This window comes from uncultured Psychroserpens sp., assembly GCF_947500255.1.
Taxonomy (GTDB): domain Bacteria; phylum Bacteroidota; class Bacteroidia; order Flavobacteriales; family Flavobacteriaceae; genus Psychroserpens.
This window is the reverse complement of sequence record NZ_CANMRL010000006.1, coordinates 230,687-276,285: the sequence shown is the minus strand read 5'-3', so window position 1 is coordinate 276,285 and position 45,599 is coordinate 230,687. Positions and strand designations below refer to the sequence as shown.

At 32.4% G+C, this 45,599-nt stretch carries 49 protein-coding genes and 2 tRNA genes (1 of these 51 cut by a window edge); 31 read left to right on the top strand and 20 right to left on the bottom strand.

Annotation, left to right across the window (positions count from 1 at the left end):
* Positions 1-344 precede the first annotated feature (344 nt).
* Positions 345-1,862 (bottom strand): outer membrane protein transport protein, encoded by a 1,518-nt coding sequence (locus tag Q0783_RS16445; protein ID WP_298896937.1) that lies wholly within the window; start codon positions 1,860-1,862, stop codon positions 345-347.
* A 37-nt stretch (positions 1,863-1,899) separates the two neighbouring features.
* Positions 1,900-2,940: a hypothetical protein gene (locus Q0783_RS16440; RefSeq protein ID WP_298896935.1), complete on the bottom strand. Its 1,041-nt coding sequence runs from the start codon at positions 2,938-2,940 to the stop codon at positions 1,900-1,902.
* A 100-nt stretch (positions 2,941-3,040) separates the two neighbouring features.
* Here Q0783_RS16440 and proS point away from each other — a divergent pair, with 100 nt between their 5' ends.
* The 3 genes from proS to rpsT all read left to right on the top strand — a co-directional run bounded on the left by proS (position 3,041) and on the right by rpsT (position 5,016).
* Positions 3,041-4,519 (top strand): proline--tRNA ligase, encoded by a 1,479-nt coding sequence (proS, locus tag Q0783_RS16435; protein ID WP_298896933.1) that lies wholly within the window; start codon positions 3,041-3,043, stop codon positions 4,517-4,519.
* Positions 4,520-4,663: 144 nt separating this feature from the next.
* Positions 4,664-4,735: transfer RNA gene (locus tag Q0783_RS16430), tRNA-Glu, on the top strand.
* Positions 4,736-4,761: 26 nt separating this feature from the next.
* Complete coding sequence (gene rpsT / locus Q0783_RS16425; protein ID WP_230936704.1) at positions 4,762-5,016, top strand: 30S ribosomal protein S20; 255 nt, start codon at positions 4,762-4,764, stop codon at positions 5,014-5,016.
* 156 nt (positions 5,017-5,172) lie between these two features.
* Here rpsT and rho read toward each other — a convergent pair whose 3' ends face one another.
* Positions 5,173-6,813: a transcription termination factor Rho gene (gene rho, locus Q0783_RS16420; protein ID WP_298896931.1), complete on the bottom strand. Its 1,641-nt coding sequence runs from the start codon at positions 6,811-6,813 to the stop codon at positions 5,173-5,175.
* Between the two features lie 221 nt (positions 6,814-7,034).
* On the opposite strand from rho, the gene Q0783_RS16415 reads away from it, so the two are divergent.
* On the top strand, positions 7,035-7,445 hold the full coding sequence (locus Q0783_RS16415; RefSeq protein WP_298896929.1) for a DUF4293 domain-containing protein: 411 nt from the start codon (positions 7,035-7,037) through the stop codon (positions 7,443-7,445).
* A 79-nt stretch (positions 7,446-7,524) separates the two neighbouring features.
* On the opposite strand, the gene Q0783_RS16410 is transcribed toward Q0783_RS16415, so the two are convergent.
* On the bottom strand, positions 7,525-8,019 hold the full coding sequence (locus Q0783_RS16410) for a metallophosphoesterase family protein (protein ID WP_298896927.1): 495 nt from the start codon (positions 8,017-8,019) through the stop codon (positions 7,525-7,527).
* Between the two features lie 119 nt (positions 8,020-8,138).
* Here Q0783_RS16410 and truA point away from each other — a divergent pair, with 119 nt between their 5' ends.
* Both truA and Q0783_RS16400 read left to right on the top strand, forming a co-directional pair.
* Complete coding sequence (gene truA, locus Q0783_RS16405) at positions 8,139-8,888, top strand: tRNA pseudouridine(38-40) synthase TruA (RefSeq protein ID WP_298896925.1); 750 nt, start codon at positions 8,139-8,141, stop codon at positions 8,886-8,888.
* Positions 8,889-10,655 (top strand): ABC transporter ATP-binding protein, encoded by a 1,767-nt coding sequence (locus tag Q0783_RS16400; protein ID WP_298896923.1) that lies wholly within the window; start codon positions 8,889-8,891, stop codon positions 10,653-10,655. It abuts the gene before it with no gap.
* A 2-nt stretch (positions 10,656-10,657) separates the two neighbouring features.
* Here the strand turns inward: Q0783_RS16400 and Q0783_RS16395 are convergent, their stop codons facing one another.
* Genes Q0783_RS16395 through folP form a run of 5 tightly spaced genes read right to left on the bottom strand, consistent with a single transcriptional unit; the run spans position 10,658 to position 14,547 of the window.
* Positions 10,658-11,455 (bottom strand): DUF3667 domain-containing protein, encoded by a 798-nt coding sequence (locus tag Q0783_RS16395; RefSeq protein ID WP_298760515.1) that lies wholly within the window; start codon positions 11,453-11,455, stop codon positions 10,658-10,660.
* A gap of 1 nt (position 11,456) precedes the next feature.
* On the bottom strand, positions 11,457-12,257 hold the full coding sequence (locus Q0783_RS16390; protein ID WP_298896921.1) for a DUF3667 domain-containing protein: 801 nt from the start codon (positions 12,255-12,257) through the stop codon (positions 11,457-11,459).
* On the bottom strand, positions 12,258-13,040 hold the full coding sequence (gene cdaA, locus Q0783_RS16385) for a diadenylate cyclase CdaA (RefSeq protein ID WP_230936712.1): 783 nt from the start codon (positions 13,038-13,040) through the stop codon (positions 12,258-12,260).
* Positions 13,041-13,075: 35 nt separating this feature from the next.
* A complete protein-coding gene (locus Q0783_RS16380; protein WP_298896919.1) occupies positions 13,076-13,777 on the bottom strand; it encodes a hypothetical protein in 702 nt (233 codons plus the stop codon).
* A complete protein-coding gene (gene folP, locus Q0783_RS16375) occupies positions 13,777-14,547 on the bottom strand; it encodes a dihydropteroate synthase (RefSeq protein ID WP_298760509.1) in 771 nt (256 codons plus the stop codon). Before folP ends, Q0783_RS16380 begins: the two co-directional genes overlap by 1 nt.
* 130 nt (positions 14,548-14,677) lie before the next feature.
* On the opposite strand from folP, the gene Q0783_RS16370 reads away from it, so the two are divergent.
* The 8 genes from Q0783_RS16370 (at position 14,678) to Q0783_RS16335 (ending at position 21,533) form a co-directional block, all read left to right on the top strand.
* Positions 14,678-15,217: a DUF1599 domain-containing protein gene (locus Q0783_RS16370; protein WP_298760507.1), complete on the top strand. Its 540-nt coding sequence runs from the start codon at positions 14,678-14,680 to the stop codon at positions 15,215-15,217.
* Between the two features lie 47 nt (positions 15,218-15,264).
* On the top strand, positions 15,265-16,545 hold the full coding sequence (locus tag Q0783_RS16365; protein ID WP_298896917.1) for a MauE/DoxX family redox-associated membrane protein: 1,281 nt from the start codon (positions 15,265-15,267) through the stop codon (positions 16,543-16,545).
* Between the two features lie 21 nt (positions 16,546-16,566).
* A complete protein-coding gene (locus Q0783_RS16360; RefSeq protein ID WP_298896940.1) occupies positions 16,567-17,643 on the top strand; it encodes an ABC transporter permease in 1,077 nt (358 codons plus the stop codon).
* A 1-nt stretch (position 17,644) separates the two neighbouring features.
* Positions 17,645-18,136: a TlpA disulfide reductase family protein gene (locus Q0783_RS16355; protein WP_298896915.1), complete on the top strand. Its 492-nt coding sequence runs from the start codon at positions 17,645-17,647 to the stop codon at positions 18,134-18,136.
* A 36-nt stretch (positions 18,137-18,172) separates the two neighbouring features.
* Positions 18,173-18,922 carry a triose-phosphate isomerase gene (tpiA, locus tag Q0783_RS16350; protein ID WP_298896913.1) on the top strand — a complete coding sequence of 250 codons (750 nt, stop codon included), beginning with the start codon at positions 18,173-18,175 and terminating at the stop codon, positions 18,920-18,922.
* 114 nt (positions 18,923-19,036) lie between these two features.
* Entirely contained in the window at positions 19,037-19,873 is an 837-nt protein-coding gene (gene prmA, locus Q0783_RS16345; RefSeq protein ID WP_298896911.1) for a 50S ribosomal protein L11 methyltransferase, read from the top strand.
* Between the two features lie 234 nt (positions 19,874-20,107).
* Positions 20,108-21,142 carry a M57 family metalloprotease gene (locus Q0783_RS16340; RefSeq protein ID WP_298760497.1) on the top strand — a complete coding sequence of 345 codons (1,035 nt, stop codon included), beginning with the start codon at positions 20,108-20,110 and terminating at the stop codon, positions 21,140-21,142.
* 115 nt (positions 21,143-21,257) lie between these two features.
* The gene (locus Q0783_RS16335) at positions 21,258-21,533 is read left to right on the top strand and encodes an ATP-dependent Clp protease adaptor ClpS (RefSeq protein ID WP_230936721.1); all 276 of its coding nucleotides are present in this window, start codon (positions 21,258-21,260) and stop codon (positions 21,531-21,533) included.
* Here Q0783_RS16335 and Q0783_RS16330 read toward each other — a convergent pair.
* The 8 genes from Q0783_RS16330 to Q0783_RS16295 all read right to left on the bottom strand — a co-directional run bounded on the left by Q0783_RS16330 (position 21,530) and on the right by Q0783_RS16295 (position 29,615).
* Positions 21,530-22,741: a hypothetical protein gene (locus Q0783_RS16330; protein WP_298896909.1), complete on the bottom strand. Its 1,212-nt coding sequence runs from the start codon at positions 22,739-22,741 to the stop codon at positions 21,530-21,532. The two genes, Q0783_RS16335 and Q0783_RS16330, sit on opposite strands and share 4 nt — an antisense overlap.
* Before the next feature lie 106 nt (positions 22,742-22,847).
* Positions 22,848-23,621: an outer membrane lipoprotein-sorting protein gene (locus Q0783_RS16325; protein WP_298896907.1), complete on the bottom strand. Its 774-nt coding sequence runs from the start codon at positions 23,619-23,621 to the stop codon at positions 22,848-22,850.
* 12 nt (positions 23,622-23,633) lie between these two features.
* Positions 23,634-25,991 (bottom strand): MMPL family transporter, encoded by a 2,358-nt coding sequence (locus Q0783_RS16320; protein ID WP_298896905.1) that lies wholly within the window; start codon positions 25,989-25,991, stop codon positions 23,634-23,636.
* A gap of 152 nt (positions 25,992-26,143) precedes the next feature.
* Positions 26,144-26,740, bottom strand: a complete 597-nt coding sequence (locus tag Q0783_RS16315) for a TetR/AcrR family transcriptional regulator (protein WP_298896903.1) — start codon at positions 26,738-26,740, stop codon at positions 26,144-26,146.
* A 114-nt stretch (positions 26,741-26,854) separates the two neighbouring features.
* Positions 26,855-27,124, bottom strand: a complete 270-nt coding sequence (locus Q0783_RS16310) for a heavy-metal-associated domain-containing protein (RefSeq protein WP_298896901.1) — start codon at positions 27,122-27,124, stop codon at positions 26,855-26,857.
* 3 nt (positions 27,125-27,127) lie between these two features.
* A complete protein-coding gene (locus Q0783_RS16305) occupies positions 27,128-28,534 on the bottom strand; it encodes an MBL fold metallo-hydrolase (RefSeq protein WP_298896899.1) in 1,407 nt (468 codons plus the stop codon).
* Positions 28,535-28,642: 108 nt separating this feature from the next.
* Entirely contained in the window at positions 28,643-29,053 is a 411-nt protein-coding gene (locus Q0783_RS16300) for a DUF6691 family protein (RefSeq protein ID WP_298896897.1), read from the bottom strand.
* Position 29,054: 1 nt separating this feature from the next.
* Positions 29,055-29,615, bottom strand: a complete 561-nt coding sequence (locus Q0783_RS16295; RefSeq protein ID WP_298896895.1) for a YeeE/YedE thiosulfate transporter family protein — start codon at positions 29,613-29,615, stop codon at positions 29,055-29,057.
* 104 nt (positions 29,616-29,719) lie between these two features.
* On the opposite strand from Q0783_RS16295, the gene Q0783_RS16290 reads away from it, so the two are divergent.
* The 3 genes from Q0783_RS16290 (at position 29,720) to Q0783_RS16280 (ending at position 31,914) form a co-directional block, all read left to right on the top strand.
* Positions 29,720-29,793, top strand: a tRNA-Arg gene (locus Q0783_RS16290).
* 258 nt (positions 29,794-30,051) lie between these two features.
* A complete protein-coding gene (locus Q0783_RS16285; RefSeq protein WP_298896893.1) occupies positions 30,052-31,446 on the top strand; it encodes a hypothetical protein in 1,395 nt (464 codons plus the stop codon).
* A gap of 6 nt (positions 31,447-31,452) precedes the next feature.
* Entirely contained in the window at positions 31,453-31,914 is a 462-nt protein-coding gene (locus Q0783_RS16280; protein WP_298896891.1) for a hypothetical protein, read from the top strand.
* 448 nt (positions 31,915-32,362) lie between these two features.
* Here the strand turns inward: Q0783_RS16280 and Q0783_RS16275 are convergent, their stop codons facing one another.
* Together Q0783_RS16275 and Q0783_RS16270 are read right to left on the bottom strand one after the other, a co-directional pair.
* Positions 32,363-33,082, bottom strand: coding sequence for a LytTR family DNA-binding domain-containing protein (locus tag Q0783_RS16275; RefSeq protein ID WP_298760483.1), 720 nt, complete (start codon positions 33,080-33,082; stop codon positions 32,363-32,365).
* A 3-nt stretch (positions 33,083-33,085) separates the two neighbouring features.
* Positions 33,086-34,147, bottom strand: a complete 1,062-nt coding sequence (locus tag Q0783_RS16270) for a histidine kinase (RefSeq protein ID WP_298896889.1) — start codon at positions 34,145-34,147, stop codon at positions 33,086-33,088.
* 132 nt (positions 34,148-34,279) lie between these two features.
* Here Q0783_RS16270 and Q0783_RS16265 point away from each other — a divergent pair, with 132 nt between their 5' ends.
* The 14 genes from Q0783_RS16265 to Q0783_RS16200 all read left to right on the top strand — a co-directional run bounded on the left by Q0783_RS16265 (position 34,280) and on the right by Q0783_RS16200 (position 45,127).
* Positions 34,280-34,714, top strand: coding sequence for a DUF2177 family protein (locus tag Q0783_RS16265; protein ID WP_298896887.1), 435 nt, complete (start codon positions 34,280-34,282; stop codon positions 34,712-34,714).
* Between the two features lie 31 nt (positions 34,715-34,745).
* Positions 34,746-35,135, top strand: coding sequence for a YciI family protein (locus tag Q0783_RS16260; RefSeq protein ID WP_298896885.1), 390 nt, complete (start codon positions 34,746-34,748; stop codon positions 35,133-35,135).
* Positions 35,136-35,138: 3 nt separating this feature from the next.
* Complete coding sequence (locus tag Q0783_RS16255; RefSeq protein ID WP_298896883.1) at positions 35,139-36,452, top strand: alpha/beta fold hydrolase; 1,314 nt, start codon at positions 35,139-35,141, stop codon at positions 36,450-36,452.
* Between the two features lie 108 nt (positions 36,453-36,560).
* Positions 36,561-37,442 (top strand): hypothetical protein, encoded by an 882-nt coding sequence (locus tag Q0783_RS16250; RefSeq protein WP_298896881.1) that lies wholly within the window; start codon positions 36,561-36,563, stop codon positions 37,440-37,442.
* Between the two features lie 11 nt (positions 37,443-37,453).
* The gene (locus Q0783_RS16245) at positions 37,454-38,440 is read left to right on the top strand and encodes a hypothetical protein (RefSeq protein ID WP_298896879.1); all 987 of its coding nucleotides are present in this window, start codon (positions 37,454-37,456) and stop codon (positions 38,438-38,440) included.
* An 11-nt stretch (positions 38,441-38,451) separates the two neighbouring features.
* A complete protein-coding gene (locus Q0783_RS16240; protein ID WP_298896878.1) occupies positions 38,452-38,877 on the top strand; it encodes an SRPBCC domain-containing protein in 426 nt (141 codons plus the stop codon).
* A gap of 108 nt (positions 38,878-38,985) precedes the next feature.
* The gene (locus Q0783_RS16235) at positions 38,986-39,783 is read left to right on the top strand and encodes a nucleotidyltransferase domain-containing protein (protein ID WP_298896876.1); all 798 of its coding nucleotides are present in this window, start codon (positions 38,986-38,988) and stop codon (positions 39,781-39,783) included.
* 81 nt (positions 39,784-39,864) lie between these two features.
* Entirely contained in the window at positions 39,865-40,302 is a 438-nt protein-coding gene (locus tag Q0783_RS16230; RefSeq protein WP_298896874.1) for a hypothetical protein, read from the top strand.
* A gap of 27 nt (positions 40,303-40,329) precedes the next feature.
* Positions 40,330-40,818, top strand: a complete 489-nt coding sequence (locus Q0783_RS16225; protein ID WP_298896871.1) for a hypothetical protein — start codon at positions 40,330-40,332, stop codon at positions 40,816-40,818.
* Positions 40,815-41,264, top strand: coding sequence for an SRPBCC domain-containing protein (locus tag Q0783_RS16220; protein ID WP_298896869.1), 450 nt, complete (start codon positions 40,815-40,817; stop codon positions 41,262-41,264). The genes Q0783_RS16225 and Q0783_RS16220 overlap by 4 nt, the downstream gene beginning before the upstream one ends.
* Before the next feature lies 1 nt (position 41,265).
* On the top strand, positions 41,266-42,237 hold the full coding sequence (locus Q0783_RS16215) for an alpha/beta hydrolase (RefSeq protein ID WP_298896868.1): 972 nt from the start codon (positions 41,266-41,268) through the stop codon (positions 42,235-42,237).
* Positions 42,238-42,611: 374 nt separating this feature from the next.
* Entirely contained in the window at positions 42,612-44,132 is a 1,521-nt protein-coding gene (locus Q0783_RS16210) for a CRTAC1 family protein (RefSeq protein ID WP_298896866.1), read from the top strand.
* On the top strand, positions 44,132-44,518 hold the full coding sequence (locus tag Q0783_RS16205; protein WP_298896864.1) for an acyl-CoA thioesterase: 387 nt from the start codon (positions 44,132-44,134) through the stop codon (positions 44,516-44,518). Before Q0783_RS16210 ends, Q0783_RS16205 begins: the two co-directional genes overlap by 1 nt.
* A gap of 225 nt (positions 44,519-44,743) precedes the next feature.
* Positions 44,744-45,127, top strand: a complete 384-nt coding sequence (locus Q0783_RS16200) for a hypothetical protein (RefSeq protein WP_298896862.1) — start codon at positions 44,744-44,746, stop codon at positions 45,125-45,127.
* A gap of 100 nt (positions 45,128-45,227) precedes the next feature.
* Here Q0783_RS16200 and Q0783_RS16195 read toward each other — a convergent pair whose 3' ends face one another.
* On the bottom strand, positions 45,228-45,599 hold the end of the coding sequence (locus Q0783_RS16195) for an AraC family transcriptional regulator ligand-binding domain-containing protein (RefSeq protein WP_298896860.1). The gene runs 585 nt beyond the window's last position; 372 of the gene's 957 nt are visible here — the last part of the coding sequence; its start codon lies beyond the right edge, outside the window; it ends in the stop codon at positions 45,228-45,230.

The following is a 45,599-nucleotide window of genomic DNA, read 5'->3' as shown; positions in this document are numbered from 1 at the left end:
GGTTTGTAGTTGAGTATAATGAACCTAATACAGGTGACCGTAAAGAATTTAAAGCCCATTTTACCCTGAAAAGATAAGTTGGGAATAATAATAAATAAATCAATAAAAAAGCTATGCGCACATGCATGGCTTTTTTATTTATAACCTAATACCTTTTCGAGATAACATACTGTTTTAATAAACCAATATTATGATGTGATATGCTCTTTTATCTTAGTGTTACTAGTTTTATTTGGGTTTGGAATAAGAACTCTGGAAAAGTAATGTATTTATATACTATGTCTTATCAAATAAAAATGCCGAACAAACGTTCGGCATTTTTAATCTATGTTTTGTTTTTTAGATTACAAGTTAAAACCTAAGGTCAGCGTAATGTTAGAATTGTTTGTGTCTAAGGTCGCTGCATCAGTTAATCCAACAGAATATAACTGATTATTAGTTGTTCTCTCAGCTTGGTCATATGTAATGTCTAGTCTGGTGTTTCCAAAGTTATAACCTAAACCTAAAGAATAACCTGTTAAGTCTCCATAGAACGTATCGTCTTCGTAAGGACTTTCTTCAAACCTATATCCACCTCTAAAGCTAAATTGCTTAACTTTATATTCGCCACCAACTCTGTATGTATTCGCGATTTTGAAAACATCATCTATAATATCATTTTGAGTTGCAAAAAAGGCATCTGAAGTAGGTCTGAACTTAGTGTTTTTAAAATTCCTTCTTGAATAGTCGAAACTTAGTAACCCTTGTTCAGCAAAAACGTAAGCTAAACTTCCTGTAATTTTGCCAGGAGACTGTAGTCTATAATCTGGAAAGATATTTATGATATTTGGATTTATAAATGTGGAAATATTACCGCTTCCATCATTTCTTACCGTTTCTACATATTGCGAAGTTTCTTCTGTGATGGTCAACCATGTTGGTGAATTATATGTAAAACCAGCTCTTAATTCATTTGTAAGTTTTAAAATGGCTCCTAATTGAAAGGAAAACCCATTTCCAGTTGTCAGTAAATTATTGTCAAAGCCTACATTTGTTACTAAAGAACCAGCGTTAGAATTAGATTCATTAAAAGATGTGAATCTTTCATAATTGATGAAATGTGTATTTAAGTTTATACCCAAATACAGCCTATCATCATATTGAGCAGAAGCATTAAAACTAACTTTTCCATTATATCCTCTTGAGGTATAGTTATAATTTTGATTGAAAGTACCAGGAGCTATATTGGACGTGTATATTGTATTTTCATCAGTATTTGCATCTGGTTCTAAAATAAAAGATTCATATCCTAAAAATGCTTGTTGATTTCCAAAACCAAAAAACGCACCAATTTCTCCATATGCCTCAGATATGGTTTCGCCAGGAAAAGCAGATATTTCATCAAGTCTTTTGCCTTGTGCAAAAGCTAAAAAGTAGCTATCTATAGAATTTGTATTCTGTCCATTTGCTGACCACTGGTCATCATAGTTTGCAGTTTTATCATAAGCTACACTTAGTACAAATTTACGCCATGGTGAATTTTCATTATTGTTAGAAAAAACAAAAGCCGCACCACCTTGGTTTATGTCTGTTTTAGAATCTGAAGACGTGCTTTGTCCATTAAAATAGGTTACATCATTATCGATATTTAAACCCGAAAGTGATATCGATGCATGACTTCTACTAAAAATTGCAGAACCTGCTGGATTAATACTAACTGCAGACATATCGCCTCCAAGTGCACCAAAAGCACCACTTAGAGCTCTAAATCGAGCAGAACCTTGAATTTCATCTTGTGAATATCTTAGGGCATCAGAGATATCTTGAGCCATAATATTAGACATAGAAAGTACACCTATGACTAGTATAGTTAATTTTTTCATAGTAAAATTTTATAATTTTTCGATAAATAAATTTGGATTATCCTCTACGTCCACCACCTCTAGATGATGACCTAGATGAACCAGACGATCTTGAAGAGCCACCAGAACTTCTTACGGAGCTTCCTCTACTAGAAGATCTACTACTTCTTACGCTAGAGTTATTACTTCTACTCGGTCTAGTTCTTACACTAGAGTTATTACTTCTACCTGGACGCGTTCTAACATTGGAGTTGTTCCGCGTATTTGGTCTAGTTCTAATTCGAGTATTAGGTCTAGTTGTTCTAATTCGAGTGTTAGGTCTAGTTGTTCTAATCCTGGTATTACTTCTTGTATTACTTCTTATGCTTGTATTATTTCGTCGCGTATTTGCTCTTGTTAATGCTGCATTTGATCTGCTGCTATAAGCGCCTCTTCGTGTGGTTGCTCTATTGAGTCCATTAATAGATCCTCTTCTTCCATAGTTATAGGCTACATTATTGTAATAACCGTTGTTGAAGCCATATCCATAATACCCTGGAGGGCACCATGCGTTCCAGCCCCAGCCAAAACCTGCATTCCAGCCCCAGCCATTACCATAAAAGCCCCAGCCATTGTAAAAACCACCACCAAAACCATTATTGAAGCCGCCCCAAGGAGACCAACCAAACCTGTTCCATCTATTCCATCTATTCCATCCCCAATTATTCCAACCCCAATTGTTCCAACCCCAACCGTTGTTGATAATATTAATACTTACATTATCAGGATCTTGTCCCCAACCAGCATTACCAGTTTGAACTTCATCAGAAGGTTCATCATCATACTCGCCTACATATGAATCTATATCAGTGAATATCGCACTACCATCATCGGGAATGTTATCATACTGATCTGATTTTTCTGTAAAATAATCTTTAAAATAACTATTGTTTTCTGCAGGAACGGTTCTTGTTTCTTCATACACTACCTCACTGTCACTGTAGATACCATCACTGTCATAACCAACATATTGGTATGAACCACAAGAAGCCAACAGAAATGTTAAGCTTAGTGCAACAAAAAATGGAAATTTGTTCTGTATGTAATTGTTTAATTGCATATCTCTTGATTTTTATTGTTGAACATTACAAAAATAGTTAGTTTTGTTGAACTATTTTTTTATTTAACATTATCACAAATTTTGTGCCAAAACACTTAAAATGAGTAAAAACCTTACAAGTAGAGCAGAAGACTATTCGAAATGGTATAATGAATTGGTCGTAAAGGCCGATTTAGCTGAGAATTCAGCGGTAAGAGGATGTATGGTTATTAAACCTTATGGCTTTGCAATCTGGGAAAAAATGCAAGCAGAATTAGATAGAATGTTTAAAGAAACAGGACATCAAAATGCTTATTTTCCTCTTTTTGTGCCAAAAAGCTTGTTTGAAGCTGAAGAAAAAAATGCTGAAGGCTTTGCAAAAGAGTGTGCAGTGGTTACACATTACAGGCTGCAAAATGATCCAGATAATAAAGGAAAGCTTCGAGTTGATCCTGAGGCTAAACTAGAAGAAGAACTTGTTGTTAGACCTACAAGTGAAGCTATTATATGGAATACATATAAAGGATGGATTCAAAGTTATAGAGACTTACCAATTTTAATTAACCAATGGGCCAATGTGGTACGTTGGGAAATGAGAACGCGGTTATTTTTACGTACTGCTGAATTTTTATGGCAAGAGGGACATACTGCTCATGCGACTAAAAAAGAAGCACTAGTTGAAGCAGAACTCATGAATAATGTCTACGCAGAATTTGCTGAAAATTTTATGGCTATACCAGTTATAAAAGGTGTGAAAACAGAAAGTGAGCGTTTTGCAGGTGCTGAAGAAACCTATTGTATTGAGGCTTTAATGCAAGACGGAAAGGCATTACAGGCTGGAACATCTCATTTCTTAGGGCAAAATTTTGCTAAGGCCTTTGATGTTAAATTTACTAACAATGAAGGGAAGTTGGATCATGTTTGGGCAACGTCGTGGGGTGTTTCAACGCGATTAATGGGAGCTTTAATTATGACACACAGTGATGATAAAGGTTTGGTGTTACCTCCAAATTTAGCACCTTTTCAAGTGGTGATTGTTCCTATTTATAAAAATGACGAGCAGCTAGATACTATTACTGAAAAGGCAAATGGTATCATAAAAGAATTAAAAACTCTAGGCGTCACTTGTAAATTTGATTCTAGAACAACGCATAGACCAGGGGCTAAGTTTGCGCAGCATGAATTGCAAGGAGTACCTTTAAGAATAGCTATTGGTCCTAAAGATCTAGAAAATGGAACAGTAGAATTAGCTAGGCGTGATACTTTAAGCAAAGAAACTGTGTCAATGTCTGAACTGTCATCTACAATAAGTTCATTATTAGGAGTGATTCAAGATGAACTATTTAATAAAGCGCTTAATTTTAGAGATACGCATATCACTGAAGTTGATGATTTTGAAACATTCAAAGATGTTTTAGAGTCCAAAACTGGTTTTATTTCTGCACATTGGGATGGTACTGCGGAGACAGAACAAAAAATAAAAGAGTTGACAAAGGCGACCATTAGATGTATACCAATGGATGCTAAAACTATAGATGGAGTCTGCGTTTACAGTGGGAAACCATCAACGAAAAGGGTGTTATTTGCTAAGGCGTATTAAATTTTTTTTAAAAAAGTTTATTTAGGTGTTGCAACATTTAAAAATAGTTGTATTTTTGCATCCGCAATGAGTAATTGCATGTTCATTTGAAATTGTAGTTAGAACACTAATAAAATGTCCAACTACAAATGAAATAACTCAAATGGCCCGTTCGTCTATCGGCTAGGACGCCAGGTTTTCATCCTGGTAAGAGGGGTTCGATTCCCCTACGGGCTACAATTTTTAATAAGAAAGAAAATACAATGGCAAATCATAAGTCAGCATTAAAAAGAATTAGAAGTAACGAAGCTAAACGTTTACGTAATAGATACCAACACAAAACTACTCGTGGAGCTATCAAGAGATTACGTGATATGGAAAAGGCTAAAGACGCAAAAGAGTACTTGCCTTCAGTTATTTCAATGATAGATAAATTAGCTAAGAACAATATCATTCATGATAATAAAGCAGCTAATTTGAAGTCGAAATTAACTAAGCATGTAGCTTCCCTAAGCTAACAAGAACTTATTATAATTAAAATTATAAAAGCTTCTCATTGTGAGAAGCTTTTTTTATGTGATGTATTCTCAACAAACGAGTTATTTGTTTTTATTCATAAAAAAAACTCTTAATACTATATTAAGAGTTTTTTGTTGTATTAAGTTTTTATGTATTTAGCCATTCATAGATACCAAAAACTCTTCATTATTTCTTGTTTGTTTAAATCTATCGTTAATAAATTCCATAGCTTCTACAGGATTCATATCGGCAAGATATTTTCTCATTACCCACATTCTTTGAATTGTAGTTTCATCTAATAGGATATCATCACGACGTGTACTAGATGATGTTAAATCAATTGCAGGGAAAATACGACGGTTAGATATCTTACGATCTAATTGCAATTCCATATTACCTGTTCCTTTAAATTCTTCGAAGATAACTTCGTCCATTTTAGAGCCAGTTTCTGTTAATGCTGTAGCAATTATAGTTAATGAACCACCATTTTCTATATTACGGGCAGCACCAAAAAATCGTTTTGGTTTATGAAGCGCATTTGCGTCTACACCACCACTTAATATTTTTCCAGATGCTGGTTGAACTGTATTGTAAGCTCTTGCCAAACGTGTAATTGAATCTAATAAGATGACTACATCATGACCACACTCTACAAGGCGTTTCGCTTTTTCTAATACAATATTCGCAATTTTCACATGCTCATGTGCTTCCTTATCAAAGGTAGAAGCAATTACTTCACCACGAACATTACGTTGCATATCTGTTACCTCTTCTGGGCGTTCGTCAATTAATAAAATCATTTGATATACTTCAGGATGATTTGCAGCAATAGCATTTGCAACATCCTTTAATAACATGGTCTTACCAGTTTTTGGCTGAGAAACAATCATACCACGTTGTCCTTTTCCGATAGGAGAAAACAAATCCATGATACGTGTTGAAATCGTACTTTGCTTTTCTGCAATATTGAATTTTTCCTGAGGAAACAGAGGTGTTAAATGTTCAAAAGATACACGATCTCTTACAACTTCTGGTTTTTGACCATTAATTTTACTAACCTTGATTAAGGGGAAATATTTCTCGCCTTCTTTTGGTGGTCTTACATGACCTAGAACTGTATCTCCTGTTTTTAATCCAAATAGACGAATTTGAGACTGAGATACGTAAATATCATCGGGTGACGATAGATAGTTATAATCAGATGAACGTAAAAATCCGTAACCATCTTGCATAATATCTAATACACCTTCACTTTCAATGATAGCATCAAATTCAAAATCTGGCTCTCTATAACGGTTGCGACTGTCTTTGTTACCGTTGTTTTTATGTTGATTACCATCTTTAGAGCGCGGATTGTTCTGTTTATTATCATTCTTCTGACGATTATTTTGCTTATTGTCATTAGAGTTTTTAGAACGATTATCACCTCTCTGATTATTGTTTCTATTGTCTTTTTTGTCCTTAGGATGAGATTTAGGAGAGTTATCCTCTTTTTTCTCTTCTAGGTTCATCTTCTGCTGCTGTGCAGGTTTTTGATCCTGTTTTTGATCATCTTGTTTTTTTTCAACACGAGCTCTAGGCTTTCTTTGTTGCGGTGCAGGTTTCTTCTGTTCCTGTTTCTGAGCAGGAGCTGCTACTTCTTTTTTTACAGCATCTGGATTGGCTGCTTGGAAGTCTAAGATTTGGTAAACGAGATCCAGTTTTTTTAACGAACGGTATTTAGGAACGTTCAATTTTTGAGCGATTTCCTGAAGTTCAGGAAGCTTCTTTGCTTTTAATTCGGAAATTTCGAACATGTATAATGTGTACTAATTAAGTTTATTCTTTGAAATGGATTAGTTTCTTACTTTTCTGAAAAATATAAAATGGGAAAAATTTGAAAAAAATCTGAAGATTAACAACCTGCTACACTGTAGGTAACGCATTGTTTATGCAATAATACAATTTTATTTTTAAAATTTAATACTACTTTTAAAAAGAAACTATTAATTTTGTGCCTTATTATTGATAATTATAAATGATTCAACGTATACAATCCATATATCTTTTATTTGCAGCAGGAGTTTCTGCAGGTTTAATATTTGTATTTCATTTGTGGACTAAGGTAGAAGATGTTGTGGTTTACGCAAAAGATGAACACTTGTATTTAGGTTTGTTTTTAGGATCTGCTTTATTATCTTTAATTTCAATTTTTTGTTTTAAAAATAGGAAGCTTCAATTTGTTTTGGGCCGACTCAACATCATATTAAACTTTATTTTATTAGGATTTTTTGTATATCAATTGCTAATGCCACCTGGAGAGAGTCAAATCTCAGAGAAAGGTGTTGGGATATTCATACCTATTTTATCTATCGTGTTATTGGTCTTAGCCAATAAAGCCATAAAAAAGGATGAAGACCTCGTGAAATCTGTTGATCGATTACGATAAACCCTATTATCTTAATTATTTTAGTGCGTAAACCCAAGGTGAAGACCTTGGGTTTTTTTATTGTTTTTAAAAGGTTGAATTATCTTTTTGGAAACTCTATGACTTCAAGGTTCTCAATTTTTTTGCCATCTATTGTAAAACGAAGCATTGTTCTTATTTTATGAAAGCCATGCTTGCCTACTGCGCCTGGATTCATGTGGATTAAATTATAACGCTTATCAGGTATAACCTTTAAAATATGTGAATGTCCAGAAATAAAAATGCGAGGAGGATGCTCTTTGATTATATGTCGAGTCCGCATATTATATTTTGGAGGGTAGCCACCAATATGAGTTATCCAAACATCAACGCCTTCACACATGAACCGATTATTTTCAGGAAATTCAACTCTAGCTTTCGCATCATCAATGTTTCCATAAACAGCACGCAAAGGCTTAAGCGCTTTGATAGCATCTGTAACGCTTAAATCTCCAATGTCTCCAGCATGCCATACTTCATCTGCTTGTTTAACATATTTTAAAATAGCTTCATCGATGTAACTATGTGTATCTGATAGCAGTAGGATTTTTGTCATAAAATGGCTTCATTTTGTAGTTGTAAGGTTTTCTTCGGAAAACCTTTTAATTATGTTAATAGCGATTATAAAGCGACAAAAACATTTATCTTTGTGCTTTTACAAAAGTAAGGTTTCTATTGCGTTTTTTTATCGAATTATCATACAACGGAAAAGCATATCATGGGTGGCAAAATCAGCCTGACGCCATTTCTGTACAGGAAGTTGTAGAGAAGGCTTTATCGACTTTATTGAAACATGATATTTCAATAATGGGAGCAGGTAGAACAGATGCTGGAGTTCATGCCTCGCAGCTATTTGCTCATTTTGATACCGAACAGAAGTTTTCAGATAATTTTGTATTCAAGTTGAATTCTTTCCTTCCGAAGGATATTGCTGTTAAAAACATATTTGAAGTTTCTAATGATGCTCATGCACGTTTTGACGCTTTGAGTAGAACATATCATTATAGGGTTTCTACCAAAAAAAATGTCTTCAATTTTGATTTTTCCTATGCTCTACATAAACCATTGGATGTGGAGTTAATGAACAAAGCTTGCGATATCCTATTGCAGTATAGCGATTTTCAATGCTTTTCGAAGGTAAATACAGATGTAAAAACGTATCATTGTAAACTCATGCAAGCTCATTGGACTATTGAGAACAACGAACTATTATTTACGATCAAAGCAGATCGTTTTCTAAGAAATATGGTTCGCGCTATAGTTGGCACACTCATTAACATTGGTTTAGGTAAGTTAGAATTGGAATGTTTGCATGATATTATAAAATCTAAAGATAGAAGTGAGGCCGGTTTTTCGGTCCCTGCTCACGGGTTATATCTCGTTAATGTAGACTATCCAAAACATATAAAACTAGAAGGAAATTAAATGGAAAACAAAAAGACTAAAGCTTTTGATTTAACATTATTCAAGCGATTACTACAGTACATTAAGCCTTACAAGTTAGTGTTTTTTGGATCCTTGCTATGTGTTATTGGTCTTGCTCTTTTTGGAGTTGCTCGACCATTAGTTCTCCAAAAAGCTATTGATGACTATGTTGTTATAAAAGCTTATGACGGATTTCTATTTTGGATTTTAGTAATGTTAGGCCTATTGATTTTTGAAGTAATAAGTCAATTATTATTTATTTATTATGCAAGTTGGTTAGGGCAATCTGTTGTTAAAGACATTCGCGTCAAATTGTATGACCATGTTCTGAATTTTAAAATGAAATATTATGATAACTCCTCAGTTGGAGTTTTAATCACAAGAACAGTTACAGATATGGAGCGTATTGCTGATATCTTTGGGCAAGGACTGTTTATGATTTTTAGCGATCTTCTTAAAATGTTAGCAGTTGCTGCAGCTATGTTTTATTTAAATTGGAAATTGAGCCTAATTGCTTTTGCAACCATGCCTATTATCTTATTTGCGACAAAGATATTTCAGAAATATATGAAACGTGCTTTTGAAGAGGTGCGTAATGAAGTGTCTAATTTGAATTCTTTTGTGCAAGAGCGTGTTACAGGAATGAAAATACTTCAACTATTTACTAGAGAAGATACAGAATTTGAAAAATTTAAAGCTATAAATGAGCGTCACAAAAAGGGTTGGTTAAAAACCGTATGGTATAACTCTGTATTTTTTCCTATTGCTGATTTATTGTCTTCCATTACATTGGGAACTATTGTTTGGGTAGGAGGATTAATGGTAGTTTTTAAAAATACAGTTACCATAGGAGATTTAACAGCTTTTATCATGTTTGTGCCTATGTTGTTTAGACCTTTAAATCAGATAGCCAATAAATTCAACACCCTCCAAATGGGAATGGTGGCAGCCGATCGTGTATTTAAAGTTTTAGACACTACATCACAAATAGATGATTCTGGGGAAGCGATTGCTCAAGAGTTTAGAGGTGATATAACATTTAAAGAGGTGCGCTTTTCATATATTAAAGATGAAGAGGTTCTTAAAGGTATTTCATTAGATGTTAAGGCAGGAGAAACAGTTGCTATTGTTGGAGCTACAGGTGCTGGAAAGTCAACTATCATCAATTTATTAAACCGTTTTTACGATATTAATGATGGTACGATTTGTATTGATGGGACAGATATCAAAAGTTTAACTTTAAAATCATTGCGTTCACAAATTGCTGTAGTACTTCAAGATGTGTTCTTGTTTGCTGACACTATACTTAATAATATCACACTTAAAAACCCTCATATTTCAGAAGAGGAAGTTATACAAGCTGCTAAAGATATTGGAATCCATAAATTCATATCAAGCCTTCCTAATGGCTATCATTATAATGTTAAAGAACGCGGAGCTATGTTGTCTTCTGGTCAACGTCAACTTATTTCATTTCTTAGAGCTTATGTGACCAATCCGAGCATACTTGTTCTGGATGAAGCAACTTCATCTGTCGATTCTTATTCTGAACAATTGATACAGGATGCGACAGACAAAATTACTGAAGGTCGCACGTCAATTGTTATTGCACACCGTTTAGCAACAATCCAACAAGCAGATCAAATTATTGTTATGGATGCTGGGAAAATTGTAGAAAAAGGTACACACAAAGAGTTGCTTAAAGTTGAAAACGGTTACTACAGAAACCTTTATGAGGTACAGTTTTTGAAAGCTGAAGCTGTCTAAAATTATTTTTTGGGAATATAATCTTTTATACCTCCAGTGGCTATTAAGAATATAGTCATGATGATTACGAGTATAATATAAAGTGCTATAAACACAGCAAAGAACAGTAAAACCTTTAGAAATAATTGTAACGCGCTTAGCTTAAATATACGTTTTAGTGCATAGCAATGATAGGCAAAGATAATAACATAAAATAGCATACTATAAACCAAATAATGCTCAGGTATTACTAATAGTACTAGTATACCAACAATGACCGAGGTCGAAAGTAATGCCGACATACTATACATGTAAAGGATAATATGTTCGGTTAAATTATAGCGTTTGTCATAGAAAACAACAGCCGATACAATGGCCAGTATAGGTATCATTGCTGAGATAATCAATGAATTATATTCAAAGGCACTGCCTCCATTTGCCATATCGGCTAACATTTTTTGAGAAGTTGGATTATTGAATATTTCAGAAGTAAACAACTTTGAAAAATCGAGGTACTCTAAATAGTATTTTTTTATAATAAATATAGATAATCCACTTAATGTTAAGGTGATACCTAAAAAACTCAAAGGGTTCACATAACGTTTTCGTACGCCTTGCACATAGCTGTCAATAACAGCTTCTGGTTTTTTAAATAAATCTATAAATGTGCGAAGCAATTTATTATCATAATTGAAAAAGGTCTCACTAATGTGCTCAAAAAGGTTTCTGAAAGTAAGACGATTTCGTATTACTTTTCCGCCACAATTATTACAAAAATTGCTTTCTGAAGCGAGTTCGATATGGCAGTTTTTACAATTCATATTAGTGTAAATCTATTGGTTTTATTTGACCTGTGGCGCCCAAGTAGATGCCGTATAAAATTCCTATTATAGCAGCAAATACTAGCATAACTACAAGAACAATAAGATAATAGGCAACCACTCTTATAAATGCATTAAAGGTCTTTATATCAAAAAGTCTTTTAAATACGTAGGTCATGTAAATCAACATTGGGATGATGGCAAACTGAGAAAAGACATTATAATTAATGCTAAAAAAGATCGAAATCATGCTTAACACAAACCAAAAGATAAGAAAATGAGCATTGGTATAGATGTTAATGACAAAATGTTCGGCAAGATTATAGCGATTCGAATCTAAAAATAATAGTTTAGAGCTTAGTGCATAAACAGGAATAAATACAAGAGTTAATAAACCTTGATATTGATAAAAATTATCAATAAATGTTTCTGGGTTAAACATTTGATTATTTACAGGTACTGAATTTTCAATAAGGTCACCTACACTAAGTAATTGAGGAAAGAAGCGTCTGAATACAAAAAATTGCAATCCAATAAGTGTAATTGTTAAGCCAAAGTAACTAACAACGTTAACATACTTTCTTCTAAAACCTTGATTATAACTATTGATTACGCTTTCTGGTCTTAGGGTAAGATCTCGAAATGTTTTGATGAATTTATTGTCATAACTTAAGAAATTGGAAAAAAATAAAGCAACAATAGACTTTACTGTAAGTCGATTTGCATTGATACGTTCACCGCAATTTGAGCAGAAATGATCAAAGTCTCCTGAAAGTTGACTATTACAATTCTTGCAATTCATTTAAGTCAGGTCTTTATAAAGTAGGGTAGTGAGCTCTTGAATATCTTCAAACATGACAAATTCTCCATTTTTTAAATAAGAAATCTGCCCAGTTTCTTCACTAACAGCTAAAGCAACGGCATCTGTTTTTTCGGTAATACCAACTGCTGCACGATGACGTAAGCCAAAACGCTGTGGAATGGTCTTCTCATTATTTACTGGTAAAATAACACGTGTGGCTTTTACCACATTATTTTCAATAATAATGGCACCATCATGTAACGGACTATTTTTAAAGAATATACTTTCAATGATAGGTTGGGTTACTTTTATGTTCATTTCGTCACCTGTATTGACCAAAAAATCAAGATTATTATTGCGTTCTATAACAATAAGTGCTCCTGTTTTTGATTTCCCCATGCGTTCACAAGCATTTACAAGAGCATTAATATCAGTTTCGGTCTCGACTTCTGTTTTTAAGAATTTCATTTTCTTGAAAAACTTTCCACGACCACTTAAATTGGTGGAGCCAACCATGAGGAGGAATTTCCGTATTTCGGGTTGAAACACAACTATAAGTGCAATAATTCCAACTTTAATGAAGCCATCAAAAATGCGATGCAGCATGTACATGTCTAGAAAATCGGTGACTCTCCAAACAAGATAAATAATAATGATTCCAATAAAAATATTAACAGCAACGGTGCCTTTAACAAGCTTATAGACATAGTAGAGAAGAATAGCGACCAGAAAAACGTCGATAAAGTCTATAATCCCAAAATCCCAAAATTTGAATTTCTCCAAGGCTAGCGTGTTTCTGTAAATGTAATAATTATTGCTTAATAAATGAATTCTCTATTATCGATTCTGACACCGTTAATTTTTATATCTTTTGTAGCGGCTTTAAAATCTATGTAATCTTGAAAACTTAAATCCTTTTGAAAGTTCAAATAGACTATTAGCGAATCCTTAGTGTTGTTTTTTTGTATAGATTTTAAATAATCATTAAAATCTGAATAATTTATTAGTTTTAACTCAGGCTGATTCGATTTGTTGAATGTAACTGAACGGATTTTTCGGTCTTTATAAATTTCTGGATGAATAAAAATCCTATCAGAAAATAATTGTGATGTATTACTAAGTACAGATGCCGAATAATCTTCAGTATAGTGAATCTCAGTAAACTCCAAAAATCCCAAATTTTCGATACTCGTATCATTACAGGTATAGTAATTTTTGGCATTTTCATTTTTATGCATTTTCGCATTTCGCTTTTTATTCTGTAAGAATTTGATCTTCGGAATGGCTTGTTCGAGAGTTAAACGCTTGTCCACATTAATTAACCAATTGGTTGTGCTAATTAAATTTTTTCGATTGAGTTCCACACTGTCAGGTTGAGTTTCATCATAAAACAAATAGGCATGCGATACATCATGAATTTCGGTGATTTCTGCATGTTCAATTTCAGGAAGTAGTACTGATTTTCCTTTTCCGCAGGAGAATAAAGTAACAGCAATAAGTAAGATATATAAATGTTTCATTAGTGTAATTGTTGAGTAAGTGTTATACATTCCATTGCTTCTTTAACATCATGAACTCTTAAGATACTGGCACCTTTTTGTAGTGCAATAGTATTTAGAACTGTAGTCCCATTAAGTGCATCTTCTGCAGAACTATCAAGTGTTTTATAGATCATCGATTTACGAGATACACCAGCTAAGACTGGCAGATCGGTCATTTTTAAAAGCTCTAATCTATTAAGTAATTCGAAATTTTGTTCTATAGTTTTTGCAAATCCGAAACCAGGATCTACTATAAGATCGACGATTCCTAAATCTCTAGCTTTGGCTATACGTTCAGAAAAATAAAAAAGGACATCCTTGATTAAATCATCATAATCGGTCATTTGCTTCATCGTCTGTGGCGTGCCTCTCATATGCATCATAATATAAGGAACCTTGAGCTTTGCAACTGTGTTTAGCATCTGATGATCTAAATGACCTGCAGAAATATCATTAATTAAACACGCTCCAGCATCAATGGCTTGTTTTGCGACTTCACTACGGAAGGTGTCAATAGATAATAATACATCAGGGAAATTTTTAATAACCAGTTCGACAATTGGGAGGACACGCTTTAATTCTTCGGCTTCACTTATATGGTCGGCATTAGGTCTAGAGCTATATCCACCAACATCAATAAACGTTGCGCCATCACTCAACATAGTCTCTACTTGTCGTATAACCATAGATTTATTTCTAAAGCGTCCTCCATCATAAAATGAATCTGGAGTGACGTTTAAAATACCCATAACTTTCGGTTGGTTTAGGTCTATTAACTGCCCTTTACAATTGATGTTTTTGCTCAAAATTATATAGTGAGGTTAAAGTTTTTAAATCTGATTAATTTATGCGAAATTTACGGAAAATTAAATGTTTTAAATGCAAGATACTTCAAAACAATATGATGATGTGATTTCGCAATGCCGAAGTCTGTTTGTTAACAAAATGAAAGACTACGGAAGTGCATGGCGAATTTTGAGATTACCATCTTTAACCGATCAAATTTTTATAAAGGCTCAGCGTATAAGAGGTCTACAGCAAAATAGTGAACGTAAGGTGGATGAAGGGGAAGTAAGTGAGTTTATTGGGATTATCAATTATTGCACTATGGCTTTAATACAATTGGATAAAGGCGTTGTTGAGCAACCAGATTTGTCGTTAGAAGAAGCCACAGCACTTTACGATGGAAAAGTTGCTGTAACTAAGCAATTAATGATGGATAAAAATCACGATTATGGCGAAGCTTGGAGAGATATGCGTGTGAGTAGTTTAACCGATTTGATTTTGCAAAAACTATTGCGTGTAAAACAAATTGAAGACAACTCAGGAAAAACTTTAGTGAGTGAAGGTATAGATGCCAATTATCAAGATATGATCAATTATTCGGTGTTTGCATTAATTCATCTTAATAACGAATAATATCAAGGCATTAAAAGTAGCTGTTTATTAAACTAATAGAATTCAAAATGAAAATATTTATAACCATATCAAGACTTATTGTAGGAAGCTTATTTATTGTTTCAGGTTTAATTAAGTGTAATGATACAATTGGATTTTCATACAAACTCAATGATTATTTTGCCCATGATGTTTTAAATATGGAGTTTTTGATTCCATATTCTTTAGCATTAGCAGTATTTATTTGTGTGGTTGAGGTGGTTCTAGGAGTTGCAGTTCTTTTTGGATTAAAAACAAAACTCTCCACAGTATTGATTTTACTAATGATGCTGTTTTTTACATGGCTGACATGGTACACTTCAAGTTGCTTAGAAGCACAAGATGCTGCTGGCAGACTGGGAGAAGAGTTTAATAAAAATTGTGTAAAAGATTGTGGTTGCTTTGGCGATGCTTTAAAATTAGAACCTAAGGAGTCTTTTTATAAGGATCTGTTTTTGCTCATATTTACGATTCCGCTATTCATTTTTGGTATTAGAAATAAGATACCAAAAAATGATAAGAAGCAGGATCATTTTTATATTATTGGATCATTGATCCTTATTTTCCTGTTTGGAGTTTTATATATTGGATGGTGGTTTAGTTTACTATTTTCTATTGTTTTATTTGGTATTGTATACCTGCTTAAACATAAAATGAAAGGAGACTGGTTAACGCTCTTAGCGGCTTACATGCTGTCTTTGGCTTTTGCTTATTATTGTTTGCAAAATCTACCTTTTACAGATTTTAGAGCTTATAAAATTGGTGACAATCTTCAGGAAAATATGACCTTGCCTCCAGATGCTCAAAAAGAAATAAGTGATTACACTTGGACGTATAAATTAAATGGTGAAGAGAAAACCTTAACAGATCGTGGTCGTGGTCCTAAAGAATATGACGAAATTATAGGAGTAAAAACCGAAGTTGTTAAGAAAGGGGATGAACCAAAAATTCAGGATTTTACGATAGAATCTGAAGATGAAGATTTAACACAGCAGTTTTTAGCTGAAGATAAATTAGTAATCATCGTTTGTTATAGTTTAGAAAAAGCCGAAACCGAAGGTATGCAAGCGCTTAAAACTATGACGAAACGAGCACAAGATAATGGTTATCCAGTGATTGGATTGACGGCTTCGGGTCAACAAAAAAAGAAAGAAATTCAAGACACCTATAAATTAGATGTCGATTTTTACCTATGTGACGAAAAAGTACTAAAAACTGTAGTACGAGCTAATCCTGGAGTTATTGTTTTAGAAAAAGGAACAGTTACTCAAAAAGCACATTGGAATGATCTAGAAGATTTAGAGTTTTAATTAATTACTAATAACAACTATCTGTTTAGTTATATCTTAAATAAAGCCTTTTATGCATTGCTTACTCTTTTTGGAGTAGTGACTGTAATTTTTTTCTTATTTAATGTACTACCAGGAGACCCAGCACAAATGATGTTAGGGCAAAATGAAGATAGCGAACAAATTGCAGCTGTAAAGGCTAAGTATGGCTTTGATCAACCTATTTCAACGCAGTATTTATATTACTTAAACGATTTGTCACCATTATCATTTCATTCTACTAATGAAGATGATTATACATTTTTACGAGACGGAAAGTACAGTGCGTCTCAACTGTTCACTGTCGGACAAACAACTACAGTTGTCAAATTTCCATATTTGAGAGAATCTTTCACAAAACAGGGAAAGAAAGTGTCACAAGTCATTGGAGAAACACTACCCAATACTTTCGTTTTAGCGGTATCGGCTATTTTTATTGCCATCGTTTTAGGAATTATCTTCGGAATTATTTCTGCCCTTTACAAAGACCAGTGGATTGATAAAACGATTCAAATTTTTAGTACCTTCGGAATGAGTGTGCCCTCCTTTTTTAGTGCTATCTTATTTGCCTGGTTATTTGGTTTTGTTTTACATGAGTATACCAATTTAGAAATGACAGGAAGCTTATACGAACTAGACGACTTTGGTGAGAAAGTCAATATCCAATGGAAAAACTTAATTCTCCCAGCTATTGTTTTAGGAATTCGTCCGTTGGCTGTTGTGATTCAGTTGATGCGAAATTCTTTATTAGAAGTATTTAATCAAGATTATATTAGAACCGCCAGAGCAAAGGGGTTGAGTGAATTTCAAGTGATAAAAAGACATGCAGTAAAAAATGCGTTAAATCCAGTAGTAACTGCAATATCAGGATGGTTTGCATCAATGTTGGCAGGTGCGGTATTTGTAGAATATATCTTTGGGTGGAATGGCCTCGGAAAAGAAATTGTTAATGCATTAAACACTTTAGATTTACCAGTAATTATGGGATCTGTTTTGGTCATTGCAATGCTCTTTATCATCATTAACATTTTTGTAGATGTCATCTATGGATGGCTGGATCCAAAAGTAAAATTAGAATAATATGAAAAAGATTTTAACCATATGTTGTTTGAGCATCTTCTTTTTAAGTTGTGAAGCACAACCAGATCCAACGAGCTTCTCCTCAGAAGCTCTAAACGATACGTTTGTCAATAGTGAAGGCGAATCTGTAACTCTTCAATCTATTCTAGATAGTCATAAAGGAAAAACTGTTTTAATAGATGTTTGGGCCAGCTGGTGTAGAGACTGTATTGTAGGTTTACCCAATCTTAAAAAACTCCAAGATGAACATACAGAAGTGGTGTATTTGTTTTTATCTATGGACAAAACCCAAAAAAGTTGGAAAGCTGGAATTGAAAAATATGAAATTAAAGGGGAGCACTATTTTATGCCCTCAGGATGGGATGGTGCCTTTAGTGATTTTATAGATCTAGATTGGATCCCAAGATATATGATTGTAGATGAAGATGGGAAGATTAAATTATTTCGAGCTGTAAAAATTAGTGATCCAAAAATAAAAGAACATTTAAAATAAATTAGCCGTTTCTTCGGTAATATAAAAGTATAGAACATGAGAAAGCATATCGTAGCAGGAAACTGGAAAATGAATAATGGTTTAATACAAACAGAAACCTTGATTTCAGAATTAAAACAACAGGAGCAAACTTCCGATGCAGAAGTGATGATTGCTCCATCATTTACAAACTTATGGCATGCTTTTGAATCAACTAGACAACACGATATTGAGGTCGTTGCTCAAAACATGCACTTTTCTGAAAATGGTGCCTACACAGGAGAAGTGAGTGCAGGAATGTTAAAAAGTATAGGAATAAAAACAGTGATTTTAGGGCATAGTGAACGCCGTGCCTACTATAATGAAACTGATGAATCGTTAGCTAAAAAAGTAGATGCAGCTTTGCAAAACAATATGCGAATCATTTTTTGTTTTGGTGAAGAGTTGTCAGATCGTAAATCTGGAAATGAAGAGACTGTTGTAGAAAACCAGATTAAAAATGCATTGTTTCATCTAGAAGCTTCTGCGTTCAAAAATATAGTACTGGCATATGAACCTGTTTGGGCTATTGGTACAGGAGAAACTGCATCTCCTGAGCAAGCACAAGATATGCATGCGTTTATTAGAACAACTTTAGGTCATAAATATGGTTCTGCAATTGCTGACGATATGACCATTCTGTATGGCGGAAGTGTAAAGCCAGGAAACGCCAAAGAGATTTTTGGAAAACCTGATGTTGATGGTGGATTGATTGGAGGCGCATCTCTTAACGCAGAAGATTTTTATGCGATTGTAAACGCATTTTAATGTATCAAAAGGTTTTATAACTGTTCAAAATATAAGGAACTGATTTCAGTTTTAAGAGTAATAAAACAATAGTTTGATGAAATTACATGTAACTTTGTAATCTAAACCAGTTACATGTCAAATACAATATACATAGGTTATTATTTCAAAGTACAACCACTTCAACCTGCTGTAGAGATCCTCATTGCAGAATTAGGTTATGCAGGTTTTGAAAGTTTTGTTGAAACTGAAACTGGTGTGACTGCCTACATTCAGAAAGAGGAGTGGAATGAATATATTCTTGATGGTGTTTGGATTTTAGATTCTGAAGAATTTGAGATATCATTTACCTTTGAAGAGATAGAACAAACCAATTGGAATGCCGAATGGGAAAAAAATTTTAGCCCAATTATTGTTGATAATAAATGTTCGGTTCGAGCCCCTTTTCATGATAAACCAGATACAGAGTATGACATTATCATAGAACCCAAAATGAGTTTTGGAACAGGTCATCATGAGACTACCCATATGATGATTCAATATATTCTGAAAAATGATTTTAAAGATAAATCAGTTTTAGATATGGGATGTGGCACAGGTGTTTTGGCTATTCTTACCGAAATGAAAGGCGCAAAACCTATTGATGCCATCGACTATGATAATTGGTGTTATCTCAATAGCCTTGAAAACGTCGAGCGTAATAATTGTAAACATATTACTGTTCTTGAAGGTGACGCAAGCCTCCTGCTTGGAAGACATTATGATATAGTTATTGCCAATATCAATCGAAATATTTTATTGAATGATATGGAAACCTACGTCAATACTTTGAATGATAAGGGTGTTTTGTTTTTAAGCGGATTTTACAATGATGATATTTCTATTATTAATACCAAATGTGAAACATATGGTTTAAAGCATGTGGAGACTTTGCAAAGAAATAATTGGGTCGCTTTAAAATTTGAAAAATAGATAATTTTCAGTAATTTTTATAAACTTCGACGAAAAGCTCAAAATTTTAACAATAAAATTGAAAATAATTTTAAAATTACGGAAAAACCGTAATTTTTTTATTTAAGAAATATTTAACTTCGCATTGATAATTATCAAAGACTAAATGATGAATAATTAACCATAAAATTAGTATTTATTATATAGCTCATCCCATTTACGTAAATACCATTTATTAACTTAATTTACTCAAAAATGAAAAATTTAAAATTTTTGACCTTAGCTGGTCTATGTCTAATGTTTTCTTTTCAATCTTGTGAAAAAGAAAATGTCACAGAGGATATTTCAAATCTAGACGAGGACATAATTATTAATATGAATAACCTTGAGAATAGAACCTTAGTTACTGATACAGAATTATTAGATGCTATTCAAACTTTAGATATCGACGTTGGAATTGTTTCCATTGGAGATTTTCACCTTCCAGATGGAACAATAGAAGAACGAATTTATATTGGTAGTGATATTGTTTTCACAAGAGATGAACTAAATACGCTAGCAGGTATCGGTTCTGATTTAAATCGTCAGTATAGAACGTTTAATTTAGTAACAGGAAATAATCAAACTATAAATATCTTAGGATATACTGGAGGTAGTCAAGCATTATCTAGTAAAGCGCAAACTGCTTTAACTAGAGCAGTTGCTAATTATAATAACATTAGTAATATGACGCTTCAGTTTAATTTATCATTTGGTACTAATTACCAAGCCGCAGATATGGTGGTATATGATAATTCTATAAATAATCCCGGAAACGGAGGTGTTGCTGGTTTTCCAAACTCAAATGGAGAACCAAATAAGTTTGTACAGATTTATGGTATAGAGCAATTTTCTACTAATGTCAATGAGCATGTCATTACTCATGAGATAGGACACTCTATTGGTTTTCGTCATTCAGATTGGTTTGATCGTTTAAGCTGTCCTCCATCTAGCCAAGGTAATGAAGGGTCGGGATCAAATGGTGCTGTACATATAGCTGGAACACCAACAGGTAGAGATTTAAGTTCAGTTATGCAAGCTTGTTTTTCGACAAGTGTTAGTGGTAATTTTAATGGAAATGATGTAACAGCTTTAAGAGCTATGTATCCAGCAAGTACTTCTGGTCCTTGTGATGGTGTCTCCGAATGGCAAAGTGGAGTAAGTTATAGTATTGGTGATCGCGTTACATATTTTGGTAACCTCTATGAACGTGTGAGTGGTGGTTGGACTTTTATAGGACCATGTAGCTAAGTCTAAACCGTAAGTTCAAATAGTAGTACTACAATAATTTTAAAAGACTTCTGTTCTATGAATAGAAGTCTTTTTTATTACTGAGATTTTTTTTAAATTTATATAAAAATAGTTGATGAGCACCAAAGAAAAAATACAGGAAGAACTCCTCGTCGATACCTTAGAGCAACCGCTTAATGAGATTGTACTCTACAATGATGATGTGAATACTTTTGATCATGTTATCGACACTTTAATTTATGCCTGCGATCATACACCAGAACAGGCTGAACAATGCTCAATTATTGTTCATTACAAAGGGCAATGTACAGTAAAAACTGGTGAATATAAAGAATTAGAACCTCGTTGTACTATGCTTTTGGAAGCTGGTCTAAGTGCTGAAATTGTTTAAAAGAATTTAGAAATAGATAGTCTTAAAAATGTATCTTCTCTAAAGTTAGATAGGATAAATTCGCTGTTGTCTATATTGCTAAAAAAACGACCTTCTAATTCTACTTTCCAACTATTTCCTAGTCTGCGAGACCCTTCAATACTGAAAATTTTACTTGAAGATTCTAAATCGGCAATTCCTCCAATTAATATAGACGTATCTTGGGTATCATTAAGGGCAATTCGACTTCCGAAGAATATATCATTTTGAAGTGCATTTAATGCTAATTCATCTCTATCATCGTATAGATATTCTCCTAAAACACCAATATCTAATCCATTTCCATTTATATTACTAAAGGTGTATTCTAATCCTGCCACCAATGCAAAGAAGTCTTGTGCTTCAGAGCTGCGATAAATGGATTCAAATTTCCAAAGAAAAGCATTATGAGTTACTTGAAGATCTAAGCCTGTTTGATTGATAACTGGGTAAAAAGCATTAATATTTCCGGAGGTATCAAAAGCGAACAGCGGTTCACGACCATTACCATAAAAATGGGATAATCCAATATCAAATGCTCCAAAAAAATGAGACCATCTAATTGCGAAATCTTGTCGCCATTCTTTTGCACTACTCTCATAGTTTATGGCGTCTTCATCTATGACTAAAGGAAATCGCAAACGGCCTTTTTCTCCTGGAAATACTCTTTTACGATGATAAGGAAGGTAGAAAATATCAAAATTCCCATAATTGGTCGACAGTGTATATTGAATCATTGGCTGTCCAAGTTTATCTTCACCGTCAAAAGACTCTACAGCATCTGTTTGATTGATAATGTCGACAAGATGATTACTTTCTGTAACACCCCAAAATATTTTTTTAAGACCTATGCTAAGCTCCCAATTATTTTTGGCTTTTTGATAATACAATTCTCTTATATCCCAATGCGTTCTATTATCGTCTTGGTCTAATCTAAAGAAACCTGTGGCATTTATACTTTCGTAACCGTCATTCCATTGTAGACTGTATTCTGGTTGAATGGCTATTGATGGAAAATGATCTTTTTGTCCTTCAAAAGCACCTTGGTTTGGGAAATAGCGATATTCAGCTTCAAGTTCAAGCTCGAATTCATGGACTAAAGTATTATCTTCCTCTTGAGCATAACTACTAAATTGAGTTAATAAAAAAAGAAAAATAAATATGTGATATGATGATTTAAGAATTTTCATTGCTATGATAATTTAAAAGCGCAATACCGAAAACTATTGCTATTAACCAATACTAACTAAAACGATGAAGGAAAATAGTTAACGATATTGCGACTTTTTAACGCTATTAATTACCGGCTCTTTTAAGTGCAACTTGAGAAAAATCATCATCGGTCAAGTTAACATCAAAATTATAATCCTTGAATTCTAGTCGCGTTTCTTTATTACTTTGATGATTTACCATATTAAAAACACTTGCCCTCCAGAATTTATTTTTATAAAGTTTATAATCGGAATAGGTTAAGGTCTTTAAAAGGGCATTTTTTCTATCATAGAACTCAACTTTTTCAATTCTGTATCCTTTATTTTTGTTATAGCTTACTAATCGTCGTGTGTAACCAGATTTAGGATCTACAGGATCTTGTTCAACGATAAGAAGACCATTCTTTTCTTCGAGAAATTTATATGAGTATTTTTCTACTTCTTGAGAAGAGAGGTCCTCATAAGCAAATTCACTGCCAACAAAAGGTCCTGATTTGTTATTAGATGATATTCGTTTAACACGCTTTATTGATGGTAAGTATAACCATTGATCATCAGAACCTACTTTATGAGTAAATGTCAAGGTTGAGGTACCTTTAACATCTTTCGGACTATTAAAAACGATTAAAGATTTGTCTCCATCTTCGGTTAGTTCTAAAGTTCTAGTAGTTAGTGAGCGTTCACTAGTTTGTCCGTTTTTGTTCTTTAAGGTCATTTTCAATTGAACAGAGGAACTATTAAATCCTAAATCGGCTTTTTCAGCAGCTTTAGCTATGTCTAATCCACGCTGTTCAGGTGTTTGTGCATTAGCAAATCCTATGATTGATAATGCAACGACTGTAATTATTGTTTTTTTCATTTTTACTATGATTTAATTATTTGCTTTAATTGATGTATTCTTTTTACTTGTTAAAATGAGTAGACTTGGTAATAGGATAAAATCAATTACCAATGCTGAAATGATAATGATTACGGTAATTCTAGCCATGTAGCTATTAAGTGCAAATGATGATGTAGATAGAATTGCGAAACCTGCAAGTAAGACTAATGTTGTTGTTACAAGCGCCTTCCCAACAGTTTCAAAGGCATAGATTACAGCTTGTTTGGCATCATAACCTAACTCTCGACGCGCTCTTAAAAATTTACTCATAAAATGCACAGTATCGTCTACAATAATCCCTAGGGTCATACCAAAAACGATAACCATTCCAGTATTTATTTGCCCTTTATATAGTGCCCAGATTCCAAAACCAACCAATACAGGTGTTACGTTTGGTATTATACTTAATAATCCCAGTTTAAAATTTCGTAAAGCAAACATCAGAACTAAAGAAATTAGAATAAGAGCTATAATATTTCCTTTAAACATGCTATCTGCTTGTCTAAATCCTAGTTTAGAAAACATTAGTGTTGGACTAACACCAATAGCGTGCATTGGTTCTGGTGTATTATTTTTAAGCCAGTCTTCGCCTTTTTTTGCAAAGACAATCATATCTGCACTAGTAACATTTTCAATAGTTACAGTTACACGAGTTTCAGATTTATCTACATTGATTTGGTTGTTTAAATCCAACCCAAAAGGCAATGAGAGTTCATATAATAATAAGTATTGAGCTGCTTCTTCACGATTATCAGGTACGCGATAAAACTGCTCATTATCGCCATGCATAGAGCGATTTACACGTCTAGCAACTTCACTAAAGGCATTAACATGAACCACTTCAGGCTGTTCTTCCAACCAATTTTCAAAAGCATTAAGGTTTTTTAGATATTCTGGATTATTAATTCCTCCGCTTTCGCCACTTCCAATAGAATATTCAATATTATAGATTCCAGTTAAGTTGTCACTTATGTAATCTGTATCTGTTCTAAATTCTACACTTTCATCAAAATAGTTGATGAATTCATCATTAAATGAATTTTTGGTGGCTAGGTAAGTTAATCCTCCAATAATCACTAGTGATATAATGGTTAATCGACGTGGTTGTTTCACTACAAATTCACCAAGCGTGGTATACCAGTTTACTTTTATAAACTTTGATTCTTCTTTCTGTTTAGCTTTTGATTTCACTGGTAATATGGCCATTAAAGCGGGTAGAGCAGTAGTTGAAAATAGAAATGCCATTGTCATACCAAATGCAGTAATATTTCCGAGGTCCCAAAATGGCGGAACATCACCAAAGTTCATTGTTAAAAACCCAATAACTGTAGTTAAACTTGTAATAAAAACAGGCATAAAATTTAATCGCATTGATTCTGTCAAAGCGTCTATTTTACTCAGGCCATCTTTTCGCATTTTTTGAAGCATAGTAATCAATATGTGAATACTATCAGCAACAGCCAGTGTCAAAATCATGGTTGGAAATACCGAAGAGGGTGGTGTGAGTTTGATACCCATAAGCCCTACAAAACCAACAGCACTCATGATAGAGAACATAACAACAACAAGTGTCGCTATGGTGCTATAAATATTTCTAGTAAGGATAAATGTGGTAATAATAACAATGATCAACATGATCATAGTGAGCATGAGATCTCTCATAGATGCTTCAAAAAAAGCAGTGTTGAGTGGAACCAAGCCTGAAGAGTGTACTTCAAAATTTGGATGTTTCTCTTTGAAGTTAGCAATCATTTCTCTTACGAATGCTGTCACTTCTGGAATTTCTTTTGCGCTATCTTCACCTGGTAGTCTAACCGTTATGTTAATAGCCGTTACGCTTCCGCTTTTGTTTAAAATACGATTGACCAATAAAGGTTCTTTTAAAGCTCTTTGTTTTATTTGTTCTATTTCAGATTCGCTTTTAAGCTCAGATTCATAAGACAAATCATCGACGTAAAGATCGTCACCTTGAGCACTTGTATATTGAAAATTGGTCAATGCATCTACTCTCGAAGAGTATGGGGTATTCCAAGCTTCAGCAGTTAGATTCTCAATGGCCGAAAGATTATCTTTGGTAAATACATTTTTATTACTTGGTGATAAGACCAGTATAACATTATCATCCTTAGTATATTTCTCTTGTAAGGCATCAAATGCTTCTAATTCTGGATTAGACTTGCTAAAAAACACATGATAATCACCATCAAATTCCATATTGCCTTGAGAGCCCAGTCCCATTGCTAGAATTAGAGATGCAATTAATACATACCATTTTCTTTTGATTACAAATTCGGCCCATTGTTTTGCGAATCTGTTTGATTTGTCTCTTACTTTTTTGATTGCGTTCATTGTTTGATTGAATTAGTTGACCAGTCAATTAGTGAAATTGACATAAGTCATCGTTAGTTTAATAATAAGACGATTCTAATGATACATTAGTGGACAATTTTTTTAATTACTTTTATAATTGACCAGTCGTCTATAGTTTTGTCAAAAAAAAATTATTTCAAAAGAACATTTCTTATCATATTCATAAAATTATCAATAGGGTAAGAATCATTCATTTCTTTCATAGTTGTCATAGAACCTTTCCCAGCGTCTTCAATAAATGCTGCTATATCAGAAGCTGCCATTGTATTACTGATTTCTCCAAAGTCTTGAGCTTCTTGGATAACCTCGGTAATAATAGATAATACTTGTTGTTCTTTATGTAAAATGCTAGTTCTAATGAGTTCACTGTGTTCAGACATTTCATTGCCTAAATTACAAGCCATGCATCCCATTTTACAATCCATTTCATTTTTTAAGATGTTATACCTAAACTCATGAAAATCTAAAAGGCGTTGTTTTGGTGATACCGCTTTATTTTGTAAAATTTCTTTGGCAGGAGTAAAGTGATCATCAAAATATTTTTCGATGGCTTTAACCGCAAAATCTTCTTTACTTTCAAAATAGAAATAGAAAGAACCTTTAGGTATTCCAGCTACTTTTACAATATCGTTTACACTCGTTGCATTATAACCTTTAGACCATAGCAATTCTATCCCTTTGTCTAAAAGGGTATCTGCTTTGAGGTCATGTTTTAAGGTTTTTGCCATTTGTTTCTTTTACGGAGCAAATATATGACCACTCGTCTAGTAAATAAAATTTTTATGTGTTAAATTTTTTATAACATAAAAATAATTGGAGGTAATATGTTGTTTTTTAGAGTGTTATTTGTTTATTCTTCCAACTGCACAGCTTACAAAAGATTTAGCTTTTTTAGTTAATGGGTTTGCCTCTCCCTCCACTGGATATCCTAATGTAGATAATAATGATGTAGCAGTTTCTAGTTGTTTATCACTAGTGTAGTTAAAGTGTACAGAATGAGATTCGTTATTGACAGTAACATCATTTATACCTTCCAAACTTTCTAAACGTGTTATGATTGTATTTGCACAACCACCACATTTTAAGTTTTGAATATGTAAGATCGTTTCCATAATTTATAATGTTGACGGACAAACAAAGTCCGTTGTTGGTAAATCTGTTTTCTTAATCGCTCCAAAGCCGCCTGCAATATCGACGAGGTTATGAAATCCGCGAGCTTTTAAAATTGATGCAGCTATCACACTTCTATAACCTCCAGCACAATGAATGTGGTATGTTTTTTCTTTAGAAACTTCATTCATGTTTTCATTGATGAAATCTAAAGCAAAATGCTGCGCATCTTCAAGATGCATACTACTATATTCTCCATCTTTTCTAACATCTAATATGTTTACGCCTCCTTGCTTTACTCTATCTGCAAACTCTTCTGCAGAAATAGATTCAAGCGTGTCTATATCATTTCCAGCAGTAATCCAAGATTCAATACCACCCTCTAAATATCCGAGTGTGTTATCATAGCCTACACGCGATAATCGCGTTACAGCTTCTTCACTTTTACCTTCAGGAACAACTAAAAGAATAGGTTGTTTAATATCTGTGATTAAGGCGCCAACCCAAGGGGCAAATCCACCATGTAAACCAATAAATATTGAATTAGGGATATGACCTTTAATATATTCGCTTTCTGGTCTAACATCAAGAACTAAAGCCTCTTCGTGATTAGCCATGGCTTCAAAATCTTCAGGAGATAATGGTATATTTCCAGTTTTAAGAACCGTTTCAAAAGTATCATAACCCGTTTTATTGAGCATTGCATTTTTTGCAAAATACTGAGGTGGTGGTGCAATACCGTCAAGCACTTCTTTTACGAATTCTGCTTTAGTCATATCTGCTCTTAACGCGTAGTTAGTTTTCTTTTGATCACCTATAGTACCCACAGTTTCTTTACTAAGATTTTTTCCGCATGCAGAACCAGCACCATGAGCAGGATATACAATAACATCGTCTGCTAATGGCATTATTTTTTCTCGAAGTGAATCATAGAGCATAGCTGCTAAATCTTCTTTTGTTAAATCAGATTTAATGGCTAGGTCAGGTCGACCAACATCACCTAAAAACAGTGTGTCTCCAGAAAATATGGCATGATGTTTTCCGTTTTCATCTATCAATAAATATGTTGTCGACTCTAAGGTATGACCAGGAGTATGTAATGCTTTTATTGTAACATTTCCAAGTTTAAACTCTTCATTGTCTTTTGCTGAGTGAATCTCATAAGTTGTTTCAGCTCCTGGTCCATAAATAATTGTTGCTCCAGTATTTTTAGCTAGATCAACATGACCAGACACAAAATCGGCATGAAAATGAGTTTCAAAGATATATTTGATCTTGGCGTTATTACTGTTGGCTTTATCGATGTAAGCTTGTGTTTCGCGAAGTGGGTCAATAATAGCAACCTCACCATTTGATTCTATATAGTAAGCACCTTGTGCTAAACAGCTTGTGTATAATTGTTCTATTTTCATAGGAATATAATATTTGGCTCCAATACAGGAGGTATTAATGCTAAGTGCACTTTAGATGGCAAAGATACGAAGTATTCTTTTTTATAATCTGATAAAAATCAGCTTTTGCTAATGTGGTAATTTATCTTTTAGTACACCATATATAAAAGTTCCAAGAATAGCGGCAAGAATAACGATTATAACCGAAAATGCTCCTGTACCAACAAGAATGTACATTGGACCTGGGCATGCGCCAGACAAAGCCCAACCCAATCCAAAGATAATGCCTCCTATAATATAGCGAGATAGGCCTTTTGCTTTTTTTGGAACGGTCATTAATCCGCCATTTATATTTTTGAAATTTTTACTTAATAGCAGCAAAATAATTCCAGTGATTACAGCCGTTCCAATAATGCCATACATATGAAAAGATTCAAACTTGAACATTTCGTAGATGCGATACCATGAGACTGCTTCAGATTTTACGAGTACGATTCCGAATATAATTCCGACGAATAAAAATTTTATATACTTTGCCATATTAACCAAAAATTAAAGGGAATACTAAATGAATCATGATCAGGCCTCCTAAAAAGAAACCGATAACTGCTATTAAAGACGGTAATTGTAAGCTACTTAATCCAGTGATAGCATGACCAGAAGTACAGCCACCAGCATAACGAGTACCAAAACCCACAAGAAAACCACCAATAATTAAAATAGCTAAACCTTTCAAACTAAATACAGCATCCCAGCTGTAAAGTTCTGCTGGAAGTAATGATTTACCAGCATTTTCAAAACCAAGTGTACTTAAGGTGTTAACAGTATCAGGATTAAGATTGATGTTTGTTGGTGTTGAGAGATAGGAATGCGCGATAAAACCACCAATAACGGCTCCGAGAACGACGGTAAGATTCCAGCGTTGTTGTTTCCAATCGAAATCAAAAAACTTTACTTTTTTTCCAGCACCTCCAATGGCGCAAATGGTTCTGAGGTTGGAAGACATACCAAATGTTTTTCCAAAATATATGAGGACAAACATGATAATGGCGATAAGCGGACCAGAGATATACCATGGCCAAGGTTCTAAAATGGATTGCATAAAACTAAAGTGAAAAATTAAGTTCAAAAATAAGAATTTAGATTTTTGAAATAATAGTTTGGTTATAAATTAATAAAAGTACTATATTTGCATCCACAAAAAAAGGCCATGTGGCGCAACTGAATAGCGCACTTGATTACGGCTCAAGAGGTTGCAGGTTTGAATCCTGCCATGGTCACAGGTTTTAACCTATAAAGCCCCGAAACACTAGTGTTTCGGGGCTTTCTGCTTTTATGCGCTAGGATTCAAACGTAACAAATGGTATTTTTTTAAAAAGCTGTTTATCAATTGTTTGTAATTGTGAATTTTGTTATTATTGTCATTTTTGTCCCACTCTTTTTTTAGTGGGACAAACTTTAGACCATTCGTTTTGAAAAGAATTTTATATATTTAGTTGCTCTCCCTTTAAGCATAATCCTTAAAATAAATTATTGAAATGGCAGATGAAAACAGTTTGCATAATATTCTTTTGGAAAATATGCAAGAAATTAGAGATTATGTCGAAGAAGAATTTGATGTACCAAGCTCAAGTCATGATATTCATAATCAAAAGCTGAGGATATCTATATCTATTTCCTTAAAGAATGCAGGTTCTGAAAATGAGTATAGATTGAAATTACATAGATATAGAAGAGAATCAAGTAATATTGGATATTTAAATCTTAATATTACTGATGACCTTCTTAATGATATAGGTTTTAAACACTCGACTTTTATATTAGAATTATCAGGTCTAAGTCTAAGAAATCCAACCAACGCTTATATCAATGTAGTCAACGAGGCAGGAACTAATATTAGTTTTATTACTTCTGGTCACTTTGTTGTAGATAGAATTACTTTTAATGGTAATTTTGATTTGGTTAAGGTTTTGAATTTGAGCGTTACAAGGATGTATTTTGAATCAGGTTATTTTAATGAAGTTGAACTTATTAAAAATAATGGAAAAAACTCAGAAGGAAACCTTAAGATAAATACAAATATAGGGGCTCTTAAATTGTCTCATTGTAAAAGTTATAGCTACGAGATTGAAAATATTAATTTAATAGAATCTTCAATTGATAATAATCAAGGAAGTCTTTTCCTTATTAAAGGATTAACTGAAGTAAGCTCTTTCAGTTTTAATCGTAATACTATTGATTATCTTGTTGTTTCTAATATCAAAACTAAAGATGATGGAGGTAAGCTTATGCTTACTGAAAATACAGTTAATATTAATGCTAAGTTCGAAAACCTAAATTTTAAAGAAAGAGTAAGTTGGTTAGTAAGAAAAACTAAATTAAGTATAGATTTCAGAAGTAATAAACTAATAGAGTTTGATTTTGAAAATGTTGCTTGGTCCTATAAAGCATTATTTTCTTCAAAAGCATCAAGTAGTGTGTTATTCTCTATCCTTGAACTGAAGAGTATATTTTCAAAATCTAAAGAAACTCAAAACGAAAAACTTTTTGAAGCATTTGAAAAAAGAAACTATTATGATAACAATTCTTTTGATTTATCTCTTTTCCTTTCTTATTGGTCAAATAAATTTGGATTATCACTAAGAAGGCCTTTTTTATGGATATTAATTTTTACAACACTTGAAGTGTTTTTGATTATTATTTTATCCGGTGAATGCAGAAGTGTCTTTTTCGACAACTGGGGTATATTTACTCATTTATTTTCTCCTGTACATAAAACCGAAGTGTTTTTTACTTTATTAAAAGAGACTTGTTATGAACCAAAGAATTTTAAAAATTTGATTTATGTAATTGATAATGTGAATAGAATAATTCTTACTTATTTGATCTTTCAGTTTGTTGGAGCCTTTAGATATAAATATAATTTGAAATAGTAGATTATGGAAGTTAAACATTGGATTGAAATATCAAAAATAGCGTTTGCTTTAATTGGGATTTTTTTGACTGCAAGATTTGCTTTACGAAGAATGAAAGAAAATATAAGGCTCACAGCTAATTTAAAGTGGAAAGAAGATTTTAGATTAAGGCTTGTTGAATTCCTAAATACTTCATTGCTTTTGTCAAATAAAGCAATCTCTGTTGGATTTGAGTCAGAAGGTAACCCCGATTCCGAGTTTGATGAATTCATTGAAATGATTCATAAGTTGCATACAAATTATTATGCGTTAGAAATGATGCTAGATTTAAAAGATGAAAGAACCAATGATCTAACTAAAATTTATAGGTCAATGATTGATAATTTTATGGATGTATCCGAAGGTAAGGAAGTTGAAGAAAATGAAGAAGAAGCTCTTGATAGTGAATTCTATATAGTTGCTAAAGAAATTTATGATGAACATTAGATTTTTTTGAATAAAAACTATGGATAAGTTATTCATTTTTGCCCCATTTAAAATGTTAAGTAATTAATAATTAGCTATTTAAACATGAAATTAGAATCCTGCCATGGTCACGAATAAACAAAAAAGCAAGCAAAATAAAATAGCTTGCTTTTTTTATTTTGTGGCTTTTTTGTTTTCAAAGCGGAGCTTTGTCAGGAAGGACGGAGTCAATCCTACAGTGGTCACTAAAAACTAGTAAAGGGAGAAAAATTTTGTAAAACCAATAATTTTAAGAGTTTTTGTAGTTTTTGGGCAGTCATAAAATCAATCAATTGATAAAAGCTAATTACAATGGCGAAGATGAAAATGTAAAACCCTTCAAGCCCATATTAAATATCACAATAAGAAAATAGGGAATGCTCTCGCATCTGGTTCATTAGAAAGTTTAGAACCTGTTAGCTTTAGTATTTCAATATTTATTTGATTTTTTTAACTTAATATTTCCTTTTAAATAAACAAATTGTTGAGCTATGTTGATAGTCTCTTTCACTATGTAACTTGTGTTAATAATTGAAGACCTATTTATTCTAACAAATTCTTTACTTGAAACAATTTGTTCAATTTCTTTGAGCGTTTTTCTTACAAGAACGCTTGTCTCATCAACTTTATGAATAAGACTATAATATCCATCTGCCTCTATCCAAATAATATTTTCTGGTAAGAAATAATGAACACTAGAACCTTCTATAATTTCGAATTTGAAAGTATTATGAGTGTAATTTTGATTTACTAATACATTTAATAAACTTTGAATGTTCGTTTTTTCTTTATTGTGGTAGGCTCTTTCTATTGCCTTATTAAAACGATTTTCATCGTAGGGCTTTAAAAGATAATCTGTAGCTGCGATATCAAATGCTTCAACCGCATATTGGTTATATGCCGTAATGAATATAATTTGAGCTTCGAGTTTATTTTTTAATTGAGTAAGAACTTCAAATGCAGTCATATCTTTAAGTTCAATATCCAATAGAATAAGATCTGAACTACAATCATTGATGATTTTTAGAGCTTTTTTTCCACTATCAGCGGTGCCAACAACTTCTAACAAAGGATGTTTAACGGCAAATTTTTGCAGTCTTCTTAAAGCAGCACCTTCATCTTCAACTAGTATTGTTTTAATTCTTTCCATAGCTTAAGTAAAATTAATATCATTTATTACCCAATTATCTTTTTGATAAATTTTAAATTGAGCATTATCTTCAAAATGATATTCTAGACGCTGCTTAACCAACTGAAGACCGGTATTAGTTCTTAACTTTTTTAGCAAGGATTGACCATTATTTTTAATCCTAACGGATTTATTTATCAAGTTAATTTCAATCACAAGTTTAAGTTTATAGTCTATGTTCTTAAATCCATGTTTAATACTATTTTCTACGATTGGTTGTAATATCATTGCTGGAACTTCAAATTTTTCATTTTTACCTTTTAATTCTGTAAAAACCCACTCAACATCTATTTGATCTTCATACCTTGACTTTTCTATGGAAAGGTATTTTTTGAGTAAATCTATTTCCTCATTTATTGAAATCAGTTTTTTAGGTTTAATGTCCATTGAATACCGCAAGAGATCACTCAAATTGATTAACGATTTTTGTGCTTTATTTTTATTTTCTTCTATCAAAGCTACAATACTATTCAAAGTGTTAAACAAAAAATGTGGTTGTAATTTTGCCTTTAGAGCATTGTGTTTAACTTTTAAAAGTTCATTCTCAATTTTATTTTTTGCTAGGTTGGTTTGTTCTCTACTTTTAAAATAATTAAACGCAAAAAGAATTGATATTAAAAAAATGTAGTTCTGTAGAATTGTATGGAATCCATTTGCAAAAACATCTTTTACCTGACCCCTTATCCAATTAACATTTAGTTGTTCAATTAATGTACCGTAGAGAATAATAACAAAAAATAAATAAGCGAAGCTATAGACTAGACTATGGATTAAAAACAACAAATATTTCCAATTGGCTTTTATTGCTATGATGAATTTAAACCCTGGGACTACCCATATAAATAGAAGAATTGTACCAATTAAAAGAACTGAAAAAGGGAACTTTAATATGTCACTTAAATTGAATTGATTAAAATCAAATACACCTGCAATTAGTCGTTGAGTTAATGTTAAAATAACAATTAATAGCCAAGCAAAAAATAGTATAGCACGCTCATTTTTGAAATAAGATTTAAATTTTTCCATTGTATCAAATTTATTAAAAAATAAAATGGGGTAATTGACAACTGACTTCAAATTTTACAACTTTAGATTCAAAACCATAACGTTTTACTTTGGTTAATAAAGAAAGATAAAAATCATTTATAAATTCATTAATTGAAGTATAAAATCATAAAGAAAATGAAGAAAAATTTATTGGCCTTTCTTATATCATTTATAGTAATGTTTATTCTTGGCGGTCTGTGGAATGCCATAATAATGAATGACTTTTATATTAATAATTCGCCAACTATAATAAGACCAGAAGAAGATTTTAATTTACCAATTATCGCTCTTGGTTACCTCATTCTATCTGCAATAATGACATTGATTGTAGTTAAGAACTTTAACGAAAATCCAAAATTCATAAGGGGTTTCATTTTCGGAGCAACATTTGGTTTGGCAGCTACCTTGCCTTTGTACTTAATACTTTGGGGAAGATGGGATTTCCCATTGGTCTATGGTTTAGTTGATACCTTATGGCATTTAATGGAGCAGGGTATAGGTGCTGTAGTATTGTGTAAAGTTATCTATTCCAATAAAAAAATATGATTCAACGAGTAACTTAATTTAATATACTGATATGAAAGACAAGAAATTTTTAATAATGTTATTTTTCCTTTTTGCATCGCAATTGTTTGCTCAGACAGAGAATTTACCAAAAAATGTGGTTTATCATTTTGTTGAGTTAATTCCTACTGAAAAAAGTTTCGAATCTACCGATTTGCAAAAAATTCAAATGGATCATATGAAAAATATAAGAAAATTAGCCTCTGAAGGTAAATTACTACTTGCTGGTCCATTTAAAGACGGTGGCGGCTTATTTGTTTTAAATACTAATTCTATACAAAAAGCCGAAAACTGGGTTCAAGAGGATCCTGCAGTAAAAGCTGGGCGATTTAAATATAAAATACGAACATGGTATACCCAAACAGGTATGTTGACATTAGAAAACTCAAACAGTAAAGATTAGATTATGAAAAGTTTGATTTTTGTTTTTGCCTTTTTAACATTCAATATTTCCAGCAGTCAGTCTAAAACTGATGATTTGAAAAGAAGAGCTGATGTCAAAGCTAAAATGAAATTTAATGCTCCAAGTATATTAATAACAAGTGTTCCGACCACTAGTACTGAGTATAAAAATGGGCTAAGGGATAATGACCTTATTATCAAGATTGATAACAACAATATTACTACTAACGACCAATATTTAAAATTAATTAGAGGTTTACGCTCGAATAGAAAATATACCTTTCTAGTTAATAGAAATGGGTATATAAAAACTATTGAATTGACTTTTCAACCAAAACAAAAAGAAGTAGTAAAAGAACTCGATATTGATTATCAATCATTCATTACTAATTATGGTTATAAAATTAGAACTGTTGTAACCAAGCCTAAATCACCCAGAACGACAAAAAAATTACCTGCTATTCTTTTTGTGCAATGGCTATCCTGTAGTTCAGTTGAATCAAGAGGAAGTAACCACGGCTTTTCAAATTTAATTTGGGAGCTATCAAAGAGCGGTTATTTAGTTCAAAGAACAGAAAAGTTTGGTGTTGGCGATAGTGAAGGGCCAGATTGTAGTGAACTTGATTTTACAACAGAAGTCAATATACATAGAGAAGCGCTAGAACAACTAAAATTAAGAGATGATATAGATCTAGAAAACATAATTATTCTTGGAGGTAGTATGGGAAGTAACATAGCAGCAATATTAGCTTCTGAAAATAAGGATTTAAAAGCATTGATATTTGCAGGAGGTTATTATAAATCATGGCATGAAAGATTGTTGGATTTTGAACGGAGAAGAATGGAATACAGTAATGAAAAACCAGAAGAAGTTTATTCAAAAATGAAATTGTATTCAGAGTTTTATGCAATGTGTTTTAGTGAAAAACTTAAGCCTAGTGAAATTTTGAAAAAAAAACCTCATCTATTACCAGTTTGGCCTAGTGAAAGTAACCTGCAATATGGTAGACCAATTGAGTTTTATTGGCAAGTAAATGACACCAATATGGGTAAAGTGTGGAGTGCTGTTTCACAACCAATTTTAGCACTATATGGAGAATACGATTGGGTTATGGATAAAGAAGATAGTCAAAGAATTATTGAAAAATCTAGCAACCCGAATTCTAAACTCATCACACTTACTAAAACAGATCATAATCTTTATTTTTATAGAGATTCAGCTTCAGCTAAAGAAGGGTTTAATAACAGATCTACAATTCCAAATAAAGATATACCTGCTCAAATTATTCATTGGTTAGATGAATTAATGCTTCAATAAGGTTTTTTCTACTTCATAAAAATGTATTTCTACTTCAATTAAGGATTTTTTAATTATTCGATGGCAATAAAGATTATAAATTGTTTGAAATAATATAAAAAATCAAACATGGATAGAAAAAAATTTCTGACAACAGGGCTAGTTACAACAGCTTCTATGGCATTTATGCCAACCTTAGTTTTTTCAAAAAATAAAATCACACAAGAAAAAGACCCATTAGATAAAGAGTTAGTGTATCAATTCGTTGCTAAAGCTCACGGAGATTTCAGCACTGTTAAAAGTATGTTGTCAAAGACCCCTTCGTTACTGAACGCAACTCATGATTGGGGAGGAGGTGATTTTGAAACAGCTTTGGGTGCAGCTAGTCATATAGGGCATACTGAAATTGCAGAATATTTAATTGCAAATGGCGCAAGATTTAATATGTTTTCCGCAGCCATGCTAGGTGACTTAGGTATTATTCAGCAGCTTTTAGTTAAATATCCAAAATTAATTGATGCTAAGGGGCCTCACGGTTTAGACTTAATTCATCATGCCAATGCAGGTGGCGAAAAATCAAGATTGGTTTTAGAATATCTTCAAAACTTCAAAAAGAATGAACCACCTAAAGAGGGTAAAGTTTTACCTCTTAGAAATGATACCGTTTCACCAAATAATGTTTATCAGCAACGTGCTGTGGCAATTGTGGATTATGCCCATGACAATACTAAAATGACACATGACGAGTTCATTGATTTACACTTTGACCCAGAATTAGTTAAGAAAAGAGGAAGAGATTTTTTCAAGGGTGCTTTAGATAGATTTTGTAAAGAAATGCCTCAGTCTAGCATAATTATGCTAGAAGGTGGTACCCATGAACAAGTTAAAATGATAATCGAAAAGACAGATAAATCTACTAAGTATTATTTCAAATTTTCTTTTTCAAGTGAAAAACCACATTTATTTACAATGATAGGTGCTGGAGGTACTAGAGCAATTTTTGATAGATAAACTTACTTATCATGAAAAAAAAGTTTTTTATCATATTATCTTTAGTTACGTTCATCGCTATAGTTTTATATACTACTCTATCCTCAAAGAAGGAAGAAATAATTGATGTTGCCACAACATTAGAGTTTGAGCAATATATTTCTTCCTATAATATTTATAAAGGAAAACAACAAGATATGTTGCCAACAGAGGATTACCATCTGTTTGAGTTGAAATCAGTGTTGTTTTCAAACTATGCAGAAAAACAAAGACTGATTAAATTACCAAAAGGCGAGCAAATGAAAATGAATGGAAACGGACTTCCTTTATTTCCAAATGGAACTATTATGGTTAAAACATTCTATTACTACAATGATGCAAGAAGCCCTAATGATGGTAATCAATTAATTGAGACAAGGTTATTTATAAAAAAGGAAGAAGTGTGGAATGTAGCAACTTATGTTTGGAATGATTCTCAAACCGATGCAGTATTAACAAAAGAAGGAAAAGATATGGAAGTAAGTTGGGTTACAGCGTCTGGAGAAAATCAAAAAATTGATTACCACATTCCAAGTAACAATGAATGTGCTTCTTGTCATCTATCAGAGAATAAAGTTGCGCCTTTAGGCCCAAAAATGAGAAATTTAAATAATACTATCGTAGTAAAGGATTCAGTCGTCAATCAATTACAGCATCTACAATCACTTGGTATATTGAATAGCTTTGATGTAAAAACGGTATCTACAATCGTTGATTATAATGATTTAGAAGCTTCATTGTCTGATAGAGCCAAAGCGTACCTAGAGATGAATTGTGCACATTGTCATAATCCAAAAGGATGGAAACCAGAAGGAGGATATGATTTCAGTTATGAAACTTCACCTAAGGATGGTAGAATTGTTGAGATTAAGAAAGAAATTAAGGAATCCATTATGGATGGAACAATGCCATATATGGGAGTAACTGTATTAGACCAAGGAGGAATCAACTTAATCGTAGAGTATATTGATAGCTTGTAAATAGCTTTAACATGGTAGATATACATCATCAATTAACAATTAACGAATCAGTTTCTAAGGTATTTAAGGCTATTTCCACTTCAGATGGATTAGACAAATGGTGGAGTAAAAGTACTTTAGGTCTGCCAAAATTAAATGAAAAATATACTTTGAATTTTGGCAATGACTGCATATGGAAGGCAATTGTATCAAAATTCGATATTAATAAAGAATTTCAATTAACAATTGTGGATTCTCATATAGATTGGTTGCATACAAAAGTTGGATTTCAACTTATAAATAAAGACAACTGCACGGAAGTGGTATTTACCCATAGTGGATGGAAAGAAGCCAATGAGCATTTTAAAAATTCATCTTATTGTTGGGCAATGTACTTAAGAATCCTTAAGCGATATGTTGAGTTTGGAGAGACTGTAGTATATGAACAACGTTATTAATATTGTAAGAATTTAAAAAACGGAGTTATTGGAATAAAATCAATAAGTTATTATTTGTTGGCATTCAATGAAAGCTAAAGAAAATTGATAAAAATGAATCTGAAAACTATGAACACTAATATCTTACCTCATCACCAGCGTGCAATCAATAACCTTGTAAAAGAATATCAGGACGATGAACGGTTTGAGGCTTTAATCATTGGTGGGTCTGTTGCCAAAGGATGCGCTAGACCAGATTCTGATATTGATTTTATGATGGTTGCCACAGATGAAGAATTTAAAAATCGACATAAAGTAGGAGACTTTTTTATCAACCGAACGGACTTGACAGATTATCCTGGTGGCTTTGTGGATGGAAAAGTCATCGATATGCATTACATAAAGCAAGTAGTTGACCGAGGAAATGAACCCACCAGAGCGGCATTTGATGGAGCAATCATAGCCTTTTCAAAAGTAGATGACTTGGTGAACATCATCCATTCTATTCAGCAATACTCTGAAGCTGACCGAGACCAAAAAATACGAAAATTCTATGCGATGACTTTTATCCAGAATTGGCTAATGGGTGAAGCAGAGCGACATGGGAACATTTATACGAAAAGCCGTGCCGCATCGCAGCTTGTGCTATTTGCAGGGAGGTTGATTCTCACATATAACCGGATATTTTTCCCATATCACAAGTGGTTTTACGAATACTTGTCAAGATGCAAAGCCAAACCCAAGAACCTAATCAAAGAAATGAATCAGGTTTTAAACCAGCCTACTGCAGAAAATGCTAGAAGGCTGTTCGAAAACGTCCGAGGATTTAGGAATTGGAATGTAACTGACATTGAAGCTTTTCATTGGTTTATGGAAGATGTAGAATGGTCATGGAGAGAAAATAAATCATCCCTTGAGGATTGGTAGAACTTTAGGATCTTCAAGCGATATATCGAGTTTGGAGAGACCGTAGGATATGAAACATATTGATAATTAAATTGTAAGAAGATGAAAAACGTGGTAATTGCAATACTATTAACGAGTTTGTTTTTAGTTGGATGCACTGAAGAAGAAAATATAAAAGTAGATTCTTTTTCAATGTGTTCTAATAGCATTTTGCTAAACCAAGAAGCTTACTTTTCAGATATAAGTGAAGATTTTACGATATCCGAAATTCAAATTAAAGGTGATTGTTTGACAGGTGTAATCAACTTCACTGGTTCTTGTTCTACTGATGTTACATTAAATTTAATTGACTCTGAAGCCATACTTGAATCTTTACCTCTGCAAAGAAACATAAAGTTAGTTTTAGATTATGATACTTCATGCGACACAGAGATTACGAGAAGTTTTTCTTTCGACTTAACCCCAATTAGAGTTGATGACGAAAACCTATTAGAATTGAATATTCCAGGTCTTGATAATGCCTTGTACTATGAGTATTAATAGTTTCAATAAAATAGTATTGAAATCATGAAAAAATTAATTTTTGCATTTGTAATATTTCAAATTTTATCGTGTTCAAAAGAAAAGAAGGGCAATTATGATAAAGACAAGATTATTGCTGAAATCTCTGAAATGTTTGATAATTATCATAATGATATCAGAAATGATGGATTAATTGCAGAATTCAAGTATTTAGATAGTTCAACAAACTTCTTTTGGGTTCCACCTAACTATAAGTCTGCTCTATCTTATGATTCAGTAAGGTCTATTTTAACGTTAAATTCTAAAAGTATCAAAATCGCTAATTTCAGTTGGGACAAAATAGAAATTTTTCCGTTATCAGAAAAAATCGCAAGCTATTCAGGCATTGTTAATAGCATAATTACAAATACATCAGATTCAACAACTACTTTTCAAATTATAGAATCTGGAACAGTTATTAAGAAAAAGGATGGTTGGAAAATGTTAAATGGCCAGTCAGCCATTTTACCAAACAACATAAAATTAAAAGAATGAGAAAAGTTGAGGCTTCAATTATAATTAAGACTAAACCTGAAGTAATTATAAATGCATTCACCGAATTAGAGATGCTAAATAATTGGTGGGGAGTAGAACGAGTTTTGATTGATAAAAAGATTGGAGGCGTATATATTCTTGCTTGGAATATTGGTGACCAATCGATTGGGTTTGTTACTGCAGGCAAAATTAAAGAGTATAGGTACGGAGAACTTCTGGTTATAGATAATTTGGTTAATCTTAATCCAGAAAAGCCGTTTTTTGGCCCAATGTTGTTAACTATTGAAACCAAGACCCTAGAGAATGATTTGACAGAGCTTAATTTATGTCAAGATGGTTATCAATATGGAAAAGACTGGGATTGGTATTATAGAGCTGTTAAAAAAGCTTGGCCTAAAGTTTTATTATCACTTAAAAATTATATAGAAGACAATAATCAATTTTAATATGAAGAAGTTTTTATTTTTAATTTTTAGTTCGTTTTTAATTTCTATTCACGGACAAAATAATTTAAAGCACCAAGTAAATTACAACCCAATTGAACTAAATTCAATTCCACAATATAAAAAATATGGAGATAAAAAAGTAACTCTTCTACTTATTTCAGGTTGGGGAATGCCATCTAGTATTTGGAATGGTTTTATCGAGAAAAACAAAAATACATATACTATTTATAATATAGCATTACCAGGTTTTGATGGAACTGTAGCACCAGAAATTCCAGAAGAAGGAACAGACTATTCAAAAAAAATCTGGACAAAATCTGCAATGAATGGGATTGTTAAACTTATTAAACAAGATAATTTAGAAAATGTGTTTGTCATAGCTCATTTTATAACGGCTACTCAAGTTGGTTTTGAATTATCTATTAATTATCCTGAATTAATAGGTGGGTTTATTAGTGTTGGTGGACCAATTAAATTTATTCATTCAAACCCTCAATATGCTTCAATGACACCAGAAATGCGTGCAATTAGTGTTACTAAAGGAATGGCGCAACAATGGTTTAAAACAATTTCAGAAGATGTTTGGGATGAAAACAATTTTAAGGAGGAGTTTTATTCTAGTGACCAAAAATCAGCAAAAAAATTATGGGATGATGTTGCCAAAGTAGATTTGCCCATAATGATTCAATATATATGTGAATATTATGCCTCTGACCCTAAAGAGTATTATTCTAAACTTACTATTCCAACATTAGCTTTAATTCCTTCTTTTAATGAAGAAATAATGAGTAAAGTTGACGATCCAAACTACAATTTTATAAAGCCACAGTTCTATGATAGTTGGTACAATGCACAAAAAATAAACTCTAAAATTAATGTTGAAATAATTCCAGATAGCCATTTTGCAATAATGTTAGATAACCCGAAACTGTTTGAGCAGAAAATAAAATCATTTATAAAGTCCTTCAATTGAAAGAAATACAACATCTTTAAGATTAGTTTTTTAACTGATTCTATTTTCGTGTTCCGAAAAGAATAAGATTCTGATTTCCTCAACAACCTATGTAAATTATTCAAAGTAATAGAACCATCTTTTATAATAGGAATTAAGACAAATCATGAAGTCAATAAATAAATGAAATAACCGGACAAACCTGGCCAGAACGGATATATCGAAAGTACCTAGAGAACCTACCATTAAGGTGCAAGTCTTCATAACTATATGACTACACTATTAATGGATTCATAACTTCAAATTAATCAAACTTTACTTCATTTCTGCAAGAGTTTATCAAAGTGGTGTATAGATCATTTAATTAACTATTACATTTATAGAAAACTGTGTATATGAAAGTAATAATGTTAATGACTTTTTTATCGTCAATGACTTTACAAGCACAAAATTTCACAAAGATTACAAATGATCCTTTCACGATGGATGGAGGTAACTCTCATGGTATTGCTTTTGGCGATTATAATAATGATGGCTATCCTGATATATATGTTTCTAACCTTAATGAAAAAGATTTTCTCTATAAAAATATTGGCAATGGCTCATTTGCAAGAGTCAAAAATAATATAGTGGTTGATAGTGAGTACAACACTGCTTCGGCCAATTGGGTTGATTTTGATAATGATGGTGATAAAGATCTTTTTTTAGCTGTTGGTAGCACTCATGAACCAGAAAACAACGTTCTCTATATTAATAGTGGAAACGATAAATTTAAGTTAGCAATAGAATCTAAAGTTGGAGATTTAATAAATTATAAAGGATCGACCGAAAGTGTTACTTGGGGAGATCTCGACAATGATGGCGATTTAGATATGTTTGAAGTGAATTGGAAAGTGCAACCAAATCTTTTATATATCAATCAGGGCAATGGTACTTTCAAACAAGATTCTATTTCTGGAATTACAAATAATTTAGATTGGGCAATTACCGCAAATTGGATAGATTTTAATAAAGACAACCAGTTAGACTTATTCGTTGCAAGACAAGGCTATCCTATTAGTGCTGGCAATAACAATAATATTCAATTAAGTAGTGATAATTCATTGTATATAGGCACCCAAGAAGAACAACTTAACAATGCTTTTAACCAATACGATCCTCTGGTAAGTTCAGGTGGTAATTCTATTACAAGTAGTTGGGGAGATATCAATAATGATGGCTATCTGGATGTGTTTATAGGCAATTTCGATAATCAAGGTAATTTTCTATTTCTAAATCAAGAAGGAAAAGGTTTTGAAAGAGTATATAATGATCCTGTGGTGAACGACAAAGCCTTTTCTATTGGCTCATCATTTGGTGATTTGGACAATGATGGTGATTTAGATCTCTTTGTTTCTAATGGCTACCAAGAACCTGAAAAAAATTTCTTATATCTCAATAATGGGGATGGTTCATTTACAAAAGTTAATTCTGGTATAATTACTCAAGAAAAGACTATAAACGTTGCCAATGTATTAGAGGATTTTGATAATGATGGTGACCTAGATGTATTTGTCGTTTCTAGAGATGGTAATAATAATTTAATGTATAGAAATGAAATTAATAGCTCAAATAATTGGTTAAAGATTAAATGTGTTGGCGTACAATCTAATAAAGGCGCTTTAGGTGTAAAAATAAAAATCTCATATAGAGAAAACAGTAAAGACAAAATTCAATATAGAGAATTACATCAATTGTCTGGTTATGGCGCTCATGGTGAATCAATCATTCATTTTGGTTTAGGCAAGCAAAAAGTTGTAGATAAGATTGAAATTATTTGGCCAAGTGGAGTTACACAAGAGTTTAAAAGTGTGAAGGTCAATAAATTTTACCAATTAATGGAAAATGATAAGCAACTCAACATATTCAAACTTTAATGAATTTAATTGAAACACACCGAAGTACAATTTATCCTTGGCATTGTGATTTTAACAACCATATGAACGTACAGTTTTATGTGGCAAAATTCGATGAGGCTACCTGGCACTTTCTACACCATCTAGGTTTAAGTAAGGCATTTTTGGAAAAGAACCATGCTTCTATGGTAGCGGTAGAACAGCATATTAAGTATTATAAAGAATTGGTTTCTGGCGACCTAATACACATTCAATCGACAATGATTGCAAAAACCAATAAAACCTTAAAGTTTGTCCATAAGATGTACGATACACAAACAAAAGATAAAGTTTCGGAAACCGAATTAACTGTAATGATGATTGATAAATTTACTAGAAAAGTAATTGAAATAAATAATTACTGTTAAGCTCAATGAATAATTATAAAAATACGTTTAATCTCATTGTTTTTTATAATCGCTTTTTCTCTTTCTACTCGGAAGAATCCTATTGCAATCACAAATGTTAATATGATAACTATGAATTATGAAACTGTTATAAATAATCAAATGGTAATCATGAAAGATGTCAGGATAGTTATTATAGATAAAGTTAGTATTCCTAAAACTTACTTCTTATGAAAAGATTTAATTATGAAAACAAATAAAATTCTAAAAATCATTTTAGCTGTAATAATTGGAGAGGTATTAATGATCTTATTAATAACATTAGCTCAAGAAATAATTGTTGATGGTGTAAAATTAAATAGTTCACCAATAAGTAATATTATTATTGGAGGCCTAGGAACGCTTATGTCTGGTTTAACTGTTGGTGCAGTAGCTACTTGTGTTGCAGGCAAAAGCAATTACATACCCATTATTATTTTATCAATTTTTGTAGTAATAGAAACTACCTATTTAATTATCGCAGATAAAATCAATAACCCTATTTGGTTTGATGCTATGGCTGCCATATCATTAATTGGGACTATATGGCTAGGATATTATTTTAATAAATTCTTATTCAAAGAAGATTAAAACTAAATGAAAATGGCATTTAAATAGTAAAAGTAGAACTTGTCAAGAAGAGGAAATCAATTCCAATCATTAAAGCAAAGTTTTATTAGAAAGAATATAGCTAATTTTTTCCCCAAGACTTAACAGCGTGCAAATAGGCGCTAGATTCTGAATAGCCTAAAATATAAGCGACATCTTTAGTTTTGAGGTGTTTTTCATTTACCAAATACTGAGATAGTTCTTTTTTTATGTCATTTAAAATACGTCTAAATGATGTCCCTTCATTAGTTAATTTTCTTTGAATAGTTCGCTTACTATATGGAAACTGCTTTTGTACTTGCTCAAAATTTGGAATTTCAGGTGAACACATATGCAAGGTCATATGTCGTATTTGATTTGAAAGTATGTTTTTGCTTTCTGAGCCTTTGTTGAGCATTAATAAAAATTTAGGTAATAATAATTCAATTTCCTTTATTTTACTTTTATTAATTTC

Bases quoted from the DNA above. Each gene is read 5' to 3' on its own strand.
- Q0783_RS16415 (WP_298896929.1), top strand. From the start codon at position 7,035: ATGATTCAACGTATACAATCCATATATCTTTTATTTGCAGCAGGAGTT.
- Q0783_RS16355 (WP_298896915.1), top strand. From the start codon at position 17,645: ATGAAAAAGATTTTAACCATATGTTGTTTGAGCATCTTCTTTTTAAGT.
- Q0783_RS16270 (WP_298896889.1), bottom strand. From the start codon at position 34,147: ATGGAAAAATTTAAATCTTATTTCAAAAATGAGCGTGCTATACTATTT.
- Q0783_RS16365 (WP_298896917.1), top strand. From the start codon at position 15,265: ATGAAAATATTTATAACCATATCAAGACTTATTGTAGGAAGCTTATTT.
- Q0783_RS16445 (WP_298896937.1), bottom strand. From the start codon at position 1,862: ATGAAAAAATTAACTATACTAGTCATAGGTGTACTTTCTATGTCTAAT.
- Q0783_RS16225 (WP_298896871.1), top strand. From the start codon at position 40,330: ATGAAAAAATTAATTTTTGCATTTGTAATATTTCAAATTTTATCGTGT.
- rho (WP_298896931.1), bottom strand. From the start codon at position 6,813: ATGTTCGAAATTTCCGAATTAAAAGCAAAGAAGCTTCCTGAACTTCAG.
- Q0783_RS16340 (WP_298760497.1), top strand. From the start codon at position 20,108: ATGAAAAATTTAAAATTTTTGACCTTAGCTGGTCTATGTCTAATGTTT.
- Q0783_RS16390 (WP_298896921.1), bottom strand. From the start codon at position 12,257: ATGAATTGCAAGAATTGTAATAGTCAACTTTCAGGAGACTTTGATCAT.
- Q0783_RS16305 (WP_298896899.1), bottom strand. From the start codon at position 28,534: ATGAAAATAGAACAATTATACACAAGCTGTTTAGCACAAGGTGCTTAC.
- Q0783_RS16320 (WP_298896905.1), bottom strand. From the start codon at position 25,991: ATGAACGCAATCAAAAAAGTAAGAGACAAATCAAACAGATTCGCAAAA.
- tpiA (WP_298896913.1), top strand. From the start codon at position 18,173: ATGAGAAAGCATATCGTAGCAGGAAACTGGAAAATGAATAATGGTTTA.
- Q0783_RS16280 (WP_298896891.1), top strand. From the start codon at position 31,453: ATGGAAGTTAAACATTGGATTGAAATATCAAAAATAGCGTTTGCTTTA.
- Q0783_RS16210 (WP_298896866.1), top strand. From the start codon at position 42,612: ATGAAAGTAATAATGTTAATGACTTTTTTATCGTCAATGACTTTACAA.
- Q0783_RS16380 (WP_298896919.1), bottom strand. From the start codon at position 13,777: ATGAAACATTTATATATCTTACTTATTGCTGTTACTTTATTCTCCTGC.
- folP (WP_298760509.1), bottom strand. From the start codon at position 14,547: ATGGGTATTTTAAACGTCACTCCAGATTCATTTTATGATGGAGGACGC.
- Q0783_RS16400 (WP_298896923.1), top strand. From the start codon at position 8,889: ATGGAAAACAAAAAGACTAAAGCTTTTGATTTAACATTATTCAAGCGA.
- Q0783_RS16330 (WP_298896909.1), bottom strand. From the start codon at position 22,741: ATGAAAATTCTTAAATCATCATATCACATATTTATTTTTCTTTTTTTA.
- prmA (WP_298896911.1), top strand. From the start codon at position 19,037: ATGTCAAATACAATATACATAGGTTATTATTTCAAAGTACAACCACTT.
- Q0783_RS16440 (WP_298896935.1), bottom strand. From the start codon at position 2,940: ATGCAATTAAACAATTACATACAGAACAAATTTCCATTTTTTGTTGCA.
- proS (WP_298896933.1), top strand. From the start codon at position 3,041: ATGAGTAAAAACCTTACAAGTAGAGCAGAAGACTATTCGAAATGGTAT.
- Q0783_RS16325 (WP_298896907.1), bottom strand. From the start codon at position 23,621: ATGAAAAAAACAATAATTACAGTCGTTGCATTATCAATCATAGGATTT.
- Q0783_RS16255 (WP_298896883.1), top strand. From the start codon at position 35,139: ATGAAAAGTTTGATTTTTGTTTTTGCCTTTTTAACATTCAATATTTCC.
- Q0783_RS16395 (WP_298760515.1), bottom strand. From the start codon at position 11,455: ATGAATTGTAAAAACTGCCATATCGAACTCGCTTCAGAAAGCAATTTT.
- Q0783_RS16215 (WP_298896868.1), top strand. From the start codon at position 41,266: ATGAAGAAGTTTTTATTTTTAATTTTTAGTTCGTTTTTAATTTCTATT.
- Q0783_RS16410 (WP_298896927.1), bottom strand. From the start codon at position 8,019: ATGACAAAAATCCTACTGCTATCAGATACACATAGTTACATCGATGAA.
- Q0783_RS16245 (WP_298896879.1), top strand. From the start codon at position 37,454: ATGAAAAAAAAGTTTTTTATCATATTATCTTTAGTTACGTTCATCGCT.
- Q0783_RS16260 (WP_298896885.1), top strand. From the start codon at position 34,746: ATGAAAGACAAGAAATTTTTAATAATGTTATTTTTCCTTTTTGCATCG.
- Q0783_RS16295 (WP_298896895.1), bottom strand. From the start codon at position 29,615: ATGCAATCCATTTTAGAACCTTGGCCATGGTATATCTCTGGTCCGCTT.
- Q0783_RS16370 (WP_298760507.1), top strand. From the start codon at position 14,678: ATGCAAGATACTTCAAAACAATATGATGATGTGATTTCGCAATGCCGA.
- Q0783_RS16300 (WP_298896897.1), bottom strand. From the start codon at position 29,053: ATGGCAAAGTATATAAAATTTTTATTCGTCGGAATTATATTCGGAATC.
- Q0783_RS16315 (WP_298896903.1), bottom strand. From the start codon at position 26,740: ATGGCAAAAACCTTAAAACATGACCTCAAAGCAGATACCCTTTTAGAC.
- Q0783_RS16335 (WP_230936721.1), top strand. From the start codon at position 21,258: ATGAGCACCAAAGAAAAAATACAGGAAGAACTCCTCGTCGATACCTTA.
- Q0783_RS16230 (WP_298896874.1), top strand. From the start codon at position 39,865: ATGAAAAACGTGGTAATTGCAATACTATTAACGAGTTTGTTTTTAGTT.
- Q0783_RS16275 (WP_298760483.1), bottom strand. From the start codon at position 33,082: ATGGAAAGAATTAAAACAATACTAGTTGAAGATGAAGGTGCTGCTTTA.
- rpsT (WP_230936704.1), top strand. From the start codon at position 4,762: ATGGCAAATCATAAGTCAGCATTAAAAAGAATTAGAAGTAACGAAGCT.
- Q0783_RS16285 (WP_298896893.1), top strand. From the start codon at position 30,052: ATGGCAGATGAAAACAGTTTGCATAATATTCTTTTGGAAAATATGCAA.
- Q0783_RS16240 (WP_298896878.1), top strand. From the start codon at position 38,452: ATGGTAGATATACATCATCAATTAACAATTAACGAATCAGTTTCTAAG.
- Q0783_RS16250 (WP_298896881.1), top strand. From the start codon at position 36,561: ATGGATAGAAAAAAATTTCTGACAACAGGGCTAGTTACAACAGCTTCT.
- Q0783_RS16200 (WP_298896862.1), top strand. From the start codon at position 44,744: ATGAAAACAAATAAAATTCTAAAAATCATTTTAGCTGTAATAATTGGA.
- Q0783_RS16310 (WP_298896901.1), bottom strand. From the start codon at position 27,124: ATGGAAACGATCTTACATATTCAAAACTTAAAATGTGGTGGTTGTGCA.
- Q0783_RS16235 (WP_298896876.1), top strand. From the start codon at position 38,986: ATGAACACTAATATCTTACCTCATCACCAGCGTGCAATCAATAACCTT.
- Q0783_RS16205 (WP_298896864.1), top strand. From the start codon at position 44,132: ATGAATTTAATTGAAACACACCGAAGTACAATTTATCCTTGGCATTGT.
- Q0783_RS16220 (WP_298896869.1), top strand. From the start codon at position 40,815: ATGAGAAAAGTTGAGGCTTCAATTATAATTAAGACTAAACCTGAAGTA.